This is a genomic window from Blastococcus sp. KM273129 (genome assembly GCF_021698995.1).
Taxonomy (GTDB): Bacteria; Actinomycetota; Actinomycetes; order Mycobacteriales; family Geodermatophilaceae; genus Blastococcus.
In genome coordinates, this window is sequence record NZ_SSXB01000001.1 from 173,015 (window position 1) to 222,262 (window position 49,248).

Below are 49,248 nucleotides of genomic sequence, written 5' to 3' on the forward strand. Positions count from 1 at the left end.
GGCGGCGGCCGGCTTCGAGCGGAGGATCGAGGCGGCCGGTGGCATCGACGTGCAGATCCTCGGCATCGGCGCCAACGGGCACATCGGTTTCAACGAGCCGACGTCGTCCCTGTCCTCGCGCACCCGCGTCAAGACCCTCGCCCCCCGGACGCGGGCGGACAACGCGCGCTTCTTCGGCTCCCCGGAGGACGTCCCGGTGCACTGCCTGACCCAGGGGCTGGGCACGATCCTGGAGGCGCGGGAGCTGGTGCTCGTCGCGCAGGGGAGGGCCAAGGCCGACGCCGTGGCGGCCGCGGTGGAGGGCCCGCTCAGCAGCATGTGCCCCGCCTCGGTGCTGCAGCTGCACCCCCGGGCCGGGGTCTACCTGGACGAGGCGGCGGCCGCACGGCTGCGGCTGGCCGACTACTACCGCCACACCTGGGCCCACCGGCCGGGCGGGGGTTGATGCCGGCGGGCCGCACCCGCTCGCGGGCGGAGGGGGTGGCGACGCCGACGGCGATCGATCCGCCGCGGGGGTCAGACCCGGTCGTCGCGCTTCAGCCGGCCGTACGCGGCGGTGGCGAGGAGCAGCAGCACGCCCACGAGCAGCAGCCAGATCAGGCCCTCGACCACCGCGAGCACCGCGCCGACCACCGAGAGCACCAGCCACGCGACCAGCAGGAACCCGAGCACGCGCAGCAGCACAGGAACCTCCAGGGGCCGGGTGGACGCGTCCACCCTGGGCGGCGGACCTCCCCGGGGGCGGTGCGGCGCGTGCGGCGGCGGTGCCGCAGGATCGGCGCATGGCCTACTCCGCAGCCGACGACCGCTACGACTCCATGACCTACCGCCGCACCGGGCGGAGCGGGCTGGACCTGCCCCTGCTCAGCCTGGGCCTGTGGCACAACTTCGGCGACGACGTGCCGTTCGACCGCCAGCGGGACATCCTGCGGCGGGCCTTCGACCTGGGCATCACCCACTTCGACCTGGCCAACAACTACGGCCCGCCCTACGGCAGCGCCGAGACCAACTTCGGGCGGCACCTGGCCGACGACTTCCGGCCCTACCGGGACGAGCTGGTCATCTCCACCAAGGCGGGCTACGACATGTGGCCCGGGCCGTACGGGCAGGGCGGGGGCTCGCGCAAGTACCTGCTGAGCAGCCTGGACCAGTCGCTGGCGCGGATGGGGCTGGAGTACGTCGACATCTTCTACAGCCACCGGCCCGATCCCGCGACGCCGCTCGAGGAGACGATGGGGGCACTGGACACCGCCGTCCGCTCCGGGAAGGCCCTCTACGCCGGCATCTCGTCGTACTCGCCCGAGCAGACCCGGCGGGCCGCCGCCATCCTCGCCGACCTCGGCACGCCGCTGCTGATCCACCAGCCCTCGTACTCGATGCTCAACCGCTGGATCGAGCGGGAGCACCTGCTGGACGCGCTCGCCGACGTCGGGGCCGGCTGCATCGCCTTCTCGCCGCTGGCCCAGGGCATGCTCACCGACAAGTACCTCGGGGGGGTGCCGGAGGGGTCGCGGGCCAGCCAGGGCAAGTCGCTCTCGCCCGACCTGCTCACCGAGCAGGCGCTCACCCACGTCCGCGCCCTGGACGGCCTGGCCCGTGAGCGCGGGCAGTCGCTGGCCCAGATGGCGCTGGCCTGGGCGCTGCGCGACCCGCGGATGACCACCGTGCTGATCGGGGCCAGCAGCGTGGGCCAGCTGGAGCAGAACGTCGGGGCGCTGGGGAACCTCGCGTTCACCGACGACGAGCTCGCGGCGATCGACCAGCACGCCGTCGACGCCGGCATCGACCTGTGGGAGGGCCCCCGCACCGCCTGACCCGCCTGTGGACGACGGGTCCGGGGCAGGGTCGTTCCTGCCTAGGGTCCGCGGCGTGGGTGATGGCCTCGAGGTGGAGACGGCGGTCCTGCGCGATGCGGGGCGGGCCCTGCTGGTCGTGCACGGTGAGTTCGACCGCGCGCGGGACACCGCCGACGTCGGCGGTGACGTCATCGCGCACGACCGGCTGCGGGAGCGGCTGCGGGAGTTCGGCACCGGCTGGGACCGCCGGCGGACCGAGATGGCCGAGCTCATCGCGGGGCTCGGCCAGGCCGCGCAGGACGCCGCGGAGCTCTACGAGCGGATCGAGACCGAACTCGTCGCCGCCCTGGCCGGTGAGCGGTGAGCCGCCCGCGGGACTGGTCGCCGCTGCGCCCGTCGGACCCCGTGGGCGGCGACGCGGGGGCGGTCGCCCGGCTCGCGCGGCAGTACGCCGGCACGGCCGCGGCGATCACCACGGCGGCGACGGCGCTCCGCGAGATCCACGGCAGCGCGACCGTGTGGGACTCCGGCGCCGGCCGGGCGTTCCGGGAGCGCACCGCAGAGGTGGCCGGCACGATCGAGCAGGCGCTCGCCCGGTACGAGGGGACGGCGGCGGCCCTGGCCGGCTACGCGCGCGCCCTGGAGGACGTCCAGGCCCGTGCCGACGTCGTCCTGGCCCGCGCCCGGGAGGCCGAGGAGGCCCGGGACGCCGCCTGGCGGGCCCGTGAACGGGCCGCCGCGCAGCCGGAACCCGACCCGGTCGCCGAGCGCCGGGCGCACGACGACGCCGCGGCGGCCACCGGGGGCATCCGGGCGGCCGGCGAGGAACTGGCGTCCCTGGAGGCCGAGTGGCGGGCGGCGGGGGAGACCGCCGCCGACGCCGTCGACGACGTCCTGGGCGCCGACGACCTCGCGGACGGCTTCTGGGACGACGTCCTGGACGTGGTCGCCGTCGTCACCGGCTGGGCCGGGAAGGTGGCGGGGGCCCTCGGCCTCGCGGCGTTCTTCCTCGGCGCGATCCCGGGTCTGCAGCCCTTCGCCGCACCGTTCGCCGCGCTGGCCCTCGCCGCCGGTGCCGTCTCCCTGGTGGGCAACACGGGGCTGCTGGCGAGCGGCCGGGCGGGGCTCGACGCCGTGCTCTGGGACGTCGCGGGCGTGCTGACCTTCGGGGCCGGTCGCGCCTTCGCGCTGGCCGGCCTGGCGGTGGCCACGGGCACCCGCGGGCTGGCCCGCCCGTCCCTCGTCACGCACCTGCGGGGTTCGGGCATGACCCGCCGGGAGGCGCGGGCGGCCTCGCGCGTCGCCGCGTCCCCGGGGCCGGCGGCCGGCGCGCTCACCTCCCGGGCCCGCGACCCGCGCGGCTGGCTGCCCACCCGCGGGGAGTGGGCCGAGGCCTACCGCCGGTCGGGGTTGTGGCGTGATCCCGTCGCCGGCCCGCCCACCTTCCTCCCCACGGCCGCGACGGCCGCACCCCAGGTGCAGACCGGCCTCTCCCGCGTCGCCCGGGCCGAGGGCGCGTGCCTGCTCGCGAACGCCGCCGGCACCGTTCCCGCCGCCAACGCCTTCGCCGGCAGCGGCGGCCCGGCTCCGGCCCGGGCGGCCAGGTGACCGCCGGGGTGCCGGGGGCCGTCGGGGTGCGGCCGCGCGACTTCACCTTCGCGGTGCCCGGCGACTGGGTGCGGATCCGCGTCCTGGACGACGCGGAGCGGGACGCCGACATCCGCCGCACCGCCCGGGCGGTCATCCGGGGCCGCCCCGACCGGGACCGGCTGATGCCCCAGGTGGCCCGCGTGCTGCACGACGCGGTCGCCGCGCGGGTGGACAGCCGCACGGTCGAGGTGCACCTGCCGGTGCTCCAGGAGGGCGCCCCACCGCTCGCCTGCGCCCTGGCGGTGGGGGTGGTCCCCCCGGCGGCCGGCGACCGGCCCGGCGCACACGAGGCCGCATTCCTGGCCGCGGCCGGTCCCGGGGGGTCGGCCGACGTGGTGGAGCTGCCCTGCGGGCCGGTGGCTCGCCTGCGCCGCCGGGTGCTCGCGCCCGCTCCGGGTGGCCGCCCCGTCCAGACGGCGGTTGCGCAGTACCACCACCCGGTGCCCGGCGGCGGCTTCGTGCTGCTGAGCTTCTCCACGCCGCTGCTGGAGCTGCTCGACCCGCTCACCGCGCTCTTCGACGCCGTCGCGGGCTCGTTCCGGTGGCTCCCGTGACGGGCTGGGAGTACTCCGTCGAGCCGTCCGACGTGGGCTGGGTGTGGCTGCCCCGGTCCGGTGCCGTGGCCGGGTGGGCGCGGGAGGTCTGCGCCGACCTGGGTGCCCGCGGGCAGGGCGCGGCGCGGCTGGGTGCGCAGCTGCGGTCGCTGGGCGCCGCGCTCCGCCAGGGCCCGCCCGACCTGGCCGCGCTCTGGGTGCCCGACCCGGTCCACGGCGTCCTGGCCAGCCTCCGTGCGGACCGGTACCGGCTGACCACCGGGCTGGCGGAGCTCGCCGAGCAGGAGCGGGCCGCCGCCGGGCGGGGCCTCGCGCCGCCCGCCGTGGACCTGGTCCCGCTCCCGGCCGGCCCGGCGCTGCGCGTCCGGCGGGTGGCGCGGCAGGTGGCGGGCCCGGGCGAGGGCCTCCTGGTCGAGAGCGTCAGCCACCTCGTCGCACCGCCGGGGGCGGTCGAGGCCGACGGCGTGCCGACGGGTGTGGAGCTCGTCATGGCCTGGACGCTGCTGCACGAGGGGGAGCAGTTCGCGGACATGGCCGACCGGACGGCCGAGCGGCTCCGCGGCAGCGGCTGACCGCGGGCCCGGGCCTCACCCCTCGGGGGGATGTGCCCGGCCGGTGCGCGTGTCGATGCCTGCTGCGTGAGCACGGATCGGGCGGCGCTGGACCGCCCCAGCGGGACGCGGGACGCCGTCCCGGCGCCGGAGAGCGCCGCGCGGCTGCTCGTGGTGCGCGCGGTGGCCGTCACCGCCGTCGTGGCCACCGCCGCCTACCTGACCTGGCGGCTGCTGGCGACCCTGCCCGAGGGCCCGGCGCTCTGGCTGGGCGTCCCCTTCCTCGCGCTGGAGCTCTACGGCGGGCTCGCCCTCGTGCTGTTCGTGATGACGACCTGGGACGTCTCACCGGCGACCGTGCCGACGCCGCGTCCCGGGCCGGCGCCGTCGGTCACCGTGCTGGTCGCGACCTACGACGAGCACCTGGACGTGCTGCTGCCCACCGTCGCCGCCTGCCTGGCCATGGAGGGCGAGCACGAGACCTGGGTGCTGGACGACGGTGACCGGCTCGAGGTCGAGGAGATGGTGACCGCGCTGGGCGCCCGCTACGTCAGCCGCACCGAGCACGACCACGCCAAGGCGGGCAACCTCAACCACGCGCTGGCACTGGTGGGCACCGACCTCGTCGCGGTGTTCGACGCCGACCACGTGCCCGACCCGGAGTTCCTCACCCGGACGCTGCCCTACTTCGCGGACGACCGGCTCGCGCTGGTGCAGACGCCGCAGCACTTCTACAACACGAGCTCCTTCGAGCACCTGCGCCCGGGCGTCGACCTGCACGAGGAGTCGCTGTTCTACCGGGTGATCCAGGCCGGCAAGCACCACGCGGGGGCGGCCTTCTGGTGCGGGACCAACGCCGTGCTGCGCACCGAGGCGCTGCGCCAGGTCGGCGGGGTGGCCACCGAGTCGCTCACCGAGGACTTCCACACCACCATGAAGCTGCACCGCGCGGGCTGGCGGAGCGCCTACCACAACGAGGTGCTCGCCCGGGGTCTGGCGGCGGGCAGCCCGGCTGCCTTCTACGCGCAGCGCCGGCGCTGGGGCCGGGGCGCGATGCAGGTGCTGCGGCACGACAACCCGCTGACCGCTCCGGGGCTCGCACCCAGGCAGCGGCTGGGGTATCTCTACTCGCTGTCGGCGTGGTTCGACTCGTGGCGGACGCTGGGCCTCGCCCTCGTGCCGGTGACCGTGCTGCTCACCGGGGTGTTCCCGGTGGACGCGCCGCCCGTGCTCTTCGCGGTGATGGCCGGCGTCCCGTTCCTGCTGCAGCAGGTCGCGCTGACCCTCCTGTCGCGCGGCTTCGCCCCGGCGCGGTTCTCCCTGCTCTTCGAGGTGGTCCGGCTGCCCTCCAACCTGGCCGCCACGCTCTCGCTCGTGCTGCGCGGCACCGGCCGGTTCGCGGTCACCGCGAAGGGCCGCACGGGGGCGGAGCGGACCCGCGCGCGGGTGCCGGCGGTGCTGCTCGTGCTGGCCGCCGTGCTCGCCGGGAGCCTGCTCTTCACGGCCGCGAGCGTGGCCGGCTGGACGCCGATCCGGCACGGCCTGGGCGGCACCACGCTGGTGCCGGTCTTCTGGGTGGTGAGCACGCTGGGCTTCGTCGTCGCCGGCATCCGCCGCATCCGCGACCCGCGCTTCTCCGCCGAGCGGCGCGACGGGCACCGGTTCCCGGCCGCGCTGCCCGCCGTCGTCGACGGCGTCCCGGCCCGGCTCGTCGACGTCTCGCTCGGGGGCGCGCAGGTGCGCGTCCGCGGGGTCGGCGCCTCGGTCGGGGCCGAGGTGGAGCTGGGCATCCGCGTGCCCGACCGCGCCGCACACGTCGTCTTCCGCGCGGTGGTCCGGTCCCGCGTCGACGACGTCCACCGCCTGCAGTTCACCGGCCGGCAGTGGCGCGGGCTGGCGGCGCTGTCCGCGACGGCGTTCGGCGCCGGTGCGGCCCGCTGGGCGGCCACCGAGATCACGCCCGTCGCCCTCGAGGCACCCGCCGCCGGTCGCCGCGTGCCGGCCGCCTCGGTCAACCCGGGCGCGGTGGCCGCCGCGGTGCGCAGCCCGTTCGTCTCGCCGCTCCCGCGCCCGCCGGTCGACGAGGACACCCGGCCCATCCCGCGGCTGACCCCGGAGCTGGAGCGCACCCTCGCCGCGGCCGGCGGTGGTGGCGCCGGCCGGTGAGACCGCCCCGCCCGGGCCGTCCGGCTCGACGCCACCGGGCCGGCGGGGCAGGCTGGCGGGCGACCGACGCGATCACCGGGAGGACGGGCGATCCATGGCTGCCGCGCGCTACGAGTACAAGGTCGAGGAGATCCGCGAGCGCCTCATCGGCGGCACGACGTCCGGCGGGAAGCCGGAGAAGGTGCGGGGCGACGACGCCCGGAACGGCTGGCAGCTCACGGCGATCACCGCGGTCGAGGTCACGGGCCGGATCGGCCCCGGTGGCGTCGACGGCGTGCTGGCGACCTTCGAGCGCCCGGTGGGATGACGCGGGAGTCCCTCGGCACCGACCAGTGGCCGGTGCGGGCCGCCCGGGGCATCCCCAGGGACGAGGCCCTCGCGATGTTCGACCTCGCGCAGCCGGTGGCGGTCGAGGAGATGTTCGGCCGGTGGCGGGGGAGCGGGGTGCCCACCGGGTCGCCGCTGGACGGCCTGCTGGAGCGCTACGGCTGGTGGGGCAAGGAGTTCCGTGACGCCGAGACGGCGCACCCGCTGCTGTTCGCCACGCGCTCCGGGCCGCGGCCGGTGAACCCGGCGCCGGTCCCGGTGGGCGTGCTGCGCAGGTTGCCCGCACTGGCGCACCGCACGCCCGCCCGCCTCGCCTTCACCGCCGTCCGGCCCCTGCTGACCACCCGCCGCCCGAAGGCCCGGCTGCGCGCCGTCGAGCACCGCGGGGTCGTCACCGCGGCGATGGTCTACGACCGGTTGCCGATCGTCGACGTCTTCAAGCGGGTGGGCAGTCGGACCGTGCTCGGCCTGATGGACCTGCGGGGCCTGCCCGACCCCTTCTTCTTCTTGCTCAGGCGGGAGAGCTGACCCCGAGCTCGGCGAGCAGCCCGCGGATGCGCCGCTCGATCTCGTCGCGGATCGGCCGCACCGCCTCGACGCCCTGGCCGGCCGGGTCATCCAGCGGCCAGTCCAGGTAGCGCTTGCCGGGGAAGACCGGGCACGCGTCGCCGCAGCCCATGGTGATCACCACGTCGGAGGCCTCGACGGCGTCGGTGGTGAGCACCTTGGGGCGCTGGTCGGAGATGTCGATGCCGACCTCGGCCATCGCCTGGACCGCGGCGGGGTTGACCTGCTCGCCGGGCAGCGAGCCGGCCGAGCGGACCTCGACGGCGTCGCCGCCGAGGTGGCGCAGCCAGCCGGCGGCCATCTGCGAACGGCCGGCGTTGTGCACGCAGACGAACAGGACGCTGGGGCGGTGGCTCACGGGGTTCTCCTCGGACGTGCGGCCGGGTCGGCCGGGGTGGATCGGGTGGTGGGTGCAGGGCGGTGCTCGCGGGTCCACGCCTGGGCCGCCATCTGCACGGCGTCCCAGGGCGAGCCCAGCGGCGGGGTGTAGGTCAGGTCGAGGTCGGCCATGCCCTCGACGGTCATGCCGTGGAACAGCGCGGTGGCGTAGACGTCGGCGCGCTTGGCCACCTCGCTGCCCAGCCGGCCGACGAGCTGGGCGCCGAGCAGCCGCCCCGTGCCGGCGTCCGCGGTGATGCGGATCGTGATCGGCCGAGCGCCCGGGTAGTACGCCTTGTGGTCGTCCACGAGCGTCTCGGTGGTGACCGGGCGGAAGCCGGCGGCGACCGCCTCGTGCGCGAGCAGCCCGGTGCGGGCGGCCACCAGGCCGAAGACCTTCACGACCTGGGTGCCGACGCTGCCGGCGAAGCGCGCGTCCCCGCCGACGGCGTTGGCGCCGGCGACACGGCCCTGCTTGTGGGCGGTGGTGCCCAGCGGCAGGTAGGTGGTGCCGAGCAGGCGGTGGTGGGTGACCACGCAGTCCCCGGCCGCCCGGACGTGCGGCAGGCCGGTGGCCATCGTCTCGTCGACGACCACCGCGCCCCCGGCTCCGGTCCGGGCGCCGGCGTCCACGAGGAGGTCCACGTCGGGACGCACGCCGGAAGCGACGAGCACGAGGTCGAAGGAGCGGTCGAGCCCGCCGCCGCCGGCCGTCGCGGCGATGCGTCCGTCGGCGGTGCGGGTGAGGCCGGTGACGCCGGTGCCGGTGAGCACCTCCACGCCGTGCGCCGCCATCTCGGCGCGGACGAGGGCACCCAGCCCGGGGTCCACGGTGGTGAGCACCTCGGCGGGACGCTGCGCCACGGTGGTGGCGATGCCGCGGGCGACCAACGCCTCGGCCATCTCCACGCCGATGTAGCCGGCGCCCACGACCAGCGCCGAGCGGACCCGGCGTTCCTGGAGGCCGGCCACGAGGGCATGGGTGTCGTCGATCGTGTGCAGCAGGTGCACGCCGTCGGCCGGTCCCAGGTCGGCGAGGCCCGTGATCGCCGGGAGGGCCGGGCGGGCGCCGGTCCCCACGACCAGCTCGTCGTAGGGCAGCAGCTCCGTTCCGCCGTCGGGCCCGGTCACGGCGACGCACCGCCCGGGCACGTCGATGGCGGTGGCCCGTGTGCTCGGCCGGACGGTCAGTCCCGCCGCCTCGAGGTCGGCGGCCGTGCGGTGCGCGAGGGACTGCCAGCGCGGCACGTCCCCGGAGACGTGGTAGGGGATCCCGCAGATGGAGAAGTTGGCGTAGGCGTCGGCCACCACGACGGTGACCTGCGCCGACGGGTCGAGCTCCCGGGCGCGGAGGGCGGCGGAGATGCCGGCGTCGCTGCCACCGATGACCAGCAGGCGACGGGTCATGCCCCGAGCTCGGCGAGCAGCCGCCGCACACGTGTCTCGATGTCTGCGGCGATGGACTCCACCGCGGCCCGGTCCCGGCCTGCCGGGTCGGCGACGTCCCAGTCCAGGTAGCGCTTGCCCGGGTAGACGGGGCAGGCGTCGCCGCAGCCCATGGTGACCACCACGTCGGCGGCCCGGACGACGTCGTCGGTCAACGGCTTGGGGAAGGCGTCGGTCACCGTCATGCCGCGCGCGGTGAGCACCTCGAGGACGACGGGGTCGACCGTGTCGGCGGGCATGGAGCCGGCGGAGCGGACGTGCACCCGCCCCTCCGAGAGGTGGTCGACCATCGCGGCGGCCATCTGGGACCGGCCGGCATTGTGGACGCAGACGAAGAGCACCTCGGGTCCGTCCTTGGCCAGCACCCCCTTGGCCTGGGCGAGCGCGGTCAGCCGCTCGGTGGCGAACCGGCAGGTGAGCACCGGCAGGTGGGCCGTGACCCGGGCGGTGCGCCCGAGGGCGGCGTAGGACTCGAAGACCATCCGCTCGACGGTCTCCGGGCTCACCATCCCGGCGAAGCGGGCGGCGAGGTCCTCGACGTGGCGTCGCAGCAGCACGTCCGGGTCCAGCAGCCCGGGGACCCCGGCGGGGGAGCCGGTCGGCGTCATCGGGTGCTCCTGGCGGTCGTGGGGACGGTCGGGTCGCCGGGGAACCAGCGGCGAGCGGCCCACAGCGAGACGTAGACGAGCGCGACCAGGACCGGTACCTCGATGAGCGGTCCGACGACGCCGGCGAGCGCCTGCCCGCTGGTGACGCCGAACGTGCCGATGGCGACGGCGATGGCGAGCTCGAAGTTGTTGCCGGCCGCGGTGAACGCGAGCGTCGCCGTCTTCGCGTAGCCGAGGCGCAGCCGCATGCCCAGCAGGAACGAACCGCCGAACATGAGGACGAAGTAGGCGAGCAGCGGCAGGGCGATGCGGGCGACGTCCCAGGGCCGGGAGGTGATCGCATCGCCCTGCAGCGCGAACAGCATCACGATCGTGAACAGCAGGCCGTAGAGGGCGACCGGGCCGATGCGCGGCAGGAACCTGCCCTCGTACCAGGCGCGGCCCCTGCGGCGCTCGCCGATCGTGCGGGTGAGGAAGCCGGCCAGCAGCGGGATGCCGAGGAACACCAGCACCGAGAGCACGATCGCCCAGAAGCTGAACTCCGCGGAGGTGGTGGCCAGCCCCAGCCAGCCGGGCAGCACCTGCAGGTAGAACCAGCCCAGGAGGGCGAAGGCGAGGATCTGGAACACCGAGTTGATCGCCACCAGGACGGCGCCGGCCTCCCGGTCGCCGCAGGACAGGTCGTTCCAGATCAGCACCATCGCGATGCAGCGGGCCAGGCCCACGATGATCAGCCCGGTCCGGTACTCGGGCAGGTCCGGGAGCAGCAGCCACGCCAGGGCGAACATCAGCGCCGGGCCGAGCAGCCAGTTGAGCACCAGGGAGGCGGCGAGGAGCTTCCGGTCGCCGGTGACCCGGTCCAGCTCGGAGTACCGGACCTTGGCCAGCACCGGGTACATCATCAGGAGCAGGCCGATCGCGATCGGCAGGCTGACGTCGCCCACCTCGACCGCGCTCAGCGCGTCGTCCAGGCCCGGCACCCAGCGGCCCAGCGCGAGCCCGAGCGCCATCGCGGCGATGATCCACACCGGCAGGAACCGGTCGAGGGTGGACAGCTTCTGCAGGACGGGCGCGTCGGCCGGGGCATCGGGGCGGGCGGTCTCCCGGACGGCGTCGCTCACGAGTCCTCCTCGCCGGCGCCCGTCGGCCGCGTTCGCAGCGCTGCTCTGCTCGTGGGTGGGCTCGCGAGCCGGCTCACGCGGGCACCGCCGTCTCGAAGAGGCCGGCGACGGCGCGCAGCGCGGTGGGGCGGACGGCGTAGTACACCCACACCCCGCGCTTCTCCCGGTCGAGCAGCCCGGCCGAGTGCAGCACCTTCAGGTGGTGGCTGATCGTGGCCTGGGTGAGGTCGAAGGCGTCGTTCAGGTCGCAGACGCAGGCGTCACCGCTGGCGCTGGAGGCGATGAGGCTCATCAGCCGCAGGCGGACCGGGTCGGCCAGCGCCTTGAGGAGGGGGGCGACCTGCTCGGCCTGCTCGGCGGACATCGCCGTGCCGGACAACGGGGTGCAGCAGGCCAGGGCCGGATCGCTCATCGGTGCTCCTTCGTGAGGTGTCGACGGCCATCGTAACGATGGACATCGTATTGACAAGCATCGATACAAGGTGTTCATTCTGCGTTCAGACATCGACGTCCGTCTATGTCCTACGTCCCAGGAGGTTCCCGTGTCCCGTGTCCAGCTCGCCCTCCGCGTCGCCGACCTCGACGCCGCCGTCGACTTCTACTCGCGGCTGTTCGACACCGTCCCGGCCAAGCGGCGGCCCGGCTACGCCAACTTCGCCGTCGTCGAGCCGCCGCTGAAGCTGGTGCTGCTCGAGGGCCGGGCGGGGGAACCCACCCGCATGGACCACCTCGGCGTCGAGGTCGCCTCCCCGGAGGAGGTCGGCGCCGCGACCGGCCGGCTGGCCGACGCCGGGCTGGCGACGCGGGTCGAGGACGGCACCACCTGCTGCTACGCCGTCCAGGACAAGGTGTGGGTGACCGGCCCGGGCGGGGAACCGTGGGAGGTCTACACCGTCACGGCCGACGCGCGCCCGGACCTGGAGGGCCGCACCGAGCCCGAGCTCGCCGACGTCGCCGGCGACGGCAGCTGCTGCCGGACGGAGGCCCAGCCGGCCGCCGCCTGCTGCTGACGCCGCCCGCCGCGAGTGCTACGAACTCGTGGTGGTCAGCGCCTGACCACCACGAGTTCGCAGCACGGGGAGGGCCGTGGATCTCGACGAGGTGGCCGACGAGCTGTACGCCGTCCCGCCCGAGGAGTTCGTCGCCCTGCGCACGCAGCGCCAGGACGAGGCGAAGGCCGCAGGCGACAAGGCCCTTGCCAAGGAGATCGGCGCGCTGCCCAAGGCCTCGGCCGCCGCCTGGGCCTGCAACCTGCTCGTCCGCGAGCAGCGCGCCGAGATCGAGGGCCTCGTCGAGCTGGGCGACCTGCTCCGGGAAGCGCAGGAGGGCCTGGCGGGCGACCAGCTCCGGGCGCTCGACGTGCAGCGGCGCCGGCTGCTGACGGCCCTGACCCGTCAGGCACGGGCGCTGGCGCACGCCGCCGGCCACCCGGTCAGCACCTCGGTGGCGACGCAGGTCGAGGAGACGCTGCGGGCGGCGCCGGGCCGCCGAGGAGAAGCGGCAGCGGGAGCTGGCCGCGGCCCGGGAGGCGGCCGACCGGGCGGAGGCGGCCGCCCGGGCCGCCGACGAGGTGCTGGAGGAGCACCGCCGCGCCACCCGGGAGCTGGCCAGCCGCGAGCAGGAGCTGCGGGCCCGCGTGGAGGAACTGGCCGACGAGCTGGCCGAGGCCGAGCGGCAGGCGGGCGACGCGGCGGCGGCGCTGCGGCGGGAGGAGCGCCGCCGGGCCGCGGCGGAGCGGGACGCCACCGAGGCGGCCGAGTCCCGTGACCGCGCCCTCGCCCGGCTCCGGGAGCTCGGCGGGGGCTGACGGCACCTTGCCGGTCCCGGGCTCCGCCGCGACACTGCCCGCACACGCCCGACGTCGCGCGGAGGTTGCCATGACCGATCCAGCAGAGCCGGCCACGGGCGGCACCGCGCCCGACCACGCCCGCAGCGGGGACGACGTCGCCGAGGCGATCCGGGTCGCCGAACACGGCAGCGCCGTCCAGGAGGGGCACGACCGCGGGGCGGGGAACACCACCGGCCAGGCCCCCGTCGAGCAGCGCCGCGGCGACCCGGAGATGACCGAGGGGCAGGTCGTGCTGGGCGACGGCGGACCGGGCCGGCACCGGTCGACCGGCCCGTCGGCCTAGCTCCACAGCTCCACACGCACGGTCGGCCGGGGTCGGTCGCGGCGCTCGGGCCGGGCCAGCAGCGCGCTGGTCGCGTCCGGCGTCGTGAGGAAGCGTTGCAGCGCCCGGGCGGCGGCGACGGCGCGGCCCTCGCCCGGCACGGTCGCCCACCACAGCCCGCTCACCGGGGTGCCCTCGACCGGCAGCCGGACCAGGGCCCCCCGGGCGACCCGCTCGCGGACGGCGTGGGCCAGGGCCAGCAGCACGCCCCGCCCGCGCAGCACCGCCGCCAGCGCGGCGGCCTCGCTCTCGCACCGCTCGACGTCGGGCGGGGACCCCCCGGCGGCGGCCCACCGCTCCTCCTCGCTGCCCGGCTCCAGCCCGGCCGGCCCGGTCAGCCACCGGGCCGCGGCCAGCTCCTCGACCCGGAGCCGGGTGCGGGGGGCGAGCGGGTGCCCCGGCGCGGCGACGACGACCCGCCGGTACCGCAGGAACGGCACCGGCTCGAGCACCTGCCCCGGTGCGGGGGCGGGCCGCACGCCCAGGACGACGTCGGCGTCACCGTCGGCCAGGGCGGTCGCGGCGCAGTCGGTCGACCCGGTGGTGAGCTCGATCCCCGCGCCCGCGACCCGGCGGGTGAAGGCGTCCAGCACGGCGCCGGCGACGTGCTCGGCGCACGAGGGCGTCGCCAGCACGCGGAGGCGGTCGGTCGAGGTCGCCGTCGCCACCTCCCGCCGGGTCCGCTCGGCCAGCCGCACCAGCTCACGGGCGCGGACCGCCAGCGCGCGCCCGCCCGGGGTCAGGGCGATCCCGGTGCCGGTCCTGCGGAACAGCGGGTCGCCGAGGTCGCTCCGCAGCGCGGACACCGCCGCCGAGACCGCCGGTTCGCTCACGCCGAGCGCCGCGGCGGCGGCCCGCAGCGACCCCAGCTCGGCCACCAGGGCGAAGGCCCGCAACTGCGTGAACGTCATCGGGCGACCCTCGTAAGCGATCGGTTATCTCGATGTTGACAGTGACCTGGATCACCGACAAGGTCCCTCGGCACCAGGCCCCGGCATCGGGGCCCTCGGGAAGGGGGTGGCCCCGTGCAGGTCCCGGCTCCGTTCGACTACGCGCGGGCGACCAGCGTCGCCGAGGCGCTCGAGCTGCTCGAGCGTCACGGGGAGGAGGCCCGGCTCGTCGCCGGCGGCCACAGCCTGCTCCCGATGATGAAGCTGCGGCTGGCCCGCCCCGACTGGGTGGTCGACATCAACGACGTCGCCGAGCTGCGGCACATCACCGAGGAGCCCGGACGCCTCCGCGTCGGCGCGCTCACCCGCCACGCCGAGCTGCTGGGCTCCGAGGTCGTGGGACGGCTGTTCCCGATCGTGCACGACGCCGAGCGGGTGATCGCCGACCCGGTGGTGCGCAACCGCGGCACGATCGGGGGCTCGCTGGCCCAGGCCGACCCGGCCGAGGACCTCACCACCGTCTGCGACGTGCTGCGCGCCGAGGTGGTCATCGCCGGGCGGGACGGCGAGCGGGTCGTCGCGATGCCGGAGTTCCACCGCGGGCCCTACGAGACGGCCTGCGCGCAGGACGAGATCGTCACCGAGGTGCGGTTCCCGGTCCGCGCCGGCCAGGGCAGCGCCTACGAGAAGGTGGAGCGCCGGGTGGGGGACTGGGCGGTCGCCGCCGCCGGCGCCGCGCTGGTGCTCGACGACGGCGGGGCGATCACCGAGGCCGCCGTCGGCCTGACCGCCCTCGGGCTCGAGGGGCTGGCCGTCGAGGCCGCCGCCGTCCTGGTGGGGCAGCGTCCGGACGAGGCGCTCTTCGCCGAGGCGGCACGACTGGCCGCCGCGGCCAGCGCGCCCGTCGAGGACGGCCGCGGGCCGGTCGACTACAAGCGGCACCTCGCCGACGAACTCACCCGCCGGGTCCTCCGCACCGCCGCCGCGCGCGCCGGTGCCCTCACCGCCGTCCAGGGAGGCTGACCGATGCAGGTCACGATGACCGTCAACGGGGCCGAGGTCACCCGCGACGTCGAACCGCGCCAGCTGCTCGTCCACTTCCTGCGCGAGACGCTGGGGCTGACCGGCACCCACTGGGGGTGCGACACGAGCAACTGCGGCACCTGCGTCGTCCTCGTCGACGGCCTGCCGGTGAAGTCCTGCACCCAGCTGGCGGCGATGACCTCGGGGCACGAGGTGCGGACCGTCGAGGGGCTGGCCGGCGGCGCCGGGCTCGACCCGGTGCAGCAGGGCTTCATGGCCGAGCACGGGTTGCAGTGCGGGTTCTGCACCCCCGGGATGATGCTCACCGCCCGGGCGCTGCTCGACCGGGATCCCGACCCCGACGAGGCCACCATCCGCGAGGCGATCTCCGGGCAGATCTGCCGCTGCACCGGCTACGCCACCATCGTCCGCTCGGTCCGGTGGGCCGCCGAGCACCCCGCGGCCGCCGCCACCGACCAGGAGGTGACGGCATGACCGCCGTCCAGGAGCGCTCCCCGATGCCGCAGGAGCGCGAGGCCAACCCCGCGATGGACGCCCCCGACCGGCCGATCGGCTACGGGCGGGTGCAGCGCAAGGAGGACCCGCGGTTCGTCCGCGGCAAGGGCCGCTACCTCGACGACATCGTCCTGCCCGGCATGCTGCACGGCGCGATCCTGCGCTCGCCGATGGCCCACGCGCGGATCGTCTCGATCGACACCACCGAGGCGCTGGCCCACCCCAAGGTGCACGCGGTGGTCACCGGCAAGGACCTCGAGGGACTGAACCTCGCCTGGGCGCCCACCCTGTCGGCCGACGTCCAGGCCGTGCTGGCCACCGACAAGGTGCGCTTCCAGGGCCAGGAGGTCGCCTTCGTGGTCGCCGAGGACCGGTACTCGGCCCGCGACGCGCTCGAGCTCATCGACGTCGAGTACGAGGACCTGCCGCCGGTGGTCGACGTCCGCCGGGCGCTGGACGCCGACGCCCCGGTCATCCGCGACGACCTCGAGGGCCGCACCGACAACCACATCTTCGACTGGGAGGCCGGCGACGCCGCGGAGACCGAGGCGGTGTTCGCCCGCGCCGACGTCGTCGTCAGCGAGGAGGCGGTCTACCCGCGGGTGCACCCGGCGCCCATGGAGACCTGCGGCGCGATCGCCGACTACGAGCCGGTCGAGGGCCGGCTCACCCTGTACGAGACCTCGCAGGCCCCGCACGCGCACCGCACGCTGTTCGCGATGGTGGCCGGCATCCCGGAGCACAAGATCCGGGTGGTCTCGCCGGACATCGGTGGGGGCTTCGGCAACAAGGTCGGCATCTACCCCGGCTACATCCTGGCCGTGGTCGGCTCGATCGTGACCGGCAAGCCGGTGAAGTGGGTCGAGGACCGCTCGGAGAACCTGATGAGCACCTCGTTCGCGCGGGACTACATCATGCGCGGCGAGGTGGCGGCGACCCGCGAGGGCAAGATCCTCGCCGTCCGCACGAAGGTGCTCGCCGACCACGGGGCGTTCAACGCGACCGCGCAGCCGACCAAGTACCCGGCCGGCTTCTTCTCCATCTTCACCGGCAGCTACGACCTCGAGGCTGCGCACTGCTCGGTCACCGGCGTCTACACGAACAAGGCCCCCGGCGGCGTCGCCTACGCCTGCTCGTTCCGGGTGACCGAGGCGGTGTACCTGGTCGAGCGGATGGTCGACGTCCTGGCCGCCGAGCTCGGCATGGACCCGGCCGAGCTGCGGCTGCGGAACTTCATCAAGCCCGAGCAGTTCCCGTACAAGAACAAGACGGGCTGGGAGTACGACTCGGGCGACTACGAGCCCGCGCTGCGGATGGCGATGGAGCAGATCGGCTACGACGAGCTGCGCCGCGAGCAGGCCGAGAAGCGGGGGCGCGGCGAGCTCATGGGCATCGGCGTCTCCTTCTTCACCGAGACCGTGGGCGCCGGGCCGCGCAAGCACATGGACATCGTGGGCCTGGGCATGGCCGACGGCGCCGAGGTGCGCGTGCACCCCACCGGGAAGGCCGTCGTCCGGCTCTCGGTGCAGACCCAGGGGCAGGGCCACGAGACGACGTTCGCGCAGATCCTCGCCGAGGAGCTCGGCATCCCGCCCGAGGACGTCGACGTCGTGCACGGTGACACCGACCAGACGCCGTTCGGCCTGGGCACCTACGGCAGCCGCTCGACGCCGGTGAGCGGGGGAGCCGTGGCCCTGGCCGCGCGCAAGGTGAAGGACAAGGCCCGGCTGATCGCGGCGGCGATGCTCGAGACCCGGCCGGAGGACCTCGAGTGGGAGAAGGGCCGCTGGTCGGTGAAGGGTGACCCGTCCGCCGGGAAGACGATGGCCGAGATCGCCCTGGGCGCGCACGGCACCGTGGAGCTGCCCGAGGGCGTCGACGGCAACCTCGACGCCGAGGTCACCTACGACCCGCCCAACCTCACCTTCCCGTTCGGCGCCTACATCTGCGTCGTGGACGTCGACCCGGGCACCGGCAAGGTGCACGTGCGCCGGTTCGTGGCGGTCGACGACTGCGGCACGCGGATCAACCCGATGATCGTGGAGGGGCAGATCCACGGCGGGCTGGCCGACGGCGTCGGCATGGCGCTCATGGAGTTCATCGGCTTCGACGAGCAGGGCAACTGCCTGGGCGGCTCCTTCATGGACTACCTGATCCCCACGGCGATGGAGGTGCCGGACTGGGAGACCGGCTACACGGTCACCCCGTCGCCGCACCACCCGATCGGGGCCAAGGGGATCGGCGAGTCCGCGACCGTCGGCTCCCCGCCCGCGGTGGTCAACGCGGTGGTCGACGCGCTGGCCCCGTTCGGCATCCGGCACATGGACATGCCCTGCACGCCCGCCCGGGTGTGGGAGGCCATGCAGGGCCGGCCCACCCCGCCCATCTGAGGAAGGACCCGAGGCCCCGCCGCTCGCACGCCGGCGGCGCGTCCCTGCCCGAGAGGTGACCGATGATCGTGGCTGACCTCGCCGCCGAGCTGTCCCGCTCGCGGGAGCCGTTCGTCCAGGCGACCGTCGTCCGCGCGCAGAAGCCGGCGAGCGCGCACGCCGGCGACACCGCTCTCGTGCGCGCCGACGGGCGGATCGACGGCTTCGTCGGCGGCACGTGCGCGGAGAGCTCGGTGCGCGAGTACGGGCTGATGACGCTGGCCACCAACGAGCCGGTGCTGCTGCGGATCGTGCCCGGCGAGCAGCTGCCGCGGTCGACGGAGGAGGGGGCGGTGACCGTCGCCAACCCCTGCCTCTCCGGCGGGTCGGTGGAGATCTTCCTGGAGCCCCGCAGGCCGGCACCGCGGCTGCTGGTCGTCGGCGACAGCCCGATCGCGCAGGCGCTCACCGCCCTCGGTGGCCCGCTCGGCTTCGACGCCGTCGCCGTGCCCGGCGAGCGTGCGGAGCCGGCCGCCGGGGACGCGGCGCTGGTGGTGGCCTCGCACGGGCGCGGGGAGGAGCCGGCGCTCACCGCTGCGCTGCGGCTGGGGGTGCCCTACGTGGGGCTGATCGCCAGCCGCATCCGCGGCGCGGCGGTGCTGGCCGCGCTCGACGTCCCTGACGAGCTCCGCGCACGGGTGCACAGCCCTGCCGGGCTGGACCTCGGCGGCCGGACGGCGGCGGAGATCGCGCTGTCCGTGCTGGCCGAGATCGTGCGGGAGCGGCGGGCGGCGGAACGGCACGCGGCCGACCGCCCGGCGCCGCCCGCCGGCACCGGCCCGGCCCGGGCCGTCGACCCGGTGTGCGGGATGACCGTGGCCGCCGTCGACGCGACGCCGCGCGCCGAGGTGGACGGGGTGACGACGTGGTTCTGCTGCCCGGGGTGCCGCACCCGCTTCCTCGAGGACCCGGCCCGGTATGCGGCCGCCTCCTAGGGCCCGCCGGTGAGCGGCCCGGCCCGGGCCGGCGCCGGGTCGGACGTGGCGGCCCGGGTGCCCGACGTCGCCGCGCTCACCCGGGCGCTCGACGACGTGGGGTACCTGGCCGACCAGGGCCTGGCGACGGCGATGTTCCTGGCCGTGCGGCTGCCCCAGCCGCTGCTGCTGGAGGGCGAACCGGGGGTGGGCAAGACCGAGGCGGCCAAGGCGCTGGCCCGGGTGCTCGACACCCCGCTGCACCGGCTGCAGTGCTTCGAGGGGATCGACGCGGCGGAGGCGCTGTACGAGTGGAACCACCCCCGCCAGCTGCTCGGCATCCGCCTGGCCGAGGCCGCCGGAGCCCCGCTGGCCGAGGACGACCTCTTCGGCGCCGGTTACCTGCTGCGCCGTCCGCTGCTGCAGGCCGTCGAGCACCCGGGCCCCCGGCCGGCGGTGCTGCTGCTCGACGAGATCGACCGTGCCGACGCGGAGTTCGAGGCGTTCACCTTCGAGGTGCTCGCCGAGGCGGCGGTGACCGTGCCGGAGCTCGGCACCATCCGCGCCGCGCACCCGCCGGTCGCCGTCCTCACCTCCAACCGGACCCGCGACCTGCACGACGCCCTGACCCGCCGGTGCCTGTACCACTGGATCGACTACCCGCCGCCGGAGCGGGTCGCCGAGATCGTGCGCCGGCGGGTACCGGGCAGCGACCTGCCGCTGGCCGAGTCCGCGGCCGCGGCGGTGGCCCGGCTGCGCTCGCTGGACATGGTCAAGCCGCCGGGGATCGCCGAGGTGATCGACTGGGTGGCTGCGCTCGGCATGCTGGGCCTCTCCCGGCTCGACGCCGCCGCCGTCGAGCGGACGTGGGGAGCGGTGCTCAAGAACCGGGACGACCGGGAACTCGTGCACGCCCGCGGGGCGGCCTGGCTGGCCGGTGGGTGACCTGCCGCCGGTCGGCGCGGGCCCACTGGCGGTGGGCCTGACCACGGCCCTGCACCGCGCCGGGCTGCCGGCGCCGCCCGACCGCGCGGCGGGGCTGGCCCGGGCCCTGCAGCTGGTACCGCCGGTGGACCGCGCCGCGCTGTACTGGACCTGCCGGGTCGCGCTCGTCACCGACCGCGCGCAGCTGCCGGTGTTCGACGCGGTGTTCTCCGCCCTCTTCGACGGCCGGCTCGACCCCGCCGACAGCCGGGGCGACCCCACCGCCCCGCCGGCGGTCGGCAGCGAGCCGCGCACCCGGCCCAGCCCGCCGGACGACCGCCCGGCCGAGCCCGGCGGCACCGGGAGCGCGGCCACGGGCACCGGCGGGGACGACGGCGCGGAGGCCGAGCGGGAGGTGCTCCTCGCCGCCGCCTCCGCCGAGGAGCGGCTGCGGCACACCTCATTCGCCGACCTCGACGCCAGGGAGGTCGACGAGGTGCGCCGGCTGGTGCGCCGCCTGGTGCTGGGCACACCGCCGCGCCGCAGCCGCCGCCGGCGGCCGTCGCGGCGGGCGGGGGACGCCCTGGACCTCCGCCGCACCGTCCGCGCCGCGCAGCGCACCGGGGGTGACCCGGCCCGGCTGGTGCACGTCGTCCGGCGGAGCGTCCCCCGCCCGCTGGTCCTGCTCTGCGACGTCTCGAGGTCGATGGAGCCCTACACCCGCGTCTACCTGACCCTGCTGCAGGGCGCGGTCGCCGGCGCGCGGGCCGAGGCGTTCGTCTTCTCCACGCGGCTGACCCGGCTCACCCGCCAGCTCGCGGTCCGCGATCCGGACCAGGCGCTGGCCCGGGCCGCGGCGGCGGCACCGGACTGGGCCGGCGGCACCCGGCTGGCCGAGGCGGTCCGCCGGTTCGTCGCCGACCACGGCCGCCGCGGGCCGGCCCGGGGCGCCGTCGTGCTGCTGCTGTCCGACGGGTGGGCGCAGGACGACCCCGAGGAGGTGGCGGACGCGATGCGACGCCTGCGCCGGCTGGCCCACCGCATCGTGTGGGTCAACCCGCGCCGGGCCGCCCCGGGGTACGCGCCGCTGGCCGGCGGCATGGCGGCCGCGCTGCCGTTCTGCGACGCCTTCGTCAGCGGGCACAGCCTGGCGGCGCTGGAGGAGGTGGTCGCCGCCGTCGGCGGGCCGGGGGGCTGAGCGGCTCACCCCATCGTCTTCTGCCCGTCCAGCGACTCCCGCAGGATGTCGGCGTGGCCCGCGTGCTGGGCGGTCTCGGCGACGATGTGCAGGAACACCCGCCGGGCCGAGCGCGTGGCGCCGGGCGGGAACCACGGCGCCTCCGGCAGCGGGTGCGCGACGTCGAGGTCGGGCAGGGTGCGCACGAGGTCGTCGGTGCGCCGGGCGACCTCCGCGTACTCCGCGAGCACGCCGGCCAGCGTCTCGCCCGGGAGCAACCGGAAGCCGTCGGTCCACGCACCCGCGCCGGCGGCGTCGCTCGGCGGCGCCATCGCCGCGGTGCCCTCGACGACGAAGCGGGCCCAGCGCGCCTCGGTGGCCGCCACGTGCTTGACCAGCCCGCCGAGGGTCAGCGCGCTCGCGGTGGTCCGCTGCCGGGCCTGCTCGTCGGTGAGGCCGCGCACCGTGCAGCGCAGGAACTCGCGGTGCGCGGCGAGCGTCTCGAGCAGATCGGCGCGCTCGCCGTCCGGGGTGCCGCTGGGGACGGGGGTGTCGGTGGTCATGGCTGCCGCCTTCCGCCGGGCCGGGTGTCACCCGGGACGCTAGGCGCGGGGTACGACGGTTCCCGCGGCCCCGGTCGCCCGGCGCCGGGCGTGCACCCGGCGGGCCAGCACGCGGTAGCCGGCGATCAACGCGGCGTTCCCCAGCAGCAGCCACAGGCCCAGCAGCACCGCGGTGGCCAGCGCCGTCGGCCCGTAGCGGGCGGTGAAGTCGGCGTGCTCGAGGTAGACGAGGTACCCGCCGGTGGTGACGGCCACCAGCCCGGTCGCGGTCGCCGCGCCGATGACGACGTCGCCGACCCGCGTCTCCCAGAGCCGGAACAGCGTGTAGACCAGGCCGATGCCCAGACAGAGCAGGAGCAGCGCGCCCAGCCCCATCGCCAGCCGCAGCGCGAGCCCCGACCCGAGCAGCCGGGGCACGAGGTAGAGCGCCGCGAGTGCCGAGAACACCGCCAGGGGAAGGACGGCGATGATCGCCAGCGCGAGCAGCCGCCCCGTCCAGCCGCGGATCCGCCGCTCGGTCTCCGGCGCCACGGCGCTGAACGCCCGGGCCAGGGCCGCGCCGTAGGTGGTCGCCGGCCAGACCGCCGCGACCGCCGCGACCGGCCCCGTCTGCGCGGCCACGTCGATCAGCGCGCGCAGCACGTCGGCGACGGGGAGCTGGTCGGGCGCCTGGTCGTCCACCTGCGTGCCGAGGTCCTGCAGCGCGGAGTCATCGACGACCAGACCCGCGACCCAGAAGCCCAGCAGCACCATGGGCGGCAGGGAGACCATCGCGTAGAACGCGAGGCTGGCGCTCGTGGTCAGGAACTCCGGGCTGCGCAGCCACGCGAGGAACCGCCGGACGGGCTCGGGCACCCTCCGGTAGCCCTCGCCCAGCCGGCGCCGGAGCCGCCGGAGGCGCTCCCGAGCCTCAACCACAGGCGGGCCCGTCCTCCTCCGGCCGGGCGATCGGCTCCTGGGGCGGCGTCTCCTGGCTGACCTCGGGGCGGTCGGCGCCCGCCGTGCGGCCGAACTCCTGGGTCGCCCACACCGAGCCGTCCGGGGCGCAGAAGAAACCGATGCCGATGCGGTTCCAGCCCGGGTTGAGCACGTTGACCCGGTGGTCGTCCGAGCGCATCCAGCCCGCGTGCGCCGCTCCGGCCGGTACCGACCCGGACGAGGTGAAGATGTTCTCCCCGATGCCGGCGAAGCCGCTCAGCTCCTCCCGGTCGAGGAGGGCGCGGACGTCCTGGTGCTGCAGCCGGCCCTCGCCGGCCATCTGCTCGCTCCAGTCGCGGGCCACGCCCGCCAGCGACTCGTCCCACTCCAGCGGGGCCAGGTCGCGCGCCGCCCGCTCGTCGTTCACCCGCTCGAAGACGGCGCGGGCCATCCGCTCGGCGGCGTCACCGTCCTCGGCCGACGGCGGCTCGCCGGGCGCGGGCGTGGAGACCGACCCGGCGCCGGTCCCGGGGGACGAGGTGTCGACGACGACGCACCCGGTGGCGGGCAGCAGGAGGACGGCGGGCACGAGCAGGAGCCGGGCGAGCAGCGGCCGGGTGGCGGTCATGCCCCTCCTCTACCCGGCGGCGCCACGGCAGCCGTCGCGGTGCGCGGCTGTCACGGGATCGTTAGCGTCGCAGGCATGGCGGGAGGCAGCGGGCGGGTCGCCCTGGTCACGGGGTCGGAGTCGGGCATCGGGCGGGCGGTCGCGCTGGCCCTGGCCGAGCAGGGCTGCGACGTGGGGATCACCTGGTACCGCGACCGGGACGCCGGCGAGGCGACCGCCGAGCAGGTGCGGGCGCTGGGCCGACGGGCGGAGGTCCGCCACCTCGACCTGACCCGGCTGCCCGCCGCGGCCGACGTCGTCGACGAGCTGGCCGACGCCCTCGGCGGCGTCGACGTCCTGGTGAACGACGCGGGCACCGGCCACTCCACGCCGCTGCTGGACCTGGACTTCGCCACCTGGCGCGAGGTGCTGGCCACCGACCTCGACGGCGCCTTCCTGTGCCTGCAGCGGGCCGCGCGGCGGATGGTCGCCGCCGGGAACGGCGGGCGGATCGTGAACATCACCAGCGTCCACGAGCACGCGCCGCGCGTCGGCGCGGCCGGCTACTGCGCCGCCAAGGGCGGGCTGGGCCTGCTCACCAAGGTCGCCGCCCTGGAGCTGGCCGAGCACGGGATCACCGTCAACTCCGTCGCCCCGGGGGAGATCGCCACCCCGATGACCGGCCAGGAGGACGAGGACCCGACCGCGCCCGGCCACGAGCGCCCCGGCGTCCCGCTGCGCCGGCCGGGCGACGCCCGCGAGGTCGCCGCCGTCGTCGCCTTCCTCGCCTCGCCCGGCGCCGGGTACGTCACCGGTGCCTCGTGGGCGGTGGACGGCGGGATGCTGCAGATGGGCCCGATGGCCGGCTCGCACCTGGCGGCCGACGACTGGCGCCGCGGCTGAGCCGGCCGCGGCTCAGGCCAGCCGGTTGCGCTTGCGCCGGTAGAGCTGCGCGTCGGCGCGGGCGAGCACGGTGGCGAGCTCGTCCCCGGGCGCGGCCGCGGCGACCCCGGCGGTCCAGGTGAAGGGGTGGGTCTCCGCCAGCGCCGCCATGAGCTGCCAGGCGGCGTCCTCGTCGGTCGCCGGCAGGCACAGCACGAACTCGTCGCCGCCGTACCGGCCCAGCACGTCGGCCCGCCGCAGCCGGCGCCGCCAGCTCGCGGTCAGCTCGCGGAGGAGGTCGTCGCCCGCGCCGTGCCCGTCCCGGTCGTTGACCTCCTTGAAGTCGTCGAGGTCGAGGATCGCGAAGGTCAGGGGCTCGCCGGTGCGCGCCGCTCGTGACAGGTGCCCGGCCGCCTGCTCCTCCCAGGCGCGGCGGTTGGCCACCCCGGTGAGCGGGTCGGTCGCCGCCGCTCGGCACAGCTGCCGGGCCAGCCGCCCCTGCACCTCGGTCAGCACGACCACCGACACGACGACGGCGATCCACGGCGACACGAAGTCCGACGGCGCGGCGGCCCACGCACCGGCGCTGCCGGAGACCAGGGCGAGGGCGGCGTGCGCCCGGGCGACCCGAAGCGGGAAGAAGTGCGCGGCGTACAGGCTCACCGCGATCAGCGCGGGCCCCAGGCCCACGACGCCCACGGCGGTCGCCGCGCGCCAGGCGACCACGCCGACCAGCACGGAGAGCAGGGCGACGCCGGCGTGCAGCACCCAGGAGGGCAGCCGCCCGGCGGCCGACCGCAGCGCCGCGCCGGCCGCCAGGCCGATCCCCCCGAGCGCCCACAGCAGGCCGACGGGTGTGGCGTCGTCCATCGGCGCCGCGGCGCTGAACCAGCAGAGGAGCCCGCTGACGCCGTAGACCACCGCCAGCATGGTCGCGGCCGTGCGTGGTCCGGTCTGCACCCAGTTCCTCCTCGTCCTCCCCCCGAGGTCGATGCCCTCCATCCTGCGGGTCGGGGGTGACGACGCGCCGCCCAGGGAGGCGGGACGCCCCCCGTCCGAGTGGTGTCCGCCGCCCTGGCCGGCGGGGGTGCGTGCCCGCGCCGGGACCCGTACGGTGCGCGCAGGGAGCTGCCCGGGACAGGAGGGCGCGTGCAGTCCACCGCCGGTCGTCCGGGTGCCACGGGCGCCACCGTCGGGGTGGAGGAGGAGTTCCACCTCGTCGACCCCGGGACCTTCGCGCTCGCCCCCAGCCCCGACCTGGTCGCCGCCGCGGCGCGGCACGAGCTGGGCGAGCGGGTGCACGCCGAGATCACCACGACGCAGCTGGAGACGGCCACCGGCATCTGCCGGACCCTCGGCGAGGTCCGGACGGCGCTGGCGGGCACCCGGGCGGAGGCGCGCGCCGCGGCGGAGAGCGCCGGGGTGGCGCTCCTGATGGCCTCGACCCACCCCTCGGCCGGCTGGCGCGAGCAGGTCATCACCCCCGAGCCGCGGTACGAGGCCATGGTGCGCCGCTGGGCCGGCCTCGCCCGGCGCCAGGACATCTGCGGCTGCCACGTGCACGTCGGCGTGCCCGACCTGGACACGGCGGTCGCGGTGATCGACCGGGCCCGCGTCCACCTGCCGGTGCTGCTGGCGCTCACCGGCAGCTCGCCGTTCCACGACGGCGCGGACACCGGCTACGAGAGCTACCGGACGCTGTGGTGGGGGCGCTGGCCGCACACCGGCATCCCCGAGCCGCTGGGATCCGCGGACCGGTACCGCGCGGTCGTCGACGGCCTGGTCGCCGCCGGGGTCATCGCGGACGCCTCGCACCTGTACTGGGACCTGCGGCCCTCCTCGCACCTGCCGACCGTCGAGTTCCGGCTGGCCGACGTCTGCACCGACCTCGACGACGCCGTCCTGCACGCCGCCCTCGCGGCGTCCCTGGTCCGCGTCCTCGCCGCGCGCGCGGAGCGCGACGAGCCCTTCGAGCAGCCCCGGACCGAGCTGCTGCGGGCGGCACGCTGGCGGGCGGCGCGCGACGGCGTCTCCGGGTCGCTGTTCGACCCGGTCGCCGGCGTGCTCGTCGACGCCCGGACGGCGGTGGGTGCCCTGCTGGCCGAGCTCGCCGACGACCTGGCCGACCGCGGGGAGCTCGACGAGGTGCGGGAGCTGGTGCAGCGGCTGCTCGCCCGGGGTACCTCCGCGGTGCGCCAGCGGGCGGTGTGGCGGCGCACCGGCGACCTGCGCGAGGTCGCCGCCTCGATCGTGCGGGAGGGACGTGGACGTGGCTGATCCGGTGCTCGAGCAGATCCGCGCCCTGGCCCGGCCGCTGCGCACGCCGGCGGACCTCGACCCGCTCCTGGAGCGGATCGGGGACGCCCGGGTCGTGGCCGTCGGCGAGGCCAGCCACGGCACGCACGAGTACTACGCCTGGCGGGCGGCGCTGACCCGGCGGCTGGTCGAGGAGCGGGGGTTCGACCTGGTGGCCGTCGAGGGCGACTGGCCCGACTGCTACCGCGTCGACCGCAGCGTGCGGCTGCGGCCGGGCGCCCACGAGGACCCGCGCGACGCGCTCGACGCCTTCGCCCGCTGGCCGACGTGGATGTGGGCCAACGACGACGTCGTCGACTTCTGCCGCTGGCTGCGCGACCGCAACGCCGGGCTGCCCGAGGCGCAGCGCGTCGGCTTCTACGGCATCGACGTGTACAGCCTCTGGGACTCGATGCACGAGCTGGTCGACTGGCTCGCCGAGCACGAGCCCGGCCACGTCGAGCAGGCCAAGCGGGCGCTCGCCTGCTTCGAGCCCTTCGGCGAGGACGGCGCCGAGTACGCGTTCGCGAGCCGGTTCGCGCCCACCTCCTGCGAGCAGGCGGCCGTCGACCTCCTGCGGTCGCTCTGCGAGCGGCGCGGGGAGGCCGAGGCCGCCGCGGGGGCCGACGCCCGGTTCGCCGCCGAGCAGAACGCCGCCGTGGTGGTCGGTGCCGAGCGCTACTACCGGGCCATGGTGCACGGGTCCGCGGAGTCGTGGAACGTCCGCGACGTGCACATGGCCGACACCCTCGACCGGCTGCTGGAGCACGCCGGACCCAGGGCCGTCGTCTGGGAGCACAACACGCACATCGGCGACGCCCGGGCCACCGACATGGCCGACGCCGGGATGACCAACGTCGGGCAGCTGCTGCGGGAGCGGCACGGTGCCGAGGACGTCGTCCTCGTCGGGTTCGGCGGCTACCGCGGCGGGGTGGTCGCCGGGCGGGAGTGGGGTGCGCAGACGGAGCGGATGACCGTGCCGCCCGCGCGGTCGGGGAGCCTGGAGGCGCTGCTGCACGACGCCGTGGGCGAGGACGCCCTCTTCGTCCACCCGCGCGGGGAACGGCCCGGCTGGCTGCACCGGCGGCTGGACCACCGGGCGATCGGCGTGGTGTACCGGCCCGAGCGGGAGCCGTGGGGGAACTACGTGCCCACGGTGCTCGGCGAGCGCTACGACGCCTTCCTCTACCTGGACGACACCACGCCCCTGCAGCCGCTGCACCTGGAGCGGGCCGACGAGCACGTGCCCGTCGCCGCCTTCGACGCGTGACCGGGCCGGGGCACGCGTCGGGCCGCCTCGGCAGCCGGCCGGTCGGGGCCGCGCCCGGGGAGGCGTGGGCGGCGGGGGTGCACGCGCTCGACCTGGGCGGGGGAGCGGAGGTCCTGCTCGCCGTCCCGCCGGGAGAGCCGGTCCCGCGCCCCCTGCTGGTGTTCTTCCACGGCGCCGGCGGCACCCCGGCGCAGAGCCTGGGTGCGGTGCAGCAGGCGGCCGCCGGGCGCGGGGTGCTGGTGCTGGCGCCGCGGTCGGGGGCCGCCACCTGGGACCTCCTCACCGGCCGCGTGGGCCGCGACGTCGCCGTGCTCGACGCGGCGTTGCAGCAGGTCGCCGGGCACGCGGCGGTGGCCCGCTGCGCCGTCGGCGGCTTCTCCGACGGCGCCTCCTACGCCCTCTCGATCGGCGCGGCCAACGGCGACCTGTTCGAGGCGGTGCTGGCCTTCTCGCCAGGGTTCGCCGCCCCGCCGGCCGCGGTGGGCCGGCCGCGCATCTGGATCACCCACGGGACCGGCGACCGGGTGCTGCCGGTGGACCGGTGCGGCCGCCGGCTCGCGGCGGCGTTCGACCGGTCGGGCTACGACGTCACCTACGACGAGTTCGACGGCGGGCACGTGGTCCGCCCGGAGGGGGTGAACGCCGCGCTGGACCGGTGGCTCGGCTGACGCTCACATCGAGCGGGTCTCGCCGGCGCGGTCGGCGAAGGCGTCGACGAGCCGGCCCTCGAGCGCCGCGGTGACCTGGTCCCGGTGCAGTTCGACCGTCGCGGTGTCCGTCGGGCCCCAGCCCGGCGAGAGCTCCCCGGCGACCAGGTCGGCGGCGCGCTGGACCTCGGCGCGCTGCCCGTCGTCCCGGCAGGCCACCGCCACGTCGCGGAGCATCCGGAGCAGGGCGGTGACCAGTGTCGGTTCGCTCCCGCCGAAGCGCGCCACCTGGCCGCAGGCCAGGTCGAGGTAGTACCGCAGGTCCCGGTCGGGCACCACGGCGCGGCCGGCGCCCGTCTCGTCGGCGTGCAGCGTCGGGCCGAGGTGCCGGCCGGTCAGCCGGACCAGCAGGTCGCCCATGTGGCCGATCGCCGTCGCGGCCGTCACCGGGTCGTTGATGCTGGGGGACATCGCCTTCACGGCGATGTCCTCGAGCTGCCGGAAGCCGAAGGCGGCGTCCTGGTCGATGGTCCGTTCGTTGTTCAGGACGACGGCCGCCCGGACGGCGTCGTCGAGGTCCTCGCTCCCGCCCCACGTCGTGGCGATCGGGCTGCCGAGGGTGATCATGTCGCCGGGGCGGACCTCCACGCGGACGACGGCGTCGTGGCGGCGGGCGGCGTCCACGAGGGTGCCCGTGTCGACCACCTCGACGAACCCGCTGCGGGGCGCGTGCACCAGCCGCCCCGCGCGCGCCTCCAGGTCCAGCTCGTCGGGGGAGCGCTGCCCGTGGCCGCTGTACGGGCCGTAGAAGGTCTCGATCGCGCGCCGGGCGTCGTCGTGGACCCGCGTCATCATCGTGTCCACGCGCAGCATGCGGACCATGTGGCTGATGAAGGCGAGCAGCGCGCCGACGCAGCCGACGCCGAGCAGCGCGGCGACCAGGCAGACCAGCGTCGGCACCGGCTCGGCGCTGTTGATGCCGCGCAGGCCGGAGACCGCGAACACGAAGGTGGCGGTCAGCACCGACAGGACCCGCTTGGTGACCGCGTCGCGGACGAAGTCGCGCAGCAGTCGGGGCGAGAACTGCTGCGAGGCGAGCTGCAGCGCCACGATCGTGATGCTGAAGGTCAGGGTGGTGATGGTGACCGCGGCGGTGGCCACCAGTTGCAGGAGCGTGCCGGCGGCGCTGGTGTCGGCGGGCCACAGGCCGGCGAGGAACCCGCCGCGTGGTTCCACCGCGCCCAGGGCCCACCCGGCGGTGGCGGCCAGGGCCGCACTGGCCGCCGGCCAGAGCCACAGTGGTGCCTGCGACCGTGCTGCGCTGGTCTGTCCCCGTTGCGTCACGGGGCGCCGCCTACCCGTTCCGCGGCCGGTACGCACCGGCGCGGGGTCCAGGTCCCCGCGCCGGTCCTGGCTACGCGGAGTCGCGTTCCGTGACGTCCTCGCCGGCGGGGTCGACGTCCTTGGGCCCGCCGGTCTTGGAGACCTCCCACCGCGGGCCGAGCTGCTCGAGCGCCAGCCGGCCGTAGACCTGCTGCTGGGTGGCCACCCGCTCGGACCGGCCGCGGCCCAGGAAGCTGACCATCCAGTGCAGCACCGTGGTGACGCGGCTCTTGAAGCCCACGATGTACATCAGGTGCACGACCAGCCACAGCACCCAGGCGATGAAGCCGCTGAACTTGAACTTCCAGATGTCCGCGACCGCCGAGAACCGCGAGATCGTGGCCATCGACCCCTTGTCGAAGTACTCGAACGGCTCCTGCGGCTTCTTGCCGGTGGCGCGGCGCTCGATCGCCTCGGCGGCGTAGCGGCCGCCCTGGATGGCGACCTGGGCGACGCCGGGCAGCTTGCCCAGCGCCATCATGTCCCCGACGACGTGGATCTCCGGGTGGCCGGGCAGGGTGAGGTCGGGCTGCACCGAGATGCGGCCGGCCCGGTCGACGTCCGCGCCGGTCTGCTCGCCGAGGATGCGACCCAGCCCGCTGGCCTGCACGCCCGCGGCCCAGATCTTGGTCGCGGCCTGGATGCGCCGGACCGTGCCGTCGGAGTCCTTGACCTCCAGGCCGTCGGCGTCGACGCCGGTGACCATCGCGCCGAGCTGCACGTCGACGCCGATCTCGTTGAGCTGCCGCCGGGCGGCGTCGCCGAGCTTCTCGCCGAAGGACGGCAGCACCGCCGGGGCGGCGTCGAGCAGGATGATCCGGGCCCCGGTGGGGTTGATGTTGCGGAAGTCCCGGCGCAGGGTCCGGCGCGCCAGCTCGGCGATCTGGCCGGCCATCTCCACCCCGGTGGGGCCGGCGCCGACGACGACGAAGGTGAGCAGCCGGTCCACCTCGGCCGGGTCCTTGGCGATCTCGGCGAGCTCGAAGGCGCCGAAGATGCGGCCGCGGAGCTCCAGGGCGTCGTCGATGCTCTTCATGCCGGGCGCGAACTCGGCGAAGTGGTCGTTGCCGAAGTACGACTGCCCGGCGCCGGCCGCGACGATCAGCTCGTCGTAGGGGTGCACGGTCTGCCGGCCCAGGATCTCCGAGGTCACCGTGCGGCCGGCGACGTCGATGTCGGTGACCTCGCCCAGCACCACGCGCGCGTTCTTCTGCCGGCGCAGGATCTCCCGGGTCGCCGGCGCGATCTCGCCCTCGGAGAGGATGCCGGTGGCCACCTGGTAGAGCAGCGGCTGGAACAGGTGCTGGGCGGTCTTGCCGATCAGCGTGACCTCGACCGGCGCCTTCTTCAGCGCCTGCGCGGCGAACAGGCCGCCGAAGCCGGAGCCGACGATGACGACGCGCGGCCGGCCGCCGGGGGTGTCGGTGGGGGCGGGCGCCTGCGCTGGTGATGTCGTCATGATGTTTCATCCTTCCACTCGGCCCCGTGCCGGTCGGGAGCACCCCGGGGGAGATGCACCTCACAGCGCGTCGACCCCGGTCGGTTCGCGGTCCGGCGGCGGGACCGGTAGACCCTCCGGGGTGCCGCGATCGGTGTCCGTCGTTCTCGTTCCCGGTCTCGGGCTGGATGAACGTTCCGCGCGCAGGTTGCGCCGAGAAGTTGCCGCCGACGTCGTCCTCCTCCCCGGCATGGGGCGGCGGTCACCGGTGCCGGCGGTCGACGACCTCGCGCGGCGGCTGGTCGCCGCGCTGCCCCGGGGGCCGGTGGTCCTGGTCGGGCACTCGCAGAGCTGCCAGGTGGTGGCCGCGGCCGCCACCGACCCGCGGGTGGTGGGGGTCCTGCTGTGCGGGCCGACCACCGACCCGCGGATGCGCCGGCTGCGCGTGCTCGCCGCGCGCTGGGTGCGCACCGCGCTCGCCGAGCCCTGGTGGCAGGTGCCGCTGATCGTGCGGCAGTGGCTGCGCACCGGGCCGCGGGCGATGAGCGCGCTGTGGCGGACCGCCTCGCCGGACGCCATCGAGGAGCGGCTGGCCGCGGTCACCGCGCCGGTCGTCGTGGTGCGCGGGGACCGCGACGCGCTGTGCCCGGCCGACTGGGCGGCGCGGGTGGCCGGTGCGGCGCCGCGCGGCCGGCTGGTCGAGCTCCCGGGCGCGGCGCACATGACGGTGCAGACCCACCCCGCGCGGCTGGCGGCCATCCTCCGCTCCTTCTGACCGCCGCCGGCCGCGCCGCACGGCACCACGCCGCACACCGCGCGTCCTCCCGCCGCACCGCGGGGGACGCGTGGTCCTCTTACTGGCCGTCCGTGCGGCCGCGGACCTCGGCGTAGCGCTCGCGCACGTGGGTCGCCGCCGGGGCGTCGAACTCCTGCAGCCCCGGCTGCGGCCACTCGGGCGGTGCGTCCGCGCCGGAGAGCACCCAGGCGGCCTGCCGCGCGGCGCCGTCGGCGACGTACTCGCCGGGCGGCGGGACGAGGACCGGCCGGCCGAAGATGCCGGGCGCCAGCTGCTGCACGGCCGCCGAGCGCGCGGCCCCGCCGATGAGCATCACCCGCTGGACGTCCACGCCCTGGGCGACGACGGCCTCGATGCCGTCGGCCAGCCCGCAGAGCAGCCCCTCGACCGCGGCGCGGGCCCAGTGCGCCGGCGTCGAGGTGCGCAGGGTGAGGCCGTGCACCGAGCCGGTGGCGTGGGGCAGGTTCGGCGTCCGCTCGCCCTCCAGGTAGGGCACCAGCACCAGGCCGTCGGCGCCGGAGGGGGCCGACAGCGCCAGCTCCGAGAGGGTCGCGTGGTCCACCCCGAGCAGCGCGGCGGCGGCGTCGAGCACGCGGGCGGCGTTGAGCGTGGCCACGAGCGGGAGGTGGTTGCCGGTGGCGTCGGCGAACCCGGCCACGGTGCCGGTGACGTCGGCGACGGCGGTGGGGGTCACGGCGGAGACGACGCCGGACGTGCCGATCGAGACGACGACGTCGCCCGGTCGCGCCGCCAGGCCCAGCGCCGCCGCGGCGTTGTCGCCGGTGCCGGGGCCGAGGACGGCGCGGCCGCCGGCGAGGCTGCCCACGCCCTCGGCGGGGCCGGCCACCCGGGGGACCGAGGGACGGCGACCGCGCATCGCGCGCTCGAGCAGGTCGAGGCGGTACTCGCCGGTGCGCGCCGACCAGTAGGCGGTGCCGCTGGCGTCACCGCGGTCGGTGACCAGCGTGCCGAGGTCGCGGTCGGCCCGCAGCCGCCAGGTCAGCCAGTCGTGCGGCAGGCAGACCGCGGCGGTGCGGTCGGCGTTGGCGGGCTCGGCGTCGGCCAGCCAGCGCAGCTTCGTCGCCGTGAACGAGGCGACCGGCACCAGGCCGACGGCGTCGGCCCAGGCGCGGCGGCCGGCGTCCTCGTCGCCGTCGCCGAGCTCGCGGATCAGGTCGGCGGCGGCGGGCGCCGAGCGGACGTCGTTCCACAGCAGCGCGTCGCGGACCACCTCGCCCCGCTCGTCGAGGCAGACCATCCCGTGCTGCTGGCCGCCGACGGCGAGGGCGTCGACGTCCTCGAGCCCGCCGGCCTCCGAGGCGGCGGCCCGGAAGGCCTCCTCCCACGCCCGGGGGTCGACGGCGGTGCCCTCGGGGTGCGGCGCCCGCCCCGAGCGGACCAGCTCGCCGGTCGCGGCATCGCGGACGACGACCTTGCACGCCTGCGTCGAGGTGTCGACGCCCGCCACGAGGGTCATCGGACCCGCTCCGGGCCCTGGCCGGCGGGACGGGCGGTGGACGGCGGTGCGGACAGGGGCGTCATGGGAAGGGGACCTTAGGCGGCCCCACCCGCGGGCGCCCGGCGGAGGGTCGCGGGGGAGCAGGGGCGGTCCGCCTTGACCGCCCGACCCGGGAGCCCCTAATTTGTTTGCGCAACCGACTAATCGGGTGGGGGAGGTGGGCATGGGCGAGGTGCCGTCCCTGTACGACGGGTCGTCCGAGCGGCGCGCCCCGGCCGACCAGGCCACGGTGCGCCGCACCAACCTGGGGTTGGTCCTGCGCCACCTCCGCGACCACGGCCCGCGGTCCCGCGCCCGCATCGCCCAGGAGACCGGGCTGAACAAGGCGACGGTGTCCAGCCTCGTCGCCGAGCTCGCCGAGCGCCGGCTGGTCACCACCGGCGAGGTCGACCGTGCGGGGGCGGTCGGCCGCCCCGGCCTGACCGTGCACCTGGACGGCGGCTGCGTCTGCGGCATCGGTGTCGAGCTCAACGTCGACTACGCCGCGGTGCTCGTGCTCGACCTGCGCGGCGAGGTGCTGTTCGAGCAGCGGCTCGCCCTCGACCTGCCCACCCTCGGCGCCGAGCGGACCCTCGACGCGGTCGCCGGGCTGGTGTCCGACGCGGTGGCCGCGGCCGCCACCGCCGGCGCCCGTCCCGCCGGGCTGACCGTGGCGGTCGCCGGCCTGGTCCGCAGCGTCGACGGCGTGGTCACGCTGGCGCCGAACATCGGCTGGCACGACGTCGCGGTCCTGGACGGCCTGCACGCCCGCCTCGGCACCGGCTTCCCGATCCGCGTCGAGAACGACGCGAACCTCTCGGCCATCGCCGAGTGGGCGATGGGCTCGGAGGCGCGCACCCCCGACCTGGTCTACCTGACCGGTGAGGTCGGCGTCGGCGGCGGCGTGATCGTCGCCGGCCGGCTGCTGCGCGGTGCGGGCGGGCTCTCCGGCGAGGTCGGGCACACCTCGCTGGGCGACCCGGACCTCGTCTGCGGCTGCGGCCGGCGCGGCTGCTGGGAGACCGTCGTCGGCATGGCGGCGCTGCTGCGCGCCGCCGCCGACCCGGGCGACCCGGTGGGCGACCCGGCCCGCGACCTGGAGGCCCGCCTGTCGGAGGTGGCCGCCCGCGCCGAGGCCGGTGACGCCCGCACCCTCGCCGCCCTCCACCAGGTGGGCGCCTCGCTCGGCACCGGCGCCGCCGTGCTGATCAACCTGTTCAACCCGCGGGTGGTCATCCTCGGCGGCTACTTCGCCGTGCTCGGGAAGTACCTCATGGCGCCCCTCATGGCAGAGCTGGAGGCGCGGGTGCTCGGGCCCGGCGTGGCCGGCGCGCGCGTCGTCCTCTCCACCCTCGGGTTCACCGCCGCCGTCCGCGGCGGCGCCCACGTCGCCCTCGAGTCGGTGTTCGAGGACCCGACCCTGGTGCCGGTGCCCTCGCTCGAGCCGGCCGGGGCAGGCGCCCGGTGACCCCGCAGCCCGGCGCGGCCGACGGCCGCGCCCCCGACCTCCAGGTCGCCGACCTGGGAACCACCCTCGCCACCGGCGAGCAGCACACCTCCTCGTCCGCCGACGACCGCGCGAGCCGGCGCGGGCCGGAGGCTCCCGAGGGCAGCGCAGCCCACCGATCGACCCGGACGGAGATCCCCGCATGACCGACTACACCCCCCGCAAGGACGACAGGTTCAGCTTCGGTCTGTGGACCGTCGGCTGGCAGGGCGTCGACGTCTTCGGCGGCGCGGTCCGCCCGCCGCTGGACCCGGTGGAGGCGGTCCACCGGCTCGCCGAGCTGGGCGCGGCCGCCGTCACCTTCCACGACGACGACCTGGTGCCCGACGACGCCACCCGCGAGACCGCCCTCGAGCGGTTCAAGAAGGCGCTCGCCGAGACCGGTGTCGGCGTGGAGATGGCCACGACCAACCTGTTCGGCGCCCCGGTGTTCAAGGACGGCGGCTTCACCGCCAACGACCGCGCCGTGCGCCGGTACGCGCTGGCCAAGGTGCTGCGCAACGTCGACCTGGCCGCCGAGCTGGGCGCGAAGACGTACGTGCTCTGGGGCGGCCGGGAAGGTGCCGAGTCCGGCGCCACCAAGGACGTCGCCGCCGCGCTCGACCGGTACAAGGAGGGGCTGGACGTCCTCTGCGCCTACGTGCGCGAGAAGGGCTACGACATCCGCTTCGCCCTGGAGCCCAAGCCCAACGAGCCGCGCGGTGACATCCTGCTGCCGACGATCGGCCACGCCATCGCCTTCATCAACGAGCTGGAGGAGCCCTCCCGCGTCGGGCTGAACCCCGAGGTCGGGCACGAGGAGATGGCCGGGCTGAACTTCGCCCAGGGCATCTCGCAGGCGCTGTGGCACGACAAGCTCTTCCACGTCGACCTCAACGGCCAGCACGGCCCGCGCTTCGACCAGGACCTGCGCTTCGGCGCGGGCAACCTGCGCGGCGCCTTCTGGACCGTCGACGCCCTCCTGGGCGCCGGCACCGGCAAGGCCTACGACGGCTACCTGCACTTCGACTACAAGCCGCCGCGGACCGAGGACATCGACGGCGTCTGGGAGACCGCCCGTGCCTGCATGCGCAACTACCTGATCCTGCGGGACAAGGTGCAGGCGTTCCGGGCCGACCCCGAGGTCGCCGAGGCGCTGGAGGCCGCGCGCGTGGCCGAGCTCGCCGTCCCCACCCTGGCCGAGGGCGAGTCGCTGGACGCGCTGCGGAACGAGGCGCACGACCCCGAGGCGCTCGGCGCCCGCGGCCTGCAGTTCGAGCGCCTGGACCAGCTGGCGATGGAGCACCTGCTCGGCGTCCGCTGAGCGCAGCCCGCGCGGGCGGGCGGGGACGTCCCCGCCCGCCCGCGCGGCTCAGCGGTGCCGCGGCCGGGTTGCGACGGCGAGCACCGCCAGGACGACGACGGCCGCCAGCTCGACCCAGAACGACTCCCACCACAGCGGCGCCGCGGTGGTCTCGACGAACCCGAACAGGCCGACGGTGGTCGACAGCAGCAGGCCGGCCAGGGTCCCGAGCGCGGTCAGCGCCCCGAGCGCGGCGACGGCCCACAGCCACCGGTGGGGGACGACCAGCAGCAGGACGGCGAGCCCGAGACCCGCGATCGCGTTGAGCATGAACGCCGGACCGATGACGTCGATGTTCCGGTAGCCGTCGAGCCACAGGTCCAGGTGCAGCCAGCCCATCACGGCCAGCAGCACCGCGCCGGCCAGCCGCAACGCCCAGGTGAGCATCCCCGCGCGCCGCCCGGGGGTGGTCGTCGCAGTCATCACGCGACCTCCACGCTGACCTCCATGCCCATCGCCCGGTGGTTGCCCACCGAGCAGTAGATGACGTAGCTGCCCGGCTCGAGGTCCACGGTGAGGGTCTCCGACTGCCCCGGCTGCAGGACGGCCGTCGCGGCGACGTCCTCGCCGTCGCGCTCGACCACGAAGTCGTGGCTCGCGTCGCCCTCGTTGGAGACGGCGAACTCGTAGGTGCCGGCCGCGAAGCTGTCCTCGTCGAGCTCGATGGCGAAGTCGACGAGCTGCGCCTCGACGGTCTCGGTCTCCTGCTGACCGGCCGGTGACGACGCCGGGGCCGACGTGGCGGTCTCCGTCGCGCTGGGCGGCGACTCCGTCGTGGTCCCGGCCGGGACGTCGGCCACCGCCTCGGTGTCGGGGTCGTCGGAGCCGCAGCCGGCCACGACCAGGGCGAGGCCCGTGATCGCGACGGCCAGGCGATGGGCCGCTGGACGCCTGTTCCAGGAACGCACGGGACCTCCTCGGAGCGGCCACCGGACGGCAGCCATCGTGGGATCGAGATCCTCGGGCCGGGCGCCCCGTCGCGGAAGTGCTTCCGGCGCGCCGCTCAGCCCGCCGTCGCGCCGTCGGCTCCTGTGACCGCGCGCTCGCACCATGTGACGACCGTGCCCAGCACCTCCGGGTCGAGGGGGCCGCGCAGCTCCCGCCGGTAGGCGCCCATCGACGGCGGCCCCGGCTGCCGCCGCAACGTGTGGGTGAGGTCGGGGACGAGGCGGGTCTCCACCGGACCGCGCACCGTGGCGGCGAGGACCGCCAGGTCCGCGGGCCGCGCCTGCAGGTCCTTCGCGCCGGTGACCGCCAGCACCGGGACGTCGATGCGGCGCAGGTCCTCCCGCGGGTCGTGGGCCAGGAACTCGCGGTGCCACCGGGCGTTGATCCGCGCGCCACCGATCCGGGCCACGTCGGTGGTCGTCGCCTTGATCCGCTGGTGGTTGGCCGCCACCTTGGACTCCAGGTCGGTGCGGAGCAGGCGGAGGACGAACCGGACCGGGGCGGGGAGCGTCGGGGTGATCTGCCGGGCCTGCCACCGCAGCAGCTCCTCGCCGGGGGTGGCGCTCATCGCGAGCAGCACCAGCCCGGACACGGGGGCGCCCCGGGCGGCGAGCGCGGCGGCGAGGATCGCACCCTCGCTGTGCCCGGCCAGCAGCACACGGCCGGCGTCCACCTCCGGCCGCGCGCGCAGCGCATCGAGGGCGGCGCCGAGGTCGTCGACGTTGTCGTGGAGGCCGGCGGTGCGCCAGTCGCCGGGGCTCTCACCGACGCCGCGCTTGTCGTAGCGCAGCGAGGCGATCCCGGCGCCGGCCAGCGCGACGGCGAGCTGGCGGGCGACGTCGAACCGGGCGCGGCGGTGGTTGGAGTCGCGGTCGATCGGGCCGGAGCCCGAGGCCAGCAGCACGGCGGGTGCCGGCTCGGGCGCGTCGGGGAGGGTGAGCGTGCCGGCGAGCGGGCCGGCGGCGCCGGGGACCTGGACGGGGACGTCGCGCACGTCAGCCGGCCCGGCGGAGCGAGTCGGCGACGGCTGCGGCGTCGTCGGTGCCGACGAGCAGCGTGTCGTACCGCTGGCCGTCCAGACGGACGCGCACGGCGGGCTGGCCGCGCCGGACGCAGACCAGCATGCGCTCGCCGGGGCGGCGCCAGGTCCCGATCTTCCGGACGCCGGGCAGCGCGAGTCCGGGGGCGCGCAGCCCGCGGGTCGCCCCGACCGCGTCGCCCACGACCTCCACCTCGGTGATCGCGCTGCGCGGCACGGCGACGTCGCGCAGGAGGCCGGCGATCTTCTCGCCGGGGGTGAGGTGGACCGACAGGGTCGAGGGCGTCAGTTGCAGCGTGGCCATGCCGCCACTATTCTCGAAACTTAGAGTGTTGTCAATCATGAGAACGGTGGGCGCGTGAACTCGGTCGACCTGTTGCTGCACCCCGTCCGGCTCCGCGTGGTGCAGGCGTTCCTCGGGGACCGCACGCTCACCACGGGCGAGCTGCGGTCCGCGCTGCCCGATGTGCCGGTCGCGTCGCTCTACCGGCACGTCGGGGTGCTGGCCGACGCGGGCGTGCTCGAGGTGGTGGGGGAGCGGAAGGTCCGCGGCGCCTCGGAGCGCAGCTACCGCCTGGTGCTGGAGGCGGCGGACGTGCCGGCCGACGACCTGAACGCGCTGTCGGCCGAGGACCACCGGCGCGCGTTCACCGCGTTCGTCGCCGCCCTCCTGGCCGACTTCGACCGCTACCTCGACCGCGGGGCGCCCGACCTGGCGCGCGACGGCGCCGGCTACCGCCAGGTGGGGCTGTGGCTGACCGACGAGGAGTTCGCCGGGTTCCTGGCCGACCTGCGCGCGCTGTTCCAGCGGCGGCTGTCCAACCGGCCCGGCGACGGGCGCCGGCGCCGGCTGGTCGGCCTGGTGAACCTGCCGGGGGACGACGCCTGACCCTGCCCGGTGACGTCGTCCCCCGGGGGGTCAGCGGTCGAGCCGCTTGCGCGCCTTCACCGCGCGCTTGCTGGCCCTGTCGAGCACCTTGCCGGCCCGGCGCACCCGCCGCTCCTGGCGGTCGACCGTGCCGCGCACGAGCAGCCCGATGCCGATGCCCAGCAGCCAGCTGTCCTTGGCGATGGACAGGCCCTGCTCGGTGGGCGCCAGGCTGCCCTCCTTCCGCATGCCCGGCGTCTTGAGGTACAGGCCCAGCAGGCCGCCGGAGAAGGCGGTGAGCGCGGCGCCCGCGACGGCGGTCGGCACGAACGGGGTGAGGAGGGCGGCGCCGATGGCGATCTCCGCAGTCGACAGGGCCTTCGCGAACTGCTGCGGCGGGACGTTGCCGAGGAACGGGTAGGTGCCGGCGGCGAAGCCGTGCATGCCGGCCGCGGCCTCCTCGTCGGCGCCGCGCTTGCCGAGGCCGCTGTTGAGGATGAAGGCGCCGGCGGAGATCCGCGGGGCGATCTCGGACAGGGTGATGGGCAGGCCCATGGGTGCGCACCTCTCGGGGTCGGGGGCTGGTCCAGTGCTCAACCAGCGTGCCCCGTGCGCGGGCCGTCAACCCTGGATGCCCCCGTCGTCGTCGCCCCGTCGGTCGACGTCCGCCGGGGTGGGCCGCCTCACGTGCCACTATGGCGGCGTGGCGTACACCTCTGCCTCGGCCGGCGTGCTGCTGCGCCACGTGCGCACCGGGCGCGCGCGCAGCCGTGCGGACCTCGTCGCGCTCACCGGGGCGTCGCGGAACACGGTCAGCGCGCGCGTCGACCAGCTGATCGCGGCGAACCTCCTGGAGGAGGGCGGTCGTGGCTGGAGCACCGGGGGCCGGCCGCCGACGCTGCTGCAGTTCAACAGCCGGGCGGGCTGCGTCCTCGCCGTCGACCTCGGGGCGAGCAGCGTCGACGTCGCCGTCACCGACCTGTCGGCCTCGATCCTGGCCACCGTCGGGCACCCGATCGACATCGCCGACGGCCCGGGCCCGGTGCTCGCCGAGGTCGACCGGCTGGCGCAGAAGGTGCTGGCGGAAGCGGGCCTCACCCCCGCCGACGTGTGCGCCGTCGGCGTCGGCGTGCCGGGGCCGGTGGAGTTCTCGACCGGCCGACCGTCGCACCCGCCGATCATGCCCGGCTGGCACGACTACCCGGTCCCGAGCGCCTTCGGCCGCTACGAGTGCCCGGTCTACGTGGACAACGACGTGAACGTCATGGCGCTGGGGGAGATCGGCGTCGCCGGCTCCTCGCAGGACCTGCTCGTCGTCAAGGTCGGCACCGGCATCGGCTGCGGCGTGATCGTCGACGGCCGCGTCTACCGGGGGGCGCAGGGCAGCGCCGGCGACATCGGGCACATCCACGTCGCCCAGCCCGACGGGCGCACCGTCGTCTGCCGGTGCGGGCAGGAGAACTGCCTCGAGGCGATCGCCGGTGGCGGGGCCCTGCTGCGGGACGCGGCGGCGGCCGGCCTCCCCGTGGAGACGGTGCGCGAGGTGGTGCGGCTGGCCGCGGAGGGCAACGGCGTCGCGCTGGAACTGGTGCGCGGCGCGGGGCGCACGATCGGCACCGTGCTGGCCTCGCTGGTCAACTTCTTCAACCCGCACCGCATCGTCATGACCGGCGGCGTCGCGCAGGCCGGCGTCCCCCTGCTCGCCGGCATCCGTGAGGCCGTCTACCGGCGCTCCATGCCGCTGGCCGCCCGGGCGCTGGAGATCACCGTGAGCGAGGCGCCCGACCTCTCCGGCCGGGTCGGTGCCGCCCTCATGGCCATCGAGGAGTTCCTCGACGAGGACTCGGTCGAGGCGGTGACCTCGCGATCCTCCGGATCGCACCGCGGCCAGTAGCCGCACCTCCCGGTGGCCGAGCGCGTTCGTCGCGCCAGCGCGACCCCCTCCGGGCCCACCCCGGCACCCTCGGGCGTCCCGTCCGCGACCGTGCGTGACGGCGGCGCGGTCCCACGGAGATCTCCCGGTCTCGGTTCGGTAACCGTGGCCCCGCAGCCTTGACCCCGTGTGACACCCCCCATATGTTGCTCCCTCAACGGACTAATGGTCAGCGCTGAGCAAAAGTTTCCGGAGGTGGCGACGTGGCCGGTGCGCCGGGTGCACGGGGCAGGGACGACACGGGGGCGCCCCTGCTGGCGATGCACGGGATCGTCAAGACCTTCCCGGGTGTGCGGGCGCTCGACGGCGTCGACCTCGACGTCCGCGCCGGTGAGGTGCACTGCCTGCTCGGGCAGAACGGCGCCGGCAAGTCGACGCTGATCAAGGTGCTCGCCGGGGCCCACCAGCCCGACGGCGGCCGGATCGAGTGGCGGGGCGAGCCGGTCTCCCTGACCAACCCGCAGGCGGCGATGAAGCACGGCATCGCCACCATCTACCAGGAGCTCGACCTGGTCGCCGGGCTCACCGTGGCCGACAACATCTTCCTCGGCCGCGAGCGGTCCCGTTTCGGCCTCGCCCGGCCGGCGCCGGCGAACGAGGCCGCCGGGAAGCTGCTGACCCGGCTCGGCCACCCGGAGATCCGGCCCACCGCCGAGGTCGGCTCGCTGCCCGCCGCCGCGCAGCAGATGGTCAGCATCGCCCGGGCGCTCTCCCAGGACGCGAAGCTGATCGTCATGGACGAGCCGTCGGCCGTCCTGGACAACGAAGAGGTCCAGCACCTGTTCGAGGTCATCCGCGACCTGACCCGCGACGGCGTCGCGGTGGTCTACATCTCCCACCGGCTGGAGGAGATCCGCGAGGTCGGCGACCGCATCACCGTGCTCAAGGACGGGCGCACCGTGGCCACCGGGCTGCCGGTGCGCGACACCACCACCCGCCAGGTGATCGAGCTGATGACCGGCCGCGACATCGAGTACGTCTTCCCCGAGCGCCGGGCCGTCCCCGCCGCGGAGCCGCTGCTCTCGGTGCGCGACCTGAGCCTGCGCGGCACCTTCCGGGGGGTGTCCTTCGACGTCCGCCCGGGCGAGGTGGTCGGCCTCGCCGGGCTGGTGGGGTCGGGGCGCTCGGAGATCCTCGAGACCATCTACGGCGCGCGCCGGGCGACCGGCGGCACCGTCTCGGTGGCGGGCCGGCGGCTGCGCCCGGGCCGGGTCTCCGCCGCGGTGGCCGCCGGCGTGGGGCTCGCCCCCGAGGAGCGCAAGAGCCAGGCACTGCTCCTCGGCGACGCCGTCTACCGCAACATGAGCATCGCCAGCCTGGCCCGGTTCGCCCGCGGCGGCTTTCTCTCCGGCAGCAACGAGAAGGACGCCGCCCGCGAGCAGGTGCAGGCCCTCGACGTCCGCCCGGCCGACGTGGACCGGGAGGTGCGGACGCTGTCGGGCGGCAACCAGCAGAAGGTCGTGCTCGCCCGCTGGTTGCTGCGCGACTGCCGGGTCCTGCTCCTCGACGAGCCCACCCGCGGGGTGGACGTCGGTGCGCGCTCGGAGATCTACGCGCTCATCCGCGAACTGGCCGACCGGGGGGTCGCCGTCGTCGTGGTGTCCAGCGAGATCCCCGAGGTCCTCGGCCTGGCCGACCGGGTCCTGGTGATCTCCGACGGTTCGGTCGTCGCCGAGCGACCGGCCGACGCGCTCGACGAGCACGCCGTGCTCGACCTCGTCATGGAGGGATCGGTCGGCCCGCGCCAGCGCGGCGACCGGCAGCAGCCCACCGCACAGCAGCACGAAGGGGACGTGGCATGACCGGCAGCACCGCGACGACCGGGGGAGCGGGCGCACCCGCGACGTCCAAGGGCCGCGCGCCCGAAGGGGGCGGCGGCAGGCGCGCCGGCTTCATGGCCGGGTCGGCGGGGCCCCTGGTCGGCCTCGTCGTCGCGCTGGTCCTGCTCTGCATCGTCGGCGCGGTCACCGCGCCGGAGCGGTTCGTCGACGTCGACAACGTGCTGACCATCCTGCGGCTGGCCGCGGTCGTCGGCGTCGTGAGCATCGGCATGACGTTCGTGATCATCGGGGGCGGGATCGACCTGTCGGTGGGCGCGCTGGTCGCGCTCTCGTCGGTGTGGGCGACCACGCTGGCCACCCAGGCCATGGCCGAGGACACCCACTGGATCGTCATGGTCTTCACCGCGGTGGCGGTCGGTGCCGGGGCGGGGCTGGTCAACGGGATCGTCATCGCCTACGGGCGGCTGGTGGCCTTCATCGCCACGCTGGCCATGCTCGCCGCCGCCCGCGGCCTGGCCGAGATCATCGCCAACCGCCGCACCCAGATCGTGCAGAACGAGGGCTTCCTCGACTTCTTCGGCGGCGACGTCCTCGGCATCCCGATGCTGGTGATCATCTGGGCGCTGGTGTCGATCGCCGGCTGGATCCTGCTCAACCGCACCACCTTCGGCCGGCACACCTTCGCCGTCGGCGGCAACGCCGAGGCCGCCCGGCTGGCCGGCATCCGCGTGCAGTGGCACACCCTCAAGCTCTACGTGCTCTCCGGGATCACCTGCGGCATCGCCGCGGTGATGCTGATGGCGCGGACGACCACCGGCAGCTCGACCCACGGCACGCTGCTCGAGCTCGAGGTGATCGCCGCCGTCGTCATCGGCGGCACGCTGCTCACCGGTGGCCGCGGCACGATCGTCGGCACCGTCCTGGGCGTGCTGATCTTCGTCACGCTCGGCAACATCTTCACGCTCAACAACCTGTCCAGCTCGGTCCAGGCGGTCGCGCGCGGCGTCATCATCGTCGTCGCCGTCCTGCTCCAGATGCGGCTGGCCGAGGGCCGCGGCGGCGGATCCGGCTGGTTCTCCCGCCTCCGCTCCGGCCGCGGCGAGTCGTCCTCCGGCGGACCGGTCGCCGGGGGCACCCCGGCCGGTGCCGTGGCCGGCGGCACGAGCGTGCCCGGCGCCCCCGGCGGCGACCGGCCCGGCTCCACCCACTGACCCCACCCCACCGAACCCTGCCGGCGACCCGCCGGAGAAGGCACCCCGAGGAGAAGAACATGTCTGCAGCGAGGCAGCGCCCCTACCGTCGCCTGATGTCCACCGCGGTCGCCCTGGCCGGCGCGACCGTGCTCGTCGCGGGCTGCACCAGCAACGAGCCCGAGACCTCCGCCTCGGAGGGCGGTGGCGGGGACGCGGTCGCCAGCTCGAACGACGAGGTCGGCGAGACCGTCCGGATCGGGTTCTCGGCCCCGGCCGCCGACCACGGCTGGATGGCCGGCATCACCGAGGCCGCCCGGGCCGAGGCCGAGAACTACGAGGACGTCGACCTCATCGTCGCCGAGGGCACGAACGACGTCAGCACGCAGATCAGCCAGGTCGAGACCTTCATCAACGAGGGCGTCGACGCGATCGTGCTGCTGCCCTTCGACGGTGCCGCGATGACCCCCGTCGCGCTGCAGGCGATGGAGGCCGGCATCCCGGTCATCAACGTCGACCGCGAGTTCAACAGCCCGTTCGCCGCCCGCGCCACCATTCTGGGTGACAACTACGGCATGGGCGTCTCCGCCGGCACGTACATCTGCGAGCAGGTGGGCGACAACCCCGACGCCGTCGTCGCCGAGATCGCCGGCATCGACTCGCTGCCGCTGACCCAGGACCGCAGCCAGGGCTTCGCCGACGCGCTCGCCGACTGCGGCCTCGACGTCGACAACCGTGTCGCGGCGGACTTCACCGTCGAGGGTGGCGAGGAGGCCGCGGCCAACCTGCTCCAGGCCGCGCCGCAGATCGACGCCCTGTGGAACCACGACGACGACCAGGGCGTCGGCGTCCTCGCCGCGATCAGCAACGCCGGCCGGGACGAGTTCATCATGGTCGGTGGCGCCGGCTCGGCGAACGCGATGCGCGAGATCCAGTCCGGTGACTCCGTGCTGCAGGCGACCGTCATCTACCCGCACACCCAGGCCGCCGACGGCATCGCGCTGGCCCGCCTGGTCGCGCAGGGCAAGTCGCTGTCGGACCTGGTCTCGCCCGAGGTCCCGCGCGAGATCGTCCTCAACGCCCCCGTCGTCACCTCGGAGAACGTCGAGGACTACATCGACCGCGCGTTCGAGTCCTGATCCGTCGACGGCGCGGCAGGGGAGCGCCCGCGTTCCCCTGCCGCGCCACCTCCGCTGGGAGAAGCACATGACCCCCACCCTCGGCATCGGGCTGGTCGGCTACGCGTTCATGGGCGCGGCCCATTCGCAGGCCTGGCGCACCGCCCCTCATTTCTTCGACCTGCCGCTGCGTCCGGAGCTGGCGGTGCTGGCCGGCCGTGATCCGGCCGGGGTGGCTGCGGCCGCCGAGCGGCTGGGCTGGTCGAGCACCGAGACCGACTGGCGTCGGGTGATCGAGCGTGAGGACGTGGACCTGGTCGACGTCTGCACGCCCGGGAACACCCACGCGGAGATCGCGATCGCCGCGCTGGAGGCCGGCAAGCACGTGTTGTGCGAGAAGCCGCTGGCCAACTCCGTGGCCGAGGCCGAGGCGATGGCCGAGGCCGCGGCGAAGGCGGCGGCGCGCGGTGTGCGGTCGATGGTCGGGTTCACCTACCGGCGGGTGCCGGCGGTGGCGCTGGCCCGCACGCTGGTCGCCGAGGGGCGGCTGGGGGAGATCCGGCACGTGCGGGCGCAGTACCTGCAGGACTGGATCGCCGATCCGGCCGCGCCGATGTCGTGGCGGCTGGAGAAGGACAAGGCCGGCTCCGGGGCGCTGGGTGACATCGGGGCGCACATCGTCGACCTGACCCAGCACATCACCGGGCAGGCCCTCACCGGCGTCAGCGCGATGCTGGAGACGTTCGTGACCGAGCGGCCGCTGCCCACCGAGACCGGCAAGCTGGGCGGGGTCGGCGGCTCGGAGACGGGGCGGGTCACGGTGGATGACGCCGCGGTGTTCCTGGGCCGGTTCACCGGCGGGGCGCTGGGCGTGTTCGAGGCCACCCGGTTCGCGCTGGGCCGCAAGAACGGCATCCGCCTCGAGATCAACGGGTCGCGGGGCAGCCTGGCGTTCGACTTCGAGGACATGAACGTCCTGGAGTTCTTCGACGGCGACGAGCCCGCCGCGACCGCCGGCTTCCGCCGGATCATCGTCACCGAGCCCGAGCACCCCTACGTGGGTGCCTGGTGGCCGGCCGGGCACGGCCTGGGCTACGAGCACGGCTTCACCCACCAGGTCGTGGACCTGGTCACCGCCATCGCCGCCGGCGAGGACCCGGCGCCGTCGTTCGCCGACGGCCTGCAGGTGCAGCGGGTGCTCGACGCCGTCGAGCGCAGCGCCGCGGACAGCTCGCGCTGGACCCCGATCCGAGGAGAGAACTGATGCCCCGTCCGGTCACCCTGTTCACCGGCCAGTGGGCCGACCTGCCCTTCGAGGAGATGTGCCGGCTGGCCTCCGGGTGGGGCTACGACGGCCTGGAGATCGCCTGCTGGGGCGACCACCTCGACGTCGAGCGCGCCGCGAACGACGACGCCTACGTGGCCGAGAGGCTCGCGCTGCTCGACAAGCACGGCCTGAAGGTGTGGACCATCTCCAACCACCTCAACGGCCAGGCCGTCTGCGACGACCCGATCGACGAGCGGCACCGCGGCATGGTGCACCCCCGGGTGTGGGGCGACGGCGACCCCGAGGGCGTGCGGCAGCGGGCCGCCGAGGAGATGAAGCTGACCGCCCGCGCGGCGGCCAGGCTGGGCGTGGACACCGTCGTGGGCTTCACCGGCAGCAAGATCTGGAAGACCGTGGCGATGTTCCCGCCGGTGCCCGAGTCGATGATCGACGCGGGCTACGCCGACTTCGCCGACCGGTGGAACCCGATCCTGGACGTGTTCGACGAGGTCGGGGTGCGGTTCGCCCACGAGGTGCACCCCTCGGAGATCGCCTACGACTACTGGACCACCGTGCGCACCCTGGAGGCGATCGGGCACCGGGAGGCGTTCGGGCTGAACTGGGACCCGTCGCACTTCGTGTGGCAGGACCTGGACCCGGTCGGCTTCCTGTGGGACTTCAAGGACCGCATCTACCACGTCGACTGCAAGGACGCCAAGAAGCAGGTCGGCAACGGCCGCAACGGCCGGATGGGCTCGCACCTGCCCTGGGCCGACCCCCGCCGCGGCTGGGACTTCGTCTCCACCGGGCACGGCGACGTCCCGTGGGAGGCCTGCTTCCGGATGCTCAACACCATCGGCTACGACGGGCCCATCTCCGTGGAGTGGGAGGACGCCGGCATGGACCGCCTCGTCGGCGCCCCCGAGGCGCTGGAGTTCGTGCGCCGGCTCGCCTTCGACCCGCCGTCGGCCGCCTTCGACGCCGCCTTCTCCAGCGGCAGCTGAGCTCTCCCGCACTCGCGCCGGGATCAGGGCACCTGATCACCGGGCGTCCTCCCACACCGTCGGCGGTGGGGGAGGACGCGCTGCGGTGCGGGAGGACCGGCGGGGCGACCGGAGACGTCCGGCCGCGCCCCCGGTGGCACGGGTGGCGACTCGTCGTCATGTCATCCGGCCGACATGACGACGAGTCGACATCCCGCCGTGGTCAGCGGCCCCGGCGGGAGCGGGCGCTGAACGAGGCGGCCGACGTCGTGCCGGCCCGGGCGGCGAGCTCGGCGCGGGTCCGCGCCGGGCCGCTCGCCCGGCCGGAGCCCGACCCGCCGCCGCGACCGGACGAACCGGCCGGCTTGGCCGAGGCCGAACCCGAGCCGGAGCCGCCGCGGCGACGCCGGCCACCGCCGGACCCCTGCGGCTGCGGCTCCGGCGCGGGCGCCGGCTCCACGTAGGGGGCCTCCGGGCCGGTGAGCTCCGCGATCTCCGGGGAACCCGGCCGCACCTGGCTGGTCACCGGGCTGATCCCGGCCTGGCGGGTGAGCGTGCGGACCTCGCCCACCATGTCGGGGGTGGTGATGGTGACGACGGTGCCGCCGGCGCCGGCGCGGGCGGTGCGGCCCGAGCGGTGCAGGTAGGCCTTGTGCTCCGTCGGCGGGTCGACGTGCACGACCAGCGCGACGTCGTCGACGTGGATGCCGCGAGCGGCGATGTCGGTCGCGCACATCACCCGGCTGGTGCCGTTGCTGAACGCCTCGAGGTTGCGCTCGCGGGCGTTCTGGCTGAGGTTGCCGTGCAGGTCGACCGCGGGGATGCCCGAGGCGGTGAGCTGCTTGGCCAGCTTCTTGGCCTGGTGCTTGGTGCGGGTGAACAGCACGCTGCGGCCCAGGCCGGCGGCGAGCTGGCGGACGACCTCGGGCTTGTCGGCGGCCTGCACGTGGAAGACGTGGTGGGTCATCGTGCTGACCGGGGCGACCGCCGGGTCGACCGAGTGCGTCACCGGGCTGCTCAGGTAGCGCTTGACCAGCACGTCCACGCCGTTGTCCAGGGTGGCGGAGAACAGCAGCCGCTGGCCCGTCTTCGGGGTGCGGTCCATGAGCCGCTTGACGCCGGGGAGGAAGCCCAGGTCGGCCATGTGGTCGGCCTCGTCGAGCACGGTGATCTCGACGCCGCCGAGGTCGCAGTGCCCCTGGCCGATGAGGTCCTCGAGCCGGCCCGGGCAGGCGATGACGACGTCGACGCCCTTCGCCAGGGCCTGCACCTGCGGGTTCTGCCCGACGCCGCCGAAGATCGTGGTGGCGTTCATGCCGAGCGCGCGGGCCAGGGGGTCGACGACGGCGAAGACCTGGTTGGCCAGCTCGCGGGTCGGCACCAGCACCAGCGCGCGGGGGCGTCGGGGCTGCCGGCGGCCGTCGGAGGCGGCGAGCCGGGCGACCAGCGGGATGGAGAAGGCCAGGGTCTTGCCCGAGCCGGTGCGCCCGCGGCCGAGGACGTCGCGGCCGCCGAGGCTGTCGGGCAGCGTCGCGACCTGGATGGGGAACGGCGCGGTGATGCCGCTGGCCGAGAGCACCTCGACCAGCGGAGCGGGGACGCCGAGGGCGTCGAAGGTGGTGTCGGTCGGCAGGACGGTGGCGTCGTCGCCGGCGGGGACGACGGGCGGCGCCGGGACGGCGGCGGGGGTCTGCGCGGCGGCCTGCTGCTCGCCGGCGGGGCGGGGTCCGGTGCCCCGGCCGCGGCCGCCACGGCGCCGGCGAGCAG

Annotated in this window: 53 protein-coding genes (1 of these 53 running past the window's edge); 33 read left to right on the plus strand and 20 right to left on the minus strand. The window is 75.6% G+C overall.

The features are described from left to right. Window positions 1-445, plus strand: the 3' portion of a protein-coding gene (gene nagB / locus E9565_RS00785) for a glucosamine-6-phosphate deaminase (RefSeq protein WP_236825508.1). The gene continues 332 nt to the left of window position 1, outside the view; the window shows 445 of its 777 coding nt (coding positions 333-777); its start codon lies off the left edge, out of view; the stop codon is at window positions 443-445. A gap of 71 nt (window positions 446-516) precedes the next feature. On the opposite strand, the gene E9565_RS00790 is transcribed toward nagB, so the two are convergent. Further along, a complete protein-coding gene (locus E9565_RS00790; RefSeq protein WP_236825507.1) occupies window positions 517-717 on the minus strand; it encodes a hypothetical protein in 201 nt (66 codons plus the stop codon). Window positions 718-782: 65 nt separating this feature from the next. Here E9565_RS00790 and mgrA point away from each other — a divergent pair, with 65 nt between their 5' ends. The 8 genes from mgrA to E9565_RS00830 all read left to right on the plus strand — a co-directional run bounded on the left by mgrA (window position 783) and on the right by E9565_RS00830 (window position 7,572). Next, window positions 783-1,814 (plus strand): L-glyceraldehyde 3-phosphate reductase, encoded by a 1,032-nt coding sequence (gene mgrA, locus E9565_RS00795; RefSeq protein ID WP_236825506.1) that lies wholly within the window; start codon window positions 783-785, stop codon window positions 1,812-1,814. Window positions 1,815-1,869: 55 nt separating this feature from the next. Further along, on the plus strand, window positions 1,870-2,160 hold the full coding sequence (locus E9565_RS00800) for a hypothetical protein (protein ID WP_236825505.1): 291 nt from the start codon (window positions 1,870-1,872) through the stop codon (window positions 2,158-2,160). Continuing rightward, on the plus strand, window positions 2,157-3,404 hold the full coding sequence (locus tag E9565_RS00805) for a hypothetical protein (protein WP_236833854.1): 1,248 nt from the start codon (window positions 2,157-2,159) through the stop codon (window positions 3,402-3,404). Before E9565_RS00800 ends, E9565_RS00805 begins: the two co-directional genes overlap by 4 nt. An 8-nt stretch (window positions 3,405-3,412) precedes the next feature. Further along, entirely contained in the window at window positions 3,413-4,000 is a 588-nt protein-coding gene (locus E9565_RS00810) for a hypothetical protein (protein ID WP_236825503.1), read from the plus strand. Beyond that, window positions 3,997-4,572, plus strand: coding sequence for a hypothetical protein (locus E9565_RS22870; protein WP_304505867.1), 576 nt, complete (start codon window positions 3,997-3,999; stop codon window positions 4,570-4,572). Before E9565_RS00810 ends, E9565_RS22870 begins: the two co-directional genes overlap by 4 nt. A 66-nt stretch (window positions 4,573-4,638) precedes the next feature. Further along, window positions 4,639-6,717 carry a glycosyltransferase gene (locus E9565_RS00820; protein ID WP_236833855.1) on the plus strand — a complete coding sequence of 693 codons (2,079 nt, stop codon included), beginning with the start codon at window positions 4,639-4,641 and terminating at the stop codon, window positions 6,715-6,717. A gap of 94 nt (window positions 6,718-6,811) precedes the next feature. Beyond that, window positions 6,812-7,024, plus strand: coding sequence for a DUF4177 domain-containing protein (locus tag E9565_RS00825; RefSeq protein WP_236833856.1), 213 nt, complete (start codon window positions 6,812-6,814; stop codon window positions 7,022-7,024). After that, window positions 7,021-7,572, plus strand: coding sequence for a DUF4334 domain-containing protein (locus E9565_RS00830; protein WP_236833857.1), 552 nt, complete (start codon window positions 7,021-7,023; stop codon window positions 7,570-7,572). Before E9565_RS00825 ends, E9565_RS00830 begins: the two co-directional genes overlap by 4 nt. Here E9565_RS00830 and E9565_RS00835 read toward each other — a convergent pair. From E9565_RS00835 to E9565_RS00855, 5 genes are all read right to left on the minus strand, one after another. After that, on the minus strand, window positions 7,556-7,969 hold the full coding sequence (locus E9565_RS00835; protein WP_308196069.1) for an arsenate reductase ArsC: 414 nt from the start codon (window positions 7,967-7,969) through the stop codon (window positions 7,556-7,558). The two genes, E9565_RS00830 and E9565_RS00835, sit on opposite strands and share 17 nt — an antisense overlap. Continuing rightward, window positions 7,966-9,396, minus strand: a complete 1,431-nt coding sequence (locus E9565_RS00840; RefSeq protein ID WP_236826774.1) for an FAD-dependent oxidoreductase — start codon at window positions 9,394-9,396, stop codon at window positions 7,966-7,968. The genes E9565_RS00835 and E9565_RS00840 overlap by 4 nt, the downstream gene beginning before the upstream one ends. Then, complete coding sequence (locus tag E9565_RS00845; RefSeq protein WP_236826773.1) at window positions 9,393-10,043, minus strand: low molecular weight phosphatase family protein; 651 nt, start codon at window positions 10,041-10,043, stop codon at window positions 9,393-9,395. The genes E9565_RS00840 and E9565_RS00845 overlap by 4 nt, the downstream gene beginning before the upstream one ends. Next, window positions 10,040-11,164 carry an ACR3 family arsenite efflux transporter gene (gene arsB / locus E9565_RS00850; RefSeq protein ID WP_308113082.1) on the minus strand — a complete coding sequence of 375 codons (1,125 nt, stop codon included), beginning with the start codon at window positions 11,162-11,164 and terminating at the stop codon, window positions 10,040-10,042. Before arsB ends, E9565_RS00845 begins: the two co-directional genes overlap by 4 nt. 73 nt (window positions 11,165-11,237) lie before the next feature. After that, window positions 11,238-11,576, minus strand: a complete 339-nt coding sequence (locus E9565_RS00855) for a metalloregulator ArsR/SmtB family transcription factor (RefSeq protein ID WP_236826772.1) — start codon at window positions 11,574-11,576, stop codon at window positions 11,238-11,240. A 130-nt stretch (window positions 11,577-11,706) separates the two neighbouring features. Between E9565_RS00855 and E9565_RS00860 the strand changes: the two genes are divergently transcribed. From E9565_RS00860 to E9565_RS00870, 3 genes are all read left to right on the plus strand, one after another. Next, the gene (locus tag E9565_RS00860; RefSeq protein ID WP_236826771.1) at window positions 11,707-12,174 is read left to right on the plus strand and encodes an ArsI/CadI family heavy metal resistance metalloenzyme; all 468 of its coding nucleotides are present in this window, start codon (window positions 11,707-11,709) and stop codon (window positions 12,172-12,174) included. 560 nt (window positions 12,175-12,734) lie between these two features. Further along, complete coding sequence (locus E9565_RS00865) at window positions 12,735-12,971, plus strand: hypothetical protein (protein WP_236833858.1); 237 nt, start codon at window positions 12,735-12,737, stop codon at window positions 12,969-12,971. 70 nt (window positions 12,972-13,041) lie between these two features. Continuing rightward, window positions 13,042-13,296 carry a hypothetical protein gene (locus E9565_RS00870; protein WP_236826769.1) on the plus strand — a complete coding sequence of 85 codons (255 nt, stop codon included), beginning with the start codon at window positions 13,042-13,044 and terminating at the stop codon, window positions 13,294-13,296. On the opposite strand, the gene E9565_RS00875 is transcribed toward E9565_RS00870, so the two are convergent. Beyond that, entirely contained in the window at window positions 13,293-14,246 is a 954-nt protein-coding gene (locus E9565_RS00875; RefSeq protein ID WP_236826768.1) for a LysR family transcriptional regulator, read from the minus strand. The genes E9565_RS00870 and E9565_RS00875 overlap by 4 nt on opposite strands. Before the next feature lie 114 nt (window positions 14,247-14,360). Between E9565_RS00875 and E9565_RS00880 the strand changes: the two genes are divergently transcribed. The 6 genes from E9565_RS00880 to E9565_RS00905 all read left to right on the plus strand — a co-directional run bounded on the left by E9565_RS00880 (window position 14,361) and on the right by E9565_RS00905 (window position 21,229). After that, a complete protein-coding gene (locus tag E9565_RS00880) occupies window positions 14,361-15,248 on the plus strand; it encodes a xanthine dehydrogenase family protein subunit M (protein WP_236826767.1) in 888 nt (295 codons plus the stop codon). 3 nt (window positions 15,249-15,251) lie between these two features. Beyond that, window positions 15,252-15,743, plus strand: a complete 492-nt coding sequence (locus tag E9565_RS00885) for a (2Fe-2S)-binding protein (protein WP_236826766.1) — start codon at window positions 15,252-15,254, stop codon at window positions 15,741-15,743. Next, the gene (locus E9565_RS00890) at window positions 15,740-18,154 is read left to right on the plus strand and encodes an aerobic carbon-monoxide dehydrogenase large subunit (RefSeq protein WP_236833859.1); all 2,415 of its coding nucleotides are present in this window, start codon (window positions 15,740-15,742) and stop codon (window positions 18,152-18,154) included. Before E9565_RS00885 ends, E9565_RS00890 begins: the two co-directional genes overlap by 4 nt. A 62-nt stretch (window positions 18,155-18,216) precedes the next feature. Further along, on the plus strand, window positions 18,217-19,128 hold the full coding sequence (locus E9565_RS00895; protein WP_236833860.1) for an XdhC family protein: 912 nt from the start codon (window positions 18,217-18,219) through the stop codon (window positions 19,126-19,128). A 9-nt stretch (window positions 19,129-19,137) separates the two neighbouring features. Further along, complete coding sequence (locus tag E9565_RS00900) at window positions 19,138-20,052, plus strand: MoxR family ATPase (RefSeq protein WP_236833861.1); 915 nt, start codon at window positions 19,138-19,140, stop codon at window positions 20,050-20,052. After that, complete coding sequence (locus E9565_RS00905; RefSeq protein ID WP_236833862.1) at window positions 20,045-21,229, plus strand: VWA domain-containing protein; 1,185 nt, start codon at window positions 20,045-20,047, stop codon at window positions 21,227-21,229. The genes E9565_RS00900 and E9565_RS00905 overlap by 8 nt, the downstream gene beginning before the upstream one ends. Before the next feature lie 5 nt (window positions 21,230-21,234). On the opposite strand, the gene E9565_RS00910 is transcribed toward E9565_RS00905, so the two are convergent. From E9565_RS00910 to E9565_RS00920, 3 genes are read right to left on the minus strand one after another with little or no spacing between them, the layout of a single operon-like run. Further along, on the minus strand, window positions 21,235-21,771 hold the full coding sequence (locus E9565_RS00910; RefSeq protein WP_236826761.1) for a DinB family protein: 537 nt from the start codon (window positions 21,769-21,771) through the stop codon (window positions 21,235-21,237). Window positions 21,772-21,810: 39 nt separating this feature from the next. After that, on the minus strand, window positions 21,811-22,626 hold the full coding sequence (locus E9565_RS00915) for a YhjD/YihY/BrkB family envelope integrity protein (protein WP_236826760.1): 816 nt from the start codon (window positions 22,624-22,626) through the stop codon (window positions 21,811-21,813). Between the two features lie 55 nt (window positions 22,627-22,681). Beyond that, window positions 22,682-23,317 carry a CAP domain-containing protein gene (locus E9565_RS00920; protein ID WP_236833863.1) on the minus strand — a complete coding sequence of 212 codons (636 nt, stop codon included), beginning with the start codon at window positions 23,315-23,317 and terminating at the stop codon, window positions 22,682-22,684. Window positions 23,318-23,392: 75 nt separating this feature from the next. On the opposite strand from E9565_RS00920, the gene E9565_RS00925 reads away from it, so the two are divergent. Beyond that, the gene (locus E9565_RS00925) at window positions 23,393-24,199 is read left to right on the plus strand and encodes an SDR family oxidoreductase (RefSeq protein WP_236826758.1); all 807 of its coding nucleotides are present in this window, start codon (window positions 23,393-23,395) and stop codon (window positions 24,197-24,199) included. A gap of 12 nt (window positions 24,200-24,211) precedes the next feature. On the opposite strand, the gene E9565_RS00930 is transcribed toward E9565_RS00925, so the two are convergent. Continuing rightward, window positions 24,212-25,138, minus strand: coding sequence for a GGDEF domain-containing protein (locus E9565_RS00930; protein WP_236826757.1), 927 nt, complete (start codon window positions 25,136-25,138; stop codon window positions 24,212-24,214). A gap of 189 nt (window positions 25,139-25,327) precedes the next feature. Between E9565_RS00930 and E9565_RS00935 the strand changes: the two genes are divergently transcribed. From E9565_RS00935 to E9565_RS00945, 3 genes are read left to right on the plus strand one after another with little or no spacing between them, the layout of a single operon-like run. Continuing rightward, window positions 25,328-26,455, plus strand: a complete 1,128-nt coding sequence (locus E9565_RS00935; protein WP_236826756.1) for a glutamate--cysteine ligase — start codon at window positions 25,328-25,330, stop codon at window positions 26,453-26,455. After that, window positions 26,448-27,743, plus strand: a complete 1,296-nt coding sequence (locus tag E9565_RS00940; RefSeq protein ID WP_236833864.1) for an erythromycin esterase family protein — start codon at window positions 26,448-26,450, stop codon at window positions 27,741-27,743. Before E9565_RS00935 ends, E9565_RS00940 begins: the two co-directional genes overlap by 8 nt. Then, window positions 27,740-28,411: an alpha/beta hydrolase gene (locus E9565_RS00945; RefSeq protein WP_236833865.1), complete on the plus strand. Its 672-nt coding sequence runs from the start codon at window positions 27,740-27,742 to the stop codon at window positions 28,409-28,411. The genes E9565_RS00940 and E9565_RS00945 overlap by 4 nt, the downstream gene beginning before the upstream one ends. A 3-nt stretch (window positions 28,412-28,414) precedes the next feature. Here the strand turns inward: E9565_RS00945 and E9565_RS00950 are convergent, their stop codons facing one another. After that, window positions 28,415-29,734, minus strand: a complete 1,320-nt coding sequence (locus E9565_RS00950) for a DUF2254 domain-containing protein (protein WP_236826753.1) — start codon at window positions 29,732-29,734, stop codon at window positions 28,415-28,417. A 70-nt stretch (window positions 29,735-29,804) separates the two neighbouring features. Beyond that, window positions 29,805-31,232: an NAD(P)/FAD-dependent oxidoreductase gene (locus E9565_RS00955; RefSeq protein ID WP_236826752.1), complete on the minus strand. Its 1,428-nt coding sequence runs from the start codon at window positions 31,230-31,232 to the stop codon at window positions 29,805-29,807. 133 nt (window positions 31,233-31,365) lie between these two features. On the opposite strand from E9565_RS00955, the gene E9565_RS00960 reads away from it, so the two are divergent. After that, on the plus strand, window positions 31,366-31,986 hold the full coding sequence (locus tag E9565_RS00960; RefSeq protein ID WP_236826751.1) for an alpha/beta fold hydrolase: 621 nt from the start codon (window positions 31,366-31,368) through the stop codon (window positions 31,984-31,986). A 79-nt stretch (window positions 31,987-32,065) separates the two neighbouring features. Here E9565_RS00960 and E9565_RS00965 read toward each other — a convergent pair whose 3' ends face one another. After that, window positions 32,066-33,484: a xylulokinase gene (locus E9565_RS00965; protein WP_236833866.1), complete on the minus strand. Its 1,419-nt coding sequence runs from the start codon at window positions 33,482-33,484 to the stop codon at window positions 32,066-32,068. 205 nt (window positions 33,485-33,689) lie between these two features. On the opposite strand from E9565_RS00965, the gene E9565_RS00970 reads away from it, so the two are divergent. The 3 genes from E9565_RS00970 to xylA are packed head-to-tail and all read left to right on the plus strand — an operon-like array spanning window position 33,690 to window position 36,315. After that, entirely contained in the window at window positions 33,690-34,973 is a 1,284-nt protein-coding gene (locus E9565_RS00970) for an ROK family transcriptional regulator (protein WP_236826749.1), read from the plus strand. Continuing rightward, on the plus strand, window positions 34,970-35,158 hold the full coding sequence (locus tag E9565_RS00975) for a hypothetical protein (protein ID WP_236826748.1): 189 nt from the start codon (window positions 34,970-34,972) through the stop codon (window positions 35,156-35,158). The genes E9565_RS00970 and E9565_RS00975 overlap by 4 nt, the downstream gene beginning before the upstream one ends. Beyond that, window positions 35,155-36,315, plus strand: a complete 1,161-nt coding sequence (gene xylA, locus E9565_RS00980; RefSeq protein WP_236833867.1) for a xylose isomerase — start codon at window positions 35,155-35,157, stop codon at window positions 36,313-36,315. Before E9565_RS00975 ends, xylA begins: the two co-directional genes overlap by 4 nt. 48 nt (window positions 36,316-36,363) lie before the next feature. Here the strand turns inward: xylA and E9565_RS00985 are convergent, their stop codons facing one another. From E9565_RS00985 to E9565_RS01000, 4 genes are all read right to left on the minus strand, one after another. Continuing rightward, the gene (locus E9565_RS00985) at window positions 36,364-36,777 is read right to left on the minus strand and encodes a hypothetical protein (protein ID WP_236826746.1); all 414 of its coding nucleotides are present in this window, start codon (window positions 36,775-36,777) and stop codon (window positions 36,364-36,366) included. Beyond that, window positions 36,777-37,262, minus strand: coding sequence for a cupredoxin domain-containing protein (locus E9565_RS00990; RefSeq protein ID WP_236833868.1), 486 nt, complete (start codon window positions 37,260-37,262; stop codon window positions 36,777-36,779). Before E9565_RS00990 ends, E9565_RS00985 begins: the two co-directional genes overlap by 1 nt. Window positions 37,263-37,357: 95 nt before the next feature. Then, window positions 37,358-38,296, minus strand: a complete 939-nt coding sequence (locus E9565_RS00995; protein WP_236826744.1) for a S9 family peptidase — start codon at window positions 38,294-38,296, stop codon at window positions 37,358-37,360. A gap of 1 nt (window position 38,297) precedes the next feature. Continuing rightward, window positions 38,298-38,684, minus strand: a complete 387-nt coding sequence (locus E9565_RS01000; RefSeq protein WP_236833869.1) for a hypothetical protein — start codon at window positions 38,682-38,684, stop codon at window positions 38,298-38,300. Window positions 38,685-38,699: 15 nt separating this feature from the next. On the opposite strand from E9565_RS01000, the gene E9565_RS01005 reads away from it, so the two are divergent. Then, a complete protein-coding gene (locus E9565_RS01005; protein ID WP_236833870.1) occupies window positions 38,700-39,230 on the plus strand; it encodes a helix-turn-helix domain-containing protein in 531 nt (176 codons plus the stop codon). Window positions 39,231-39,260: 30 nt separating this feature from the next. On the opposite strand, the gene E9565_RS01010 is transcribed toward E9565_RS01005, so the two are convergent. After that, complete coding sequence (locus E9565_RS01010) at window positions 39,261-39,764, minus strand: hypothetical protein (RefSeq protein WP_236826741.1); 504 nt, start codon at window positions 39,762-39,764, stop codon at window positions 39,261-39,263. Window positions 39,765-39,912: 148 nt separating this feature from the next. Between E9565_RS01010 and E9565_RS01015 the strand changes: the two genes are divergently transcribed. The 6 genes from E9565_RS01015 to E9565_RS01040 all read left to right on the plus strand — a co-directional run bounded on the left by E9565_RS01015 (window position 39,913) and on the right by E9565_RS01040 (window position 47,502). Then, window positions 39,913-41,103, plus strand: coding sequence for an ROK family protein (locus tag E9565_RS01015; RefSeq protein WP_236826740.1), 1,191 nt, complete (start codon window positions 39,913-39,915; stop codon window positions 41,101-41,103). A gap of 242 nt (window positions 41,104-41,345) precedes the next feature. Beyond that, window positions 41,346-42,944, plus strand: a complete 1,599-nt coding sequence (locus E9565_RS01020) for a sugar ABC transporter ATP-binding protein (protein ID WP_236826739.1) — start codon at window positions 41,346-41,348, stop codon at window positions 42,942-42,944. Beyond that, on the plus strand, window positions 42,941-44,134 hold the full coding sequence (locus tag E9565_RS01025; protein ID WP_236826738.1) for an ABC transporter permease: 1,194 nt from the start codon (window positions 42,941-42,943) through the stop codon (window positions 44,132-44,134). Before E9565_RS01020 ends, E9565_RS01025 begins: the two co-directional genes overlap by 4 nt. 95 nt (window positions 44,135-44,229) lie before the next feature. Further along, complete coding sequence (locus tag E9565_RS01030; RefSeq protein WP_236826737.1) at window positions 44,230-45,252, plus strand: substrate-binding domain-containing protein; 1,023 nt, start codon at window positions 44,230-44,232, stop codon at window positions 45,250-45,252. A 67-nt stretch (window positions 45,253-45,319) separates the two neighbouring features. Further along, window positions 45,320-46,495, plus strand: a complete 1,176-nt coding sequence (locus E9565_RS01035; protein WP_236833871.1) for a Gfo/Idh/MocA family protein — start codon at window positions 45,320-45,322, stop codon at window positions 46,493-46,495. Continuing rightward, window positions 46,495-47,502 (plus strand): sugar phosphate isomerase/epimerase, encoded by a 1,008-nt coding sequence (locus tag E9565_RS01040; RefSeq protein ID WP_236833872.1) that lies wholly within the window; start codon window positions 46,495-46,497, stop codon window positions 47,500-47,502. The genes E9565_RS01035 and E9565_RS01040 overlap by 1 nt, the downstream gene beginning before the upstream one ends. Window positions 47,503-47,704: 202 nt before the next feature. Here E9565_RS01040 and E9565_RS01045 read toward each other — a convergent pair. Beyond that, window positions 47,705-49,248: DEAD/DEAH box helicase (locus E9565_RS01045; RefSeq protein WP_236833873.1), on the minus strand; the 1,544-nt coding region annotated here is incomplete at its 5' end.

Coding starts and splice junctions, on each gene's coding strand:
- E9565_RS01030 (WP_236826737.1), top strand. CDS start 44,230: ATGTCCACCGCGGTCGCCCTGGCCGGCGCGACCGTGCTCGTCGCGGGC.
- E9565_RS00875 (WP_236826768.1), bottom strand. CDS start 14,246: ATGACGTTCACGCAGTTGCGGGCCTTCGCCCTGGTGGCCGAGCTGGGG.
- E9565_RS01040 (WP_236833872.1), top strand. CDS start 46,495: ATGCCCCGTCCGGTCACCCTGTTCACCGGCCAGTGGGCCGACCTGCCC.
- E9565_RS00970 (WP_236826749.1), top strand. CDS start 33,690: ATGGGCGAGGTGCCGTCCCTGTACGACGGGTCGTCCGAGCGGCGCGCC.
- E9565_RS00830 (WP_236833857.1), top strand. CDS start 7,021: ATGACGCGGGAGTCCCTCGGCACCGACCAGTGGCCGGTGCGGGCCGCC.
- E9565_RS00910 (WP_236826761.1), bottom strand. CDS start 21,771: ATGACCACCGACACCCCCGTCCCCAGCGGCACCCCGGACGGCGAGCGC.
- E9565_RS00855 (WP_236826772.1), bottom strand. CDS start 11,576: ATGAGCGATCCGGCCCTGGCCTGCTGCACCCCGTTGTCCGGCACGGCG.
- E9565_RS00925 (WP_236826758.1), top strand. CDS start 23,393: ATGGCGGGAGGCAGCGGGCGGGTCGCCCTGGTCACGGGGTCGGAGTCG.
- E9565_RS00985 (WP_236826746.1), bottom strand. CDS start 36,777: ATGACTGCGACGACCACCCCCGGGCGGCGCGCGGGGATGCTCACCTGG.
- E9565_RS00840 (WP_236826774.1), bottom strand. CDS start 9,396: ATGACCCGTCGCCTGCTGGTCATCGGTGGCAGCGACGCCGGCATCTCC.
- E9565_RS00920 (WP_236833863.1), bottom strand. CDS start 23,317: ATGACCGCCACCCGGCCGCTGCTCGCCCGGCTCCTGCTCGTGCCCGCC.
- E9565_RS01000 (WP_236833869.1), bottom strand. CDS start 38,684: ATGATTGACAACACTCTAAGTTTCGAGAATAGTGGCGGCATGGCCACG.
- E9565_RS00845 (WP_236826773.1), bottom strand. CDS start 10,043: ATGACGCCGACCGGCTCCCCCGCCGGGGTCCCCGGGCTGCTGGACCCG.
- mgrA (WP_236825506.1), top strand. CDS start 783: ATGGCCTACTCCGCAGCCGACGACCGCTACGACTCCATGACCTACCGC.
- E9565_RS00885 (WP_236826766.1), top strand. CDS start 15,252: ATGCAGGTCACGATGACCGTCAACGGGGCCGAGGTCACCCGCGACGTC.
- E9565_RS01035 (WP_236833871.1), top strand. CDS start 45,320: ATGACCCCCACCCTCGGCATCGGGCTGGTCGGCTACGCGTTCATGGGC.
- E9565_RS01025 (WP_236826738.1), top strand. CDS start 42,941: ATGACCGGCAGCACCGCGACGACCGGGGGAGCGGGCGCACCCGCGACG.
- E9565_RS00965 (WP_236833866.1), bottom strand. CDS start 33,484: ATGACCCTCGTGGCGGGCGTCGACACCTCGACGCAGGCGTGCAAGGTC.
- xylA (WP_236833867.1), top strand. CDS start 35,155: ATGACCGACTACACCCCCCGCAAGGACGACAGGTTCAGCTTCGGTCTG.
- E9565_RS01010 (WP_236826741.1), bottom strand. CDS start 39,764: ATGGGCCTGCCCATCACCCTGTCCGAGATCGCCCCGCGGATCTCCGCC.
- E9565_RS00870 (WP_236826769.1), top strand. CDS start 13,042: ATGACCGATCCAGCAGAGCCGGCCACGGGCGGCACCGCGCCCGACCAC.
- E9565_RS00825 (WP_236833856.1), top strand. CDS start 6,812: ATGGCTGCCGCGCGCTACGAGTACAAGGTCGAGGAGATCCGCGAGCGC.
- E9565_RS00955 (WP_236826752.1), bottom strand. CDS start 31,232: ATGACGACATCACCAGCGCAGGCGCCCGCCCCCACCGACACCCCCGGC.
- E9565_RS00890 (WP_236833859.1), top strand. CDS start 15,740: ATGACCGCCGTCCAGGAGCGCTCCCCGATGCCGCAGGAGCGCGAGGCC.
- E9565_RS00895 (WP_236833860.1), top strand. CDS start 18,217: ATGATCGTGGCTGACCTCGCCGCCGAGCTGTCCCGCTCGCGGGAGCCG.